Source organism: Neolewinella maritima (assembly GCF_923081025.1).
In the GTDB taxonomy this organism is placed as follows: Bacteria; Bacteroidota; Bacteroidia; order Chitinophagales; family Saprospiraceae; genus Neolewinella; species Neolewinella maritima.
Window position 1 is genome coordinate 343,938 of the sequence record NZ_CAKLPZ010000004.1, and the last position, 54,054, is coordinate 397,991.

At 60.0% G+C, this 54,054-nt stretch carries 44 protein-coding genes, 1 tRNA gene and 2 rRNA genes (1 of these 47 cut by a window edge); 24 read left to right on the plus strand and 23 right to left on the minus strand.

Annotated features, from left to right (window positions below):
• A protein-coding gene (locus tag MJQ68_RS15615; protein WP_238752077.1) for a magnesium transporter CorA family protein crosses the window boundary here: on the plus strand, positions 1-475 show its end. It extends 476 nt beyond the left edge of the window; only the last 475 of its 951 coding nucleotides appear in the window; the start codon falls outside the window, past its left edge; its stop codon occupies positions 473-475.
• Between the two features lie 347 nt (positions 476-822).
• Positions 823-1,905 (plus strand): beta-ketoacyl-ACP synthase III, encoded by a 1,083-nt coding sequence (locus tag MJQ68_RS15620; RefSeq protein ID WP_238752078.1) that lies wholly within the window; start codon positions 823-825, stop codon positions 1,903-1,905.
• A gap of 6 nt (positions 1,906-1,911) precedes the next feature.
• On the opposite strand, the gene MJQ68_RS15625 is transcribed toward MJQ68_RS15620, so the two are convergent.
• Positions 1,912-3,219 (minus strand): bifunctional folylpolyglutamate synthase/dihydrofolate synthase, encoded by a 1,308-nt coding sequence (locus tag MJQ68_RS15625; RefSeq protein ID WP_238752079.1) that lies wholly within the window; start codon positions 3,217-3,219, stop codon positions 1,912-1,914.
• Positions 3,220-3,238: 19 nt separating this feature from the next.
• Here MJQ68_RS15625 and MJQ68_RS15630 point away from each other — a divergent pair, with 19 nt between their 5' ends.
• A complete protein-coding gene (locus MJQ68_RS15630) occupies positions 3,239-3,565 on the plus strand; it encodes a tetratricopeptide repeat protein (protein ID WP_238752080.1) in 327 nt (108 codons plus the stop codon).
• A gap of 6 nt (positions 3,566-3,571) precedes the next feature.
• Here the strand turns inward: MJQ68_RS15630 and MJQ68_RS15635 are convergent, their stop codons facing one another.
• The 4 genes from MJQ68_RS15635 to MJQ68_RS15650 are packed head-to-tail and all read right to left on the minus strand — an operon-like array spanning position 3,572 to position 5,639.
• Positions 3,572-3,967, minus strand: a complete 396-nt coding sequence (locus MJQ68_RS15635; protein ID WP_238752081.1) for a hypothetical protein — start codon at positions 3,965-3,967, stop codon at positions 3,572-3,574.
• A 13-nt stretch (positions 3,968-3,980) separates the two neighbouring features.
• A complete protein-coding gene (locus MJQ68_RS15640) occupies positions 3,981-4,526 on the minus strand; it encodes an RNA polymerase sigma factor (protein ID WP_238752082.1) in 546 nt (181 codons plus the stop codon).
• A 22-nt stretch (positions 4,527-4,548) separates the two neighbouring features.
• Positions 4,549-5,283, minus strand: a complete 735-nt coding sequence (gene lipB, locus MJQ68_RS15645) for a lipoyl(octanoyl) transferase LipB (protein WP_238752083.1) — start codon at positions 5,281-5,283, stop codon at positions 4,549-4,551.
• Between the two features lie 8 nt (positions 5,284-5,291).
• Positions 5,292-5,639 carry a winged helix-turn-helix transcriptional regulator gene (locus tag MJQ68_RS15650; RefSeq protein WP_238752084.1) on the minus strand — a complete coding sequence of 116 codons (348 nt, stop codon included), beginning with the start codon at positions 5,637-5,639 and terminating at the stop codon, positions 5,292-5,294.
• Between the two features lie 119 nt (positions 5,640-5,758).
• Between MJQ68_RS15650 and MJQ68_RS15655 the strand changes: the two genes are divergently transcribed.
• Positions 5,759-6,583 (plus strand): Rossmann-fold NAD(P)-binding domain-containing protein, encoded by an 825-nt coding sequence (locus MJQ68_RS15655; RefSeq protein WP_238752086.1) that lies wholly within the window; start codon positions 5,759-5,761, stop codon positions 6,581-6,583.
• A gap of 18 nt (positions 6,584-6,601) precedes the next feature.
• Here MJQ68_RS15655 and MJQ68_RS15660 read toward each other — a convergent pair whose 3' ends face one another.
• On the minus strand, positions 6,602-7,594 hold the full coding sequence (locus MJQ68_RS15660) for an NAD(P)H-quinone oxidoreductase (RefSeq protein WP_238752087.1): 993 nt from the start codon (positions 7,592-7,594) through the stop codon (positions 6,602-6,604).
• A 3-nt stretch (positions 7,595-7,597) separates the two neighbouring features.
• Entirely contained in the window at positions 7,598-8,401 is an 804-nt protein-coding gene (proC, locus tag MJQ68_RS15665; RefSeq protein WP_238752088.1) for a pyrroline-5-carboxylate reductase, read from the minus strand.
• An 84-nt stretch (positions 8,402-8,485) separates the two neighbouring features.
• Here proC and MJQ68_RS15670 point away from each other — a divergent pair, with 84 nt between their 5' ends.
• The 3 genes from MJQ68_RS15670 (at position 8,486) to MJQ68_RS15680 (ending at position 13,232) form a co-directional block, all read left to right on the plus strand.
• Positions 8,486-8,941, plus strand: coding sequence for a MarR family winged helix-turn-helix transcriptional regulator (locus MJQ68_RS15670; protein WP_238752089.1), 456 nt, complete (start codon positions 8,486-8,488; stop codon positions 8,939-8,941).
• A gap of 125 nt (positions 8,942-9,066) precedes the next feature.
• Positions 9,067-11,829 (plus strand): TonB-dependent receptor, encoded by a 2,763-nt coding sequence (locus MJQ68_RS15675; RefSeq protein WP_238752091.1) that lies wholly within the window; start codon positions 9,067-9,069, stop codon positions 11,827-11,829.
• 161 nt (positions 11,830-11,990) lie between these two features.
• Positions 11,991-13,232: an apiosidase-like domain-containing protein gene (locus MJQ68_RS15680; protein WP_238752092.1), complete on the plus strand. Its 1,242-nt coding sequence runs from the start codon at positions 11,991-11,993 to the stop codon at positions 13,230-13,232.
• Here MJQ68_RS15680 and MJQ68_RS15685 read toward each other — a convergent pair.
• On the minus strand, positions 13,222-14,280 hold the full coding sequence (locus MJQ68_RS15685; protein WP_238752093.1) for a sugar phosphate isomerase/epimerase family protein: 1,059 nt from the start codon (positions 14,278-14,280) through the stop codon (positions 13,222-13,224). The genes MJQ68_RS15680 and MJQ68_RS15685 overlap by 11 nt on opposite strands.
• A 150-nt stretch (positions 14,281-14,430) precedes the next feature.
• Here MJQ68_RS15685 and MJQ68_RS15690 point away from each other — a divergent pair, with 150 nt between their 5' ends.
• Positions 14,431-14,952: a DinB family protein gene (locus MJQ68_RS15690; RefSeq protein WP_238752094.1), complete on the plus strand. Its 522-nt coding sequence runs from the start codon at positions 14,431-14,433 to the stop codon at positions 14,950-14,952.
• Between the two features lie 51 nt (positions 14,953-15,003).
• Positions 15,004-16,539: a hypothetical protein gene (locus MJQ68_RS15695; protein ID WP_238752095.1), complete on the plus strand. Its 1,536-nt coding sequence runs from the start codon at positions 15,004-15,006 to the stop codon at positions 16,537-16,539.
• On the opposite strand, the gene MJQ68_RS15700 is transcribed toward MJQ68_RS15695, so the two are convergent.
• Complete coding sequence (locus MJQ68_RS15700) at positions 16,493-17,878, minus strand: TlpA disulfide reductase family protein (protein WP_238752096.1); 1,386 nt, start codon at positions 17,876-17,878, stop codon at positions 16,493-16,495. The genes MJQ68_RS15695 and MJQ68_RS15700 overlap by 47 nt on opposite strands.
• 87 nt (positions 17,879-17,965) lie before the next feature.
• Between MJQ68_RS15700 and MJQ68_RS15705 the strand changes: the two genes are divergently transcribed.
• The 6 genes from MJQ68_RS15705 to MJQ68_RS15730 all read left to right on the plus strand — a co-directional run bounded on the left by MJQ68_RS15705 (position 17,966) and on the right by MJQ68_RS15730 (position 26,833).
• A tRNA-Arg gene (locus MJQ68_RS15705) sits at positions 17,966-18,037 on the plus strand.
• A 267-nt stretch (positions 18,038-18,304) separates the two neighbouring features.
• The gene (locus MJQ68_RS15710; RefSeq protein WP_238752097.1) at positions 18,305-19,057 is read left to right on the plus strand and encodes a hypothetical protein; all 753 of its coding nucleotides are present in this window, start codon (positions 18,305-18,307) and stop codon (positions 19,055-19,057) included.
• A gap of 42 nt (positions 19,058-19,099) precedes the next feature.
• Positions 19,100-20,278 (plus strand): hypothetical protein, encoded by a 1,179-nt coding sequence (locus MJQ68_RS15715; protein WP_238752098.1) that lies wholly within the window; start codon positions 19,100-19,102, stop codon positions 20,276-20,278.
• Between the two features lie 66 nt (positions 20,279-20,344).
• Positions 20,345-21,964, plus strand: coding sequence for a GMC oxidoreductase (locus MJQ68_RS15720; RefSeq protein ID WP_238752100.1), 1,620 nt, complete (start codon positions 20,345-20,347; stop codon positions 21,962-21,964).
• An 80-nt stretch (positions 21,965-22,044) separates the two neighbouring features.
• Positions 22,045-25,173 carry a tetratricopeptide repeat protein gene (locus MJQ68_RS15725; protein WP_238752101.1) on the plus strand — a complete coding sequence of 1,043 codons (3,129 nt, stop codon included), beginning with the start codon at positions 22,045-22,047 and terminating at the stop codon, positions 25,171-25,173.
• A gap of 7 nt (positions 25,174-25,180) precedes the next feature.
• Positions 25,181-26,833: a TonB-dependent receptor gene (locus MJQ68_RS15730; RefSeq protein WP_238752102.1), complete on the plus strand. Its 1,653-nt coding sequence runs from the start codon at positions 25,181-25,183 to the stop codon at positions 26,831-26,833.
• Positions 26,834-26,983: 150 nt separating this feature from the next.
• Here the strand turns inward: MJQ68_RS15730 and MJQ68_RS15735 are convergent, their stop codons facing one another.
• The 3 genes from MJQ68_RS15735 to MJQ68_RS15745 are packed head-to-tail and all read right to left on the minus strand — an operon-like array spanning position 26,984 to position 29,574.
• Positions 26,984-27,562 (minus strand): GNAT family N-acetyltransferase, encoded by a 579-nt coding sequence (locus MJQ68_RS15735; RefSeq protein ID WP_238752104.1) that lies wholly within the window; start codon positions 27,560-27,562, stop codon positions 26,984-26,986.
• A 38-nt stretch (positions 27,563-27,600) separates the two neighbouring features.
• Positions 27,601-28,158, minus strand: coding sequence for a nitroreductase family protein (locus MJQ68_RS15740; protein ID WP_238752105.1), 558 nt, complete (start codon positions 28,156-28,158; stop codon positions 27,601-27,603).
• Positions 28,159-28,182: 24 nt separating this feature from the next.
• Positions 28,183-29,574: a NupC/NupG family nucleoside CNT transporter gene (locus tag MJQ68_RS15745; protein ID WP_238752106.1), complete on the minus strand. Its 1,392-nt coding sequence runs from the start codon at positions 29,572-29,574 to the stop codon at positions 28,183-28,185.
• 110 nt (positions 29,575-29,684) lie between these two features.
• On the opposite strand from MJQ68_RS15745, the gene MJQ68_RS15750 reads away from it, so the two are divergent.
• Positions 29,685-30,326 carry a uridine kinase family protein gene (locus tag MJQ68_RS15750; protein ID WP_238752108.1) on the plus strand — a complete coding sequence of 214 codons (642 nt, stop codon included), beginning with the start codon at positions 29,685-29,687 and terminating at the stop codon, positions 30,324-30,326.
• Here the strand turns inward: MJQ68_RS15750 and MJQ68_RS15755 are convergent.
• Both MJQ68_RS15755 and MJQ68_RS15760 read right to left on the minus strand, forming a co-directional pair.
• Positions 30,323-31,039: a carboxylesterase family protein gene (locus MJQ68_RS15755; RefSeq protein WP_238752109.1), complete on the minus strand. Its 717-nt coding sequence runs from the start codon at positions 31,037-31,039 to the stop codon at positions 30,323-30,325. The genes MJQ68_RS15750 and MJQ68_RS15755 overlap by 4 nt on opposite strands.
• Entirely contained in the window at positions 31,036-31,440 is a 405-nt protein-coding gene (locus MJQ68_RS15760) for a VOC family protein (protein WP_238752110.1), read from the minus strand. The genes MJQ68_RS15755 and MJQ68_RS15760 overlap by 4 nt, the downstream gene beginning before the upstream one ends.
• Before the next feature lie 75 nt (positions 31,441-31,515).
• On the opposite strand from MJQ68_RS15760, the gene rpmI reads away from it, so the two are divergent.
• The 4 genes from rpmI to MJQ68_RS15780 all read left to right on the plus strand — a co-directional run bounded on the left by rpmI (position 31,516) and on the right by MJQ68_RS15780 (position 37,759).
• A complete protein-coding gene (gene rpmI, locus MJQ68_RS15765; RefSeq protein WP_238752111.1) occupies positions 31,516-31,710 on the plus strand; it encodes a 50S ribosomal protein L35 in 195 nt (64 codons plus the stop codon).
• 74 nt (positions 31,711-31,784) lie between these two features.
• The gene (gene rplT, locus MJQ68_RS15770) at positions 31,785-32,132 is read left to right on the plus strand and encodes a 50S ribosomal protein L20 (RefSeq protein WP_238752112.1); all 348 of its coding nucleotides are present in this window, start codon (positions 31,785-31,787) and stop codon (positions 32,130-32,132) included.
• A gap of 87 nt (positions 32,133-32,219) precedes the next feature.
• On the plus strand, positions 32,220-33,425 hold the full coding sequence (locus tag MJQ68_RS15775) for a serine hydrolase domain-containing protein (RefSeq protein ID WP_238752114.1): 1,206 nt from the start codon (positions 32,220-32,222) through the stop codon (positions 33,423-33,425).
• 155 nt (positions 33,426-33,580) lie between these two features.
• Complete coding sequence (locus MJQ68_RS15780) at positions 33,581-37,759, plus strand: Kelch repeat-containing protein (protein ID WP_238752115.1); 4,179 nt, start codon at positions 33,581-33,583, stop codon at positions 37,757-37,759.
• A gap of 54 nt (positions 37,760-37,813) precedes the next feature.
• Here MJQ68_RS15780 and MJQ68_RS15785 read toward each other — a convergent pair whose 3' ends face one another.
• Positions 37,814-40,909 carry a WD40/YVTN/BNR-like repeat-containing protein gene (locus MJQ68_RS15785; protein WP_238752116.1) on the minus strand — a complete coding sequence of 1,032 codons (3,096 nt, stop codon included), beginning with the start codon at positions 40,907-40,909 and terminating at the stop codon, positions 37,814-37,816.
• A 60-nt stretch (positions 40,910-40,969) separates the two neighbouring features.
• Positions 40,970-41,926: a plasmid pRiA4b ORF-3 family protein gene (locus MJQ68_RS15790; protein ID WP_238752118.1), complete on the minus strand. Its 957-nt coding sequence runs from the start codon at positions 41,924-41,926 to the stop codon at positions 40,970-40,972.
• Positions 41,927-41,961: 35 nt separating this feature from the next.
• Here MJQ68_RS15790 and fdhD point away from each other — a divergent pair, with 35 nt between their 5' ends.
• Complete coding sequence (fdhD, locus tag MJQ68_RS15795) at positions 41,962-42,795, plus strand: formate dehydrogenase accessory sulfurtransferase FdhD (RefSeq protein ID WP_238752119.1); 834 nt, start codon at positions 41,962-41,964, stop codon at positions 42,793-42,795.
• Positions 42,796-42,851: 56 nt separating this feature from the next.
• The gene (locus MJQ68_RS15800; RefSeq protein WP_238752121.1) at positions 42,852-45,137 is read left to right on the plus strand and encodes an FdhF/YdeP family oxidoreductase; all 2,286 of its coding nucleotides are present in this window, start codon (positions 42,852-42,854) and stop codon (positions 45,135-45,137) included.
• 135 nt (positions 45,138-45,272) lie between these two features.
• On the opposite strand, the gene MJQ68_RS15805 is transcribed toward MJQ68_RS15800, so the two are convergent.
• Together MJQ68_RS15805 and MJQ68_RS15810 are read right to left on the minus strand one after the other, a co-directional pair.
• The gene (locus tag MJQ68_RS15805) at positions 45,273-46,607 is read right to left on the minus strand and encodes a DEAD/DEAH box helicase (protein WP_238752122.1); all 1,335 of its coding nucleotides are present in this window, start codon (positions 46,605-46,607) and stop codon (positions 45,273-45,275) included.
• Positions 46,608-46,634: 27 nt separating this feature from the next.
• Positions 46,635-47,531: a helix-turn-helix domain-containing protein gene (locus tag MJQ68_RS15810; RefSeq protein ID WP_238752123.1), complete on the minus strand. Its 897-nt coding sequence runs from the start codon at positions 47,529-47,531 to the stop codon at positions 46,635-46,637.
• Positions 47,532-47,798: 267 nt separating this feature from the next.
• Between MJQ68_RS15810 and MJQ68_RS15815 the strand changes: the two genes are divergently transcribed.
• Positions 47,799-48,395, plus strand: coding sequence for a T9SS type A sorting domain-containing protein (locus MJQ68_RS15815; protein WP_238752124.1), 597 nt, complete (start codon positions 47,799-47,801; stop codon positions 48,393-48,395).
• Positions 48,396-48,455: 60 nt separating this feature from the next.
• Here MJQ68_RS15815 and MJQ68_RS15820 read toward each other — a convergent pair whose 3' ends face one another.
• On the minus strand, positions 48,456-49,598 hold the full coding sequence (locus MJQ68_RS15820) for an aminotransferase class V-fold PLP-dependent enzyme (RefSeq protein ID WP_238752125.1): 1,143 nt from the start codon (positions 49,596-49,598) through the stop codon (positions 48,456-48,458).
• Between the two features lie 109 nt (positions 49,599-49,707).
• Between MJQ68_RS15820 and MJQ68_RS15825 the strand changes: the two genes are divergently transcribed.
• A complete protein-coding gene (locus MJQ68_RS15825) occupies positions 49,708-50,988 on the plus strand; it encodes a cation:proton antiporter (RefSeq protein WP_238752127.1) in 1,281 nt (426 codons plus the stop codon).
• Here the strand turns inward: MJQ68_RS15825 and MJQ68_RS15830 are convergent.
• The 4 genes from MJQ68_RS15830 to MJQ68_RS15845 all read right to left on the minus strand — a co-directional run.
• On the minus strand, positions 50,978-51,754 hold the full coding sequence (locus tag MJQ68_RS15830) for an SDR family oxidoreductase (RefSeq protein WP_238752128.1): 777 nt from the start codon (positions 51,752-51,754) through the stop codon (positions 50,978-50,980). The two genes, MJQ68_RS15825 and MJQ68_RS15830, sit on opposite strands and share 11 nt — an antisense overlap.
• 16 nt (positions 51,755-51,770) lie before the next feature.
• On the minus strand, positions 51,771-53,282 hold the full coding sequence (locus MJQ68_RS15835) for a S8 family peptidase (protein WP_238752129.1): 1,512 nt from the start codon (positions 53,280-53,282) through the stop codon (positions 51,771-51,773).
• A gap of 305 nt (positions 53,283-53,587) precedes the next feature.
• Positions 53,588-53,700 (minus strand): 5S ribosomal RNA (rrf, locus tag MJQ68_RS15840).
• A 246-nt stretch (positions 53,701-53,946) separates the two neighbouring features.
• Positions 53,947-54,054: ribosomal RNA gene (locus tag MJQ68_RS15845) — 23S ribosomal RNA — on the minus strand; the annotation flags it as partial.

Here is a 54,054-nt window from a genome sequence, read left to right on the forward strand (position 1 = left end):
CGAGCAGGAGCTCTACGACAGCAGCCGCAACCGCGAGCTCAAGCAACTGCTGAGTATAGAAAAGTCGCTGGTTTACTTCATCAACGCCCTCAACGGCAACGAGCTTCTGAAGATGAAGATGAAGCGCGCCGACTTCCTCGGCATCCGCCAGGACGAGGACCTCTGGGACCTCTTCGAAGACATCATCATCGACAACGGTCAGGCCCTCGAGATGGCCAATATCTACACCAATATCCTCAACGGCACCATGGACGCCTACGGTTCCATCATCTCCAACAACCTCAATATCACCATCCAGCGGCTCACGCTCATCACCATCGTGCTTACCGTACCCATGGTCATCGCCAGCTTCTACGGCATGAACGTACCCATGCCCCTCCAGGAAAAGAACTACATCTTCATCCTGATCCTGCTACTATCGATCGTACTTAGCGCTGGAGTCATTTACTACTTTCGCCGCAAGCGATTGTTTTAGGGGATTAGGTCGCCTTCGGCTTGTTAGATCGCCTGTCGGCTCGTTAGACCCTTCGGGGTAGACCGCCTATCGGCTCGTTAGACCCTTTGGGGTAGACCGCTTCGCGGGTAGAGGGCCTAACGAGCGAAGCGATCTAATGAGCCGAAGGCGATCTACCTGCGAAGCAGTCTAACCCGCGAAGCGGTCTAACGAGCGAAGCGATCTACCCGCGAAGCGGTCTAACGAGCCGAAGGCGATCCACCCGCGAAGCGGTCTAACGAGCCGAAGGCGATCCACCCGCGAAGCGGTCTAACGAGCGAAGCGATCTAATTCCTACCTTTACGCCTTTAGCGCTAAACCTCCGATACATGCCACACTCCACCATAACCGGTATAGGTCATTACGTACCCAAGAACATTGTCACGAACCAGGACCTGACCGAAGTAATGGAAACCAGTGATGCATGGATCCGCGAACGCACGGGTATCGAGGAGCGGCGCTACATTGATCGCACGAAGGAGACCACCACCACCCTAGCCGTAGAAGCCTCGCTGAAGGCCATCGCGGATGCGGGCATCGACAAGCAGGACATCGACTTCATCATCTTCGCTACCCTGAGCCCGGACTATTACTTCCCCGGCTCCGGCGTACTGCTGCAGCGGGAACTCGGGATCAGCGGTACCGAAATTGCCGCCCTCGATATTCGGGCGCAGTGCTCGGGCTTCATTTACGGACTCAGCACCGCCGATCAGTTCATCAAGTCGGGCATGTACAAGAAGATCCTGCTGGTGGGTGCCGAGGTGCACAGCGTGGGACTGGACTTCAGTACCCGGGGCCGCAACGTCAGCGTGATCTTTGGCGATGGCGCAGGTGCGGTGATCATCGAACCTACGGAGGATAAGGACGTCGCCGTGCTCTCAACCAAAATGCACAGCGACGGCACCTACGCCGAGAAACTAAGCTATATGTACCCCGGTGCCCACGGGGGCTACTTCCTGGAGAAGTACGCTATGGAAGGCTTCGGTGTGGATTACGATCTGGAGAATAACAAGTACGGTGGTGTATTCTGGAACCAGGATATGCTGGATAAAGCCCGTGTATTTCCCCACATGGAAGGACAGGCCGTCTTCAAGATGGCTGTGCGTAAGTTCCCCGAGGTGATCATGGAGACACTTACGGACGCCGGTCTAGGCATCGAGGACCTCGACATGCTCATCCCCCACCAGGCCAACCTGCGAATCAATCAGTTCGTCGCCAATACGATGGGCCTGCGGGACGACCAGGTGTACAACAACATCATGCGCTACGGCAACACCACGGCGGCCTCCATCCCCCTGGCGCTGTCCGAGGCGCGCGATGAGGGGAAGATCAAAAAGGGCGATCTGGTCACCCTGGCTTCCTTCGGCGCCGGCTTTACCTGGGCGGCGGCCGTGCTGCGCTGGGGTAAGTAAGCCGTGTTACAGCACCTCCGCCACGGTGAAGATGCTGCCCCCCACGAAGACAATATCCTTGCTTCCTGCTGCCCGTACCGCGGCCTGATAACCTTTCTGGACTGAACCATACACCTCGCCTATCAGCCGATACTCTGCTGCGGTAGCCGCCAGTTCGTCTGCCACCAGCCCCCGCAGTATATCCGCCTTAACGAAGTAGTAGCTGGCATTCGCCGGGAACAGCGGTAGGATATGGTGCAAGTCCTTGTCGCTAACTACGCCCAATACGAAGTGCTGATGCCCCTTGCGCAGTGCATTCTGCTCATTGAGTAGTGCGATGACCGGACCGAGGCCCTCTCCATTGTGCGCACTATCGGCAATAACCAGCGGACTGGAGCGCAGCACCTGCCAGCGGCCGATGTAGTAAGTCAGTTCGTGCAGGCTGCCCCAGGCCCGGCGTACGGCCCTGGGGTCGAGCGCGAGGTGACCGCCGCGGTCCAGCTCCAGTAGCGCGGCAATGGCCGTGCGGTGGTTTTCTGCCACGTAGGGCCCATCGACCGATACAGCAATAGGAAACTCCAGGGGGGGAATAGCCTCATCGGCAAAGAGGTGCTGCCGGGTGTAGTCATCCTCCCGCGTGTAATTGGCACGGATTCCGTACACCTGATCGGCGAAGGTGATGGATGCTCCCATAGCCTTGGCCTTCCTACGAAACACCGGCTCGGTTTCCGACTGGGTAAGCCCGATGACCACCGGCCGGTCGGCCTTGATAATACCAGCCTTTTCCTCCGCGATCAGGGGAAGCGTATCGCCCAGAAACTGCATGTGGTCGTAGCCGATGTTGGTGATGACGCTGAGTACCGGATCGACTACATTGGTGCTGTCGAGCCGGCCGCCGAGTCCCACCTCCAGGACTACCCACTGCACCTGCGACCGCGCAAAATGAACCAACGCCATAGCTACCGTGATCTCGAAGAAGCTGGGCTTGATCCGCTCGATCGCCAGCTGCATGCGCTGCACGAACGCAACCACCTCCTCCTCAGCGATGAAGGTGCCGTTGATCTTGATGCGCTCCCGAAAGTCCTTGTAGTGGGGGCTGGTGTAGAGCCCTACCCGGTGGCCGTGGGCCTGGAGAGCGGCTGCCAGCAGGTGACTTACCGTGCCCTTACCGTTCGTCCCTCCTACGTGGATAAAGCGAAGCTGTTGCTCCGGATGGTCCAGCTCATCGAGCAGCAGTTGGATGTTGGTCAGATCCTTCTTCATTGCGGTGTCGCCCTGCCGCTGGTACATGGGTAGGCGCGTGAAGAGGTAGTCCAGGGTGTCCGAGTAGTTCATAAGGTGATACCTTGGCGGTATGAGTAGAAAGGAGCAGATCGTGGCGATGCTGGAAAGTGCCCCAAAGGACGCGTTTTTGCGCTTTGCACTAGCCAAGGAGTGGGAGGGCGAGGGAAATGATGTAGCAGCCCTGCATATCTACCGCAGTCTGGTCAACGACCAGCCGGAGTACGTAGGTACCTACTACCACCTGGGCAAGACGCTGGAACGCATGGACCGGCCGCAGGAAGCCTGGACGGCCTACAGCAAGGGTATTGCGATCACCAAGAAACTAGGCGAACAGCACGCGATGCGCGAACTGGCCGGCGCGCGGATGGAGCTGGGGGATGAGGAAGACTTCGAATAAAGTGGCTTAAAGTCGGTACTTGGCCGCTACGGTGAGGCGTGCGGCAGACTCGCTGTGGGAGATCAGGTAGCCGTCCGTGCGCCCGTCCTGCAGGGGCCGGTAGGGCGCGATGCGGTTGGTGGGTAGCGCGGTACTGCCGAGCAGGGGGTCTTCTACGGACTGTGCGCGCTGCGCCAGGGGGTCGGGCACTTTAGGTTCGGGCAGCGCCAGCAGCACGGCATAGCCAGCTACGAGGAGTACGACCGCGGCGATCATCCAGGGGCGGATGCCAAGCATGCGGCCACGACGAGCGCGGCCGTCCAGACGCTGCTCGATGCGGTCCCAGTTGGCGGGATTGGGCCGGCGGCGCAGGCCCCGGGCGGTACGGCGGAACTGACGGTCGAAGGTATCGGGACTGGACATGGTGAGGGTAGGGTTAGCGGGCGGGGTAGCCCAGTTTTTCGAGTTGTTCGCGCAGACGCTTTTTGGCGAGAATGAGTTGTGACTTACTGGTGTTGATGCTGATCTGAAGGAGTTCGGCGATCTCCCGGTGCTTGTAGCCTTCGATCACGTAGAGGTTGAACACGGTACGGTAGCCGGTGGGAAGCCCGTCGAGCAGTTTGAGAATGTCCCGCTCGGCCAGTCGTTCGGCGGCCACGGCCGGGATCGAGTAGTGGCTGGGATTCACCTCCGTGAGCTCGGCGGCCTGCTTGAGTGCGTGTTTCTTGCGCAGTAACATCAGGGCTTCGTTCACTACGATGCGGCGGATCCAGCCCTCGAAGCTGCCCGCATCCTTGAAGGTGTCGATCTTGTCGAATACCCGAAAGAAGGCGGACACCAGCACGTCATCTACATCGGCTTCCCGGCGGCAGTAGCGGCGGGCCACCGCGCCCATCAGTGGAGCATACTGCGTGTAGACCGCGCGCTGGGCCCGTCGGTCATTCGCTCTGCAGCCGCTGATGAGTTCCTGCTCCGTGGTCAAAGGGGTTACTAATTAAGTACGGCTATAGGATGCCCGGGCGGTGGGTTTTGGTGGGCGTGAAGTCAAACACCTCCGCGAAGTGGTGCTCCATGCGGGGCAGCACCTCGTCCAGCTCCAGGGGCCGGCCCAGTTCTACGCTCATGCTGGTCACCGAACGGTCGGCATCGGCGATCCCGCAGGGCACGATGTGATTAAAGTGCGTCAGGTTGGGGCGTACGTTCAGCGCCAGTCCGTGCATAGTGGTCCAGCGGCTCAGGTGCACCCCGATGGCGCAGATCTTGCGGCGCGGCTGGCGGCGGGCCGGGTGGCCGGCCAGCCAGACGCCGGTGAAGCCCGCATCGCGCTCGCCCTGTAGCCCGAAGTCGGTGAGGGTGCGAATGACCACTTCCTCCAGGCTGCGTACATAGCGGTGCACGTCGTTGAAAAACTCATCGAGGTCGAAGATGGGATAGGCCACTAGTTGGCCCGGACCGTGGTAGGTGATGTCGCCGCCGCGGTTGATCTTTAAAAAGGTAAAGCCCTGCTCCCGCAGTTCCTCCGCGCTCAGTAGCAGGTGGTCTACGCTGCCTGATTTGCCCAGGGTGAAGACCGGCGGATGCTCTACGAAGAGCAAATGGTGGTACTGGGCCAGGCTGGGCTGGTTGCGACGGGCCAGCTTACGGTCGACGACCTCCTGGTGCAAGCGCTTCTGCAGATCCCAGGCCTGCTGGTAGTCGAGGTGGCCGAGATGGTGGTGGTGAACGCGGGGTATAGCCATCTGTATCGTTAGTGTTGGATGGAGCGTTCGCGGTGGACTGCCCCCCAGCTAGCCATGGCGGAGAGTAGGGGCTGCAGCGTTTGCCCATAGTCCGTGAGTCGGTATTCCACCCTGGGAGGTACTTCGGCATATACCCGGCGATCCACCAGTCCATCGGCCTGTAATTCCCGCAGCTGAGCCGTCAACATCTTCTGGGTGATCCCGGTGATCAGTCCGCGCAACTCTCCGAACCGCAGCACGTGATCTCGCTGAAGCACATACAGAATAGCCGGCTTCCACTTGCCTCCGATCACCTTAAGACTGGTGATAACGGGACAGTCACCGTGACTTATTTTAGTTTCTGTTGTATTTCTCATTGGCGTATCTCGCTGATTCACAGCGAAGGTATATAAAAAGTACGTACCCTACTTTTTGGTACCTACTTGCGAAAAGAAACTATTGCAGTCACCTTTGGGACTCACCAGTTCAACCCAGCATGCAGAAAATATTTGTCACCGGAGCAAACGGTACCGTAGGCCGTGAGGTAGTAGCCGCCCTGAAGAACCTATCGGACATCAGTGTGACTGCCGCCAGTCGGTCGTCCGCTACCCCCTTCGATTATGCGGACGCAACTACTTTTTCCGCGGCCGACGGCCACGATGCCGTGTTCCTCCTTGCCCCTCCCCTGGACCCCACGGCGCATCAGCTTGTAACCCCCTTCCTGGACTACCTGATCGCTCACGGAAATCCACGCATCACCTACCTCAGTGCGTATGGCATGCAAACGCTGCCCGCCCTCCCCGTGCATCAACTTCTAGAGGCCCGTCTGCACCAGCTGCAGTCCGCGCGTAGTGCCAGAATTACTATTCTGCGCCCCACCTTCTTTGCCAGCAATTTTGCGCAGTACGAACGCGACAACATCGAACAGCGAAACATGATCTTCAATCCCGCAGGTACGGGCGCTACGGCATTCGTCGATCCGAAAGACATCGGGCGGGTAGCAGCCCTCACCCTCACTGAGGATAAGCATGCAGGGCAGATGTATACCCTGACCGGGCCGCGGACCTATACGATGGAGCAGGTAGCCACCGTGTTATCCAGCCAGCTCAGCCGGCCGATCATCTATCCCGCGCCATCGGATGAGCAGTATCGTACCGCACTAGCGCAGGCGGGTGCCCCAGCCTTTGTGGCCGATTACATGATCGCCGTCTACGGGCTGATCCGCCAGAAGAAAGTAAACCACGTGAGCACCGACGTTGAACGCTTGACCGGGCAGCAGCCGACGGACCTGTCCGTGGTGATCCAGCGCGATTTTAGCTGATCTGAACCTGCCCCCTAGCTAAGGGTCTACGATACCGATGGTCATGACGATCTTACCTACATTAGCGTTACTGGCCATATAATCGTGCGCGCTGGCTACTTCCTCCCAGTCGTAGATCGTATCGACCACGGCGATGAGCGTACCATCGGCGAAGTGCGGCCAGATCCGCTCGCGGAAGTCGGCCGTCAGCCGCTGCCGGTAGGCATCCGTACGGCTGCGCATGGTCGTGCCGGTGAGTTGCACGCGCTTGCGTAGGAAGGGGGCCATGGTGAAGTCGGGTACCCGCGCGCCACCCAGGGCGGCCAGGCTCACAATGCGGGCGTCGGTGGCGCAGGCCTCGAGGTTCTTGTTCAGGTAGGGTCCACCCACGAAATCTAGGATAATGTCCACCCCCTTCCCCTCGGTAAAGTCCAGGGCAGCGGCTGCAAAGTCCTGACTCTTGTAGTCGATACACCGCGCCGCGCCCAGTTCGAATAGCCGCTCGTGCTTGTGCGCACTGGCGGTGACGATAGGAATGGCGCCGGCCAACTTCACCAACTGGATAGCGGCGGTGCCTACCCCACTGGCTCCCGCGTGGATCAGCACCGTCTCACCGGCTTGGATGCGTCCGATCCAGTGCAGGGCCTGGAAGGCTGTCAGAAAGGCCTCCGGGATGGCCGCCGCCTTAGTGAAGGACAGACGCTCGGGAAGTTTCAGCAGCATGCGGTGATCCACGGCGATCTGCTGGGCGTAGCCGCCACCGTTGACCAGGGCGCAGACGTTATCGCCTACCTCGAAGCCATTTGCTTCGGAGCCCACCTCCAGCACCGTACCGGCTACCTCCAGACCCAGGATGGGACTGGCACCCGGTGGCACGGGATACTTGCCCTCCCGCTGCAGCAGATCGGCGCGGTTGAGCGCCGTAGCGGCAATGTGCAACAGGACGGCCGCGGCCGCGGGTGCGGGGTCGGTGACGTCGGCCAGGTGCAGCTGTTGGGCATCACCGGGCTGGTCGAATACGATAGCTTTCATAGGTTAGTTTTTGCCGAGCTGGACGGCGCGTTCCAGCGCGGCATGGGCGCCCCGCTTGATGTCATCGAACACGCTAGTGGCCCGAAAGGTGTGCATCGCCGCCTCGGTGGTGCCCCCCTTACTGGATACCCGCTGGATCCACTCAGTGCAGGTCAGGTCGTTTTTCATCTGTAGTTCTACCGCCCCGCGGAAGGTCTGGGCCACGAGTAGCTCGGCCTGACTCTCATTAAAGCCCATTTCGGTAGCCGCTTCGATCATGGCCTGCATGAAGTACAGGACGTAGGCCGGTCCGCTACCGCTGATTGCGGTCGTGGCGTCGATGCTGTGCTCGTTATCTACGTAAATGGCCTTACCGGTGGTGTTGAGCAGGTTCTGTACCAGCACCAGCTCGATGCGGGTCACGGCGTCGCTGGCCGTGTAGCTGGTCATACCCAATCCGATCTGCGCCGGCAGGTTGGGCATGGCGCGAATCACCTTCTCTACACCCAGCCCCGCCTGGATGGATTGGATCGTCACCCCCGCCATGATCGACAGGTAGACCTGCTGTGGATCTGCGTAGGTCTGCAGACTAGCAAACAGCGCAGCGCTGTCCTGCGGCTTTACCGCCAGGATGATCAGATCGGCCACCGCCAGACAGGCCTCGGCGCCGGTATAGATCGTACCCAGCTCCTGTCCGCGCAGTTCGGCCGCCTTTTCTTCCTGCCGCTCGAGGATCATCAGGTCCTCCTGGTTGACCAGGTGAGCACGCAGCAGACTCCGGGCATACGTCTTTCCCATATTACCTCCGCCAATGACTAGTATCTTCATCGTCCGCTGTTTGGTCGCAAGGTAGCACGGACTTCAACCTTCGCGGGATCACCAATGTATTAAATGTGACTACACGAGACACTTATGCCTACGATTGAACAAGAGATCCAACAAACGAAATTCAGCTCTCCGGCACACCGGACGCAGCTCAATATTCTCTTTACCGCAGGCTGGATCAATCAGCAGACTACCAACGCGCTGCGCCCCTTCGGACTAAGCATTCAACAGTTCAATATTTTGCGCATCCTGCGGGGCCGCAACGGCAAACCGGCCACGGTAAAGCTGCTCACCGAGCGCATGCTGGATAAGATGAGCAACGCCAGCCGCCTGGTCGATAAGCTGAAGGAAAAGGGCTACGTCAAACGGCAAGAGTGCGAAACGGACCGCCGGCGGGTTGATATTGTGATCACCCCGGCAGGCCTGGATATTGTAGGACAGGCCAGTGAAGCCATGGAACGCGATGTTATCCAGCGCTTCAGCCGCCTGGAACCACATGAATTCGATCTGCTATCCGATTTACTGGACCGTCTGCGGGGCTAGTTCGGAATAGTAAAACGAGCGAATATGAGGGGACGCTAAAGGATTAAAGGTGCTGTTTTGTAACTAACAGTCTAGTACCTTTACTAGTGCGACGGTGTGTTACCATCCCCCCTTAATAGTGTGCCATGTATTTACGTCAAATCAGCCTGTTTCTGCTACTCTGTGTAGCCTCCCTATCCCTATCCGCCCAGCGCACCCTCACGGGTACCGTCAGTGACGATACTGGCGAGCCGCTACCCGGCGCCTACATTACGGTCAAGGGCTCCAGCCTCGGCACCACGACCGACATCGACGGGACCTACTCGATCTCCGTCCCCCAGGCCGCCAATACCATCGTATTTTCTTTTCTGGGCTTTGGTACGGTCGAAGTTCAGATCGGAGAAAGTGACCAGATCGACGCCATTCTCTCCGCCGGAACGGTGCTCGACGAGATCGTCCTGATCGGTTCCCGCTCTGCCGGCCGCACCAAACTGACCACCCCGGTACCGGTAGACATCGTAAACGTCACGGAGGTAGCCTCTGCTTCGGCCCAAACCAACGTTAACCAGCTGCTCAATTACGTAGCTCCGAGCTTCAGCTCCAATACGCAGACCATCTCCGACGGTACCGACCACATCGACCCCGCTTCGCTGCGCGGTCTGGGTCCGGATCAGGTGCTGGTCCTCATTAACGGCAAGCGGCGGCACAACACCTCGCTGGTCAACGTCAACGGCACCTTCGGGCGCGGTAACGTGGGTACGGACCTCAACTCCATCCCCGTAGCCGCCATCGACCGCATCGAGATCTTACGTGACGGCGCCTCGGCCCAGTACGGCTCCGATGCCATTGCCGGGGTAATCAATATCATCCTTAAGGAAACCGACGGCCTGCGCCTGAACGCCGAGACCGGCGCCTACCTCAGCTCCGAGATCCCCGACTACCAGGGCTCCACCGACGGCGAGTTTAGCCAGATCAGTGCCAACTACGGCATTAAGCTCAATGAAGAAGGCGGTATCCTCAACTTCACCGGGGTATTCGATGATCGCAACTTTACCAACCGCATGCAGGAGTTTACCGGTAACATCTTCAGTGGCTACAATAATCCGGACTACACCGGTGACCCCACCGACGACATCACCGAAGCAGAACTCACCCGTCGCGGCCTGGAGCGCAGCGACTTCAATATGCGCGTCGGCCAGTCCGCCCTACGCAACGGTGGCGTGATGTACAACTTCAAGCTGCCCGTCGCTGCCGCCACCGAAATCTACAGCTTCGGCGGACTGAACTACCGGCGCGGCAACGCCACCGGCTTCTACCGCCTACCGAATCAGAACCGTACCGTCACCGACATCTACCCCAACGGCTTTCTACCCGCCATCAACTCCAACATCAGCGACGCCAGCGTGGCCCTGGGTATCGTGAGCGTGTACAATAAGTGGGAAGTAGACTTCTCGAACGTCTACGGCCGCAACGGCTTCGGCTACCTGATCAACAATACGCTCAACGCCAGTCTGGGCTCGGCTAGCCCCACCTCTTTCGACGCCGGTGGCTTCAGTTTCGCGCAGAACACGTCTAACCTCGACATCCGCCGCTACTTCGACGATGCCCTCAGTGGACTCAACATCGCCTTCGGTGCCGAGTACCGACTGGAGAACTACCAGATCACGGCCGGTGAGGAAGGCAGCTATACGGACTACGGCGCGGCCAGTGAGTTCGTCACCCGCGGTGGGGATACCATTGTGATTCGCGACGGCAGCGGTCCCATCGCCACCGTATTCGATCCGCTGGGACGTAGCCGGCCCGGTGGCGCCCAGGTATTTCCCGGCTTTCGGCCCGACAACGAGGTCAACGCCTTTCGCAACAGCGTAGGTATCTATGGCGACGTCGAAGCCGACCTCACGGACAACTTCCTGGTAGGTGTCGCCGCACGCTTCGAGAACTACTCCGATTTCGGCTCTACCGTGAATGGTAAGCTGACTACCCGCATCAAGCTTAGCGACGACTGGACCCTCCGCGCCGGAGCCAGTACCGGTTTCCGGGCCCCCAGCCTGCACCAGCTGAACTTCAACTCCACCTCTACCCTCTTCGTCGACGGCGTACCCTTCGAGGTAGGCGTGTTCAGCAACGATAGCCGGCCCGCCCAGCTACTGGGCATCCCCCAGCTAAAGCAGGAGCGCAGCGTCAACTACAGCGGTGGATTTACCGGCCGCATCCCGAGCGCCAACCTGAGCATCACCATCGATGGCTACCTGATCGACATTAACGACCGGGTCGTACTCACCGGACAGTTCCAGGGTGGCGATGACAACGACCGCGACCGCGAGATCAGCCGGCTCCTGCAGCAGGCCAATGCCAACCGCGCCGCCTTCTTTGCCAACGCCATCGACAGCCGCACCCGCGGCATCGACCTGGTCGTGACCCACAACGCCCGCATCGGCAACAACAGCCTGCAGACCTCCCTGGCCGCCACCGTAGCCAAGACCAGCCTGCAGGAAGTCAACACCAGCTCCGTACTCGAGGGACTGGAAGACACCTACTTCGACCGCACCAGCCAGATCTTTTTGGAAAGCGCCGTACCCCGCACCAAGGCCAACCTGACCTTCAACTACGATCTGGACAAGTTCACCATCTTTCTGCGCAACGTCTACTTCGGCCCCGTCGATGAAGCTACCAATAGCCTCGACAACGACCAGGTGTTCGCCGGTAAGGTCATCACCGACCTCAGCTTCGGCTACAATATCAGCGAGCGGCTCGGCCTCACCATCGGTGCCAATAACCTACTCGACATCTACCCCGACCTGAACTCCCCCGCCAACCAGAGCGACGGCCGCTTCCTTTACAGCCGCCGCAGTCAGCAGTTCGGCTCCAACGGGCGGTACCTGTTCGCACGGGTACGGTTTAGCCTGTAGAGCAGTTGTCGGGTTGTTGCGTAATTGGTGACAACGCAATAACGCCCTGACACAATACCGCACTAATGCTCCTCTTCCTTCGTCTACTACTTTTCACCTGCGGCCCCGCCCTATTACTTAGCCAAACGCGGTTAGCCGTTAGCGACGAGGGTAGTCATATCGTGAATACCATAACCGGGCAGCCCTTCTTTTACCTGGGTGACACGGCCTGGGAACTACTGCACCGCACAGACGAGGAGGAGGCGCGGATGTACCTGACCGACCGGGCGAAGAAGGGCTTCAACGTCGTCCAGACCGTAGTACTGGCCGAGCTGGAGGGACTGACTGCGCCGAACAGCTACGGAGAGCTACCCCTGGTAGACCAGGATCCGACACAGTGGAATGAGGCTTACTTCACCTACGTCGATCGGGTAGCGGAGATGGCAGACAGCCTGGGCATCTTTCTGGGCTTGCTGCCTACCTGGGGGGACAAGTTCAACCAGAAGTGGGGGGTAGGCCCGGAAGTGTTCACACCAGAAAATGCGGAGACATACGGCCGCATGCTTGGAGAGCGCTACCGCGATCACAACGTCATTTGGATTCTGGGCGGTGATCGCAATCCGGAAAACGAGGAAGACTTTGCCATTATCCGCGCTATGGCCGCGGGGCTGGAAACAGCCGTGGGCAATCTCCAACTCCTGACCTACCACCCCCAGGGTGGCTACAAGTCGAGCGACTTTTTTGCCGAGGATGAGTGGGTAGACTTCCACATGTTCCAGAGCGGACACGGACGGCGGGATGACAAGCAGAATTACGACTTCCCGCGGGAGGTCAGGCAAGCGGTACCGGATAAGCCTGTCGTCAACGGAGAGCCGGCCTATGAAGACCACCCCGTCAACTGGCGGCCGGTCAACGGCTGGTTCGACGATTTCGACACCCGGCAGGCGGCCTACTGGAGTGTGCTGAGCGGCACGGCCGGTCATACCTTCGGCAACCACAACATCTGGCAGATGTGGCAACCCGGCCGCGCACCGATCAGTAGCGCACGCACCCCCTGGAAGGAGGCGGTCCACTACCCCGGGGTGGCGCAGATGGGACACCTACGGAAGCTGATGGAGAGTCTGCCCTACTATGACATGCACCCAGACTGGGACTTGCTCAACAACGCGCCTAATAGCAGTGGACGCGAGACTGTTGTGGCGCATACGGAGGACATGACTCACCTGCTGGCTTATACTCCGTATGGCGACGAGCTGCGGGTAGATGCGGACCAGCTACCCACCCCTGCTACTTACACTTGGTTCAACCCGCGATCGGGGGAACGCATCCCCTTTACGCCGGAGGAAGCTGGTAATGAACTGGTCCTCGACCCCCCGCTGGACCCGACCCGTGGCAACGACTGGGTACTGATCGTTAGCCGTTGAGGCCAAGAATGTCGCGGTTAGCCGCTGCATCAGTCCCCGCGTCCGCAAAGTCGTCGAAGGCCCGGTCCGTAACCTGGATGATGTGCTCGGCGATGAAGGGGGCTCCCTCGGCGGCACCCTGGTCGCTGCTCTTGATGGCGCACTCCCACTCGAGTACCGCCCAGCTGTCGTAGCCGTACTGGCTTAGCTTGGAGAAGATGCCCTTGAAGTCAACCTGTCCGTCGCCCAGGCTGCGGAAGCGTCCGGCGCGATCCGCCCAGCCCTGGTAGCCGCCGTAGACGCCCTGCTTGCCCGTGGGGTTAAACTCGGCATCCTTCACGTGGAAGGCACAGATGCGGTCGTGGTACAGGTCGATAAAGGACAGGTAGTCCAGCTGCTGCAGCACGAAGTGACTGGGGTCGTAGTTGATCTGCGCGCGGGGGTGGCCGTCGAGGTAGTCTACGAACATCTCAAAGCTGATACCGTCGTGCAGGTCCTCGCCGGGGTGCAGCTCGTAGCCTACGTCCACGCCCACCTCATCAAAGGCATCCAGGATCGGCTTCCACCGCTTGGCCAGCTCGGTGAAGGCCTGCTCGACCAGTCCGGCCGGACGCTGCGGCCAGGGGTACATGAACGGCCACAGCAGGGCACCGCTAAAACTGGGGTGCGCCGTCAGGCCCATATTGGCACTGGCCTTGGCGTTGTAGAGCATTTGCTGGGTCCCCCACTCCATCTTGGCCTTGCGGTTGTTCTGCGCTTCCTTGGGGGCGAACGCATTGTACATCGTATCGTAGGCGGGGTGCACGGCCACCATCTGCCCCTGCAGGTGGGAGGCCAATTCGGTGATCTCCAGTCCGTGCTCGGCCACGCGGCCCTTGATCTCATCGCAGTAGGTCTTACTATCGGCCGCTTTTTCCAGATCGATCAGGCGGCTATCCCAGGTGGGGATCTGCACGCCCTTATAGCCCAGGTCGGCCATGTACTTACAGATACCGTCTAGGCTGTTGAAGGGGGGCTCGTCACCCATAAATTGGGCAAGAAAAATGGCGGGGCCTTTGATCGTGGTCATCGTTGCTATTCGTTTAGAAAGGTGGGCGGGGCCGCCGGTGCGGAGTATGTAGCGGCTACCGCGGCTAACATAGGCAAAATTTAGGCTCTCCCCCATCGGACCCTCCGGAATGCCCCGGGCGCAGTTCACACACTGTACATTTGGCCCACTATGACCGTTACCGACCTCTCGTCCACTGAGTATGGTGAGTTTTACAGCAACTATATTCAGTTGGTGCCCCCCACCATCAGCCTACGTACCGCACTCGATGACAGTGGCGCCCTCCTGATCGACTACCTCAGCAATGTGCCCGACGAGCGGGTAGACTATGCCTACGCCCCCGGCAAGTGGACGATCAAGCAGTCGCTCCAGCACCTCATCGATAGCGAGCGGGTGTTCGCCTACCGGATACTGCGTCTGGGCCGCCGCGATGCGACGCCCCTGGCGGGCTTCGAACAGGACGCCTACGTCCTGCAAGCAAACCTCAGCAACCGGCCTTTCGAGCGGATGATCGAGGAGTTTCGGGGGATACGTAAGAGCACGATCGCGCTGGTGAGCGGACTCTCTGCGGAAGATCTACAGTTCAGCGGTATGGTGAGCGGTCACAGCATGTCCTGCCGGGCCATGGCCTTCATCATCTGCGGACACACCTACCACCACGACCTGCTTTACCGCGAACGCTACGCCCTCTAAGTACCGAAGCGCGTACCGCCGGCGTTACCCCTCCCACATCCCTCCCCTACATTGGTCCGCTACCTCCTCTGCCTGCTCATCACCTGTTCCGCCACCCTCCTTCGTGCCGACGATCTGAGCGGGCGCCTGCGGATGCTCTATCCCGGAGAGGACGCCGAAGCTACCCTCGAACGAGCGTACCTGGCCAAAAAACTAGATAACCTCTTCCTTCAGCTCAGCCACCATGATCGGGTAGAACGGGGTCCCGTACACAAGCAGGTTGAGCGCATTCAGGAACGCTTCGTCAGGGAATTACTACTGACGTATGACGCCCGGGCCGGCCTGACCGATGCCTTCCGCAGCGGCTCCTACAACGATGCCACCGCTACCCTGCTCTACGCCCTCACACTGGAGAAGTATAACATACCGTACGAGGCCCACGTCGACCACTGGGAAAGCTACCTTACCGTCGACCCCCAGGGTAAGCGGACGATCGCCCTGCACAGTCCCGGCACCCGCACCCACACCCCGGCCGCCGAACGCGGCTACCGCCGCGAGTACCTGTCGCTGCTGCGCACCGTCCACGAGGAAGACATCGCACAGCTTTCTCCGGCCGCCGCCGACCAGCTGTTCTACCGCTTCTACTACCGGCCTGCCCAACGGCTCAGCTTTCGGCAGTTGTCGGCCTACGCCCAGTTTCGCCGCGCCCAACACGCCTTCACCCGGGCCGACTATACCTCGGCCATCGCGGATCTGCACGCGGCCTGGCTGCTCGACGACCGCCAGGCCTTCCTGATGTACCGACGGGCGGTCGAGTTGCAGCAGAGCAGTCTGAGCGCGCCGGACGTGACCGGCTACGTAGACGATCTCTTCACTCGCTGGCGGGAAGACAGCACGAACCGCTACCTGCCCGCCGCCCTCCTGCGCCACTTCGACGACCGGCAGCAACTCCTACTGACCCAGGATCAGCCGGACAAGGCCCGTCACCTACTGACTACGTATTGCACCCGCGACGCGACAGCTAGTCCCGTACTTAGTCGGGACGGCCCCGCCCCGGCTACTGCCTGGTGTGATGAACTAAAGCAGCTACAGCACCTGCGCTTCCTGGCCCACTACCAGTCGCGTGGCGAGTACGTACAGGCGCTGCACCTGGCCGAGGCCCTGCTGGCCGAACAGCCCCAGGATGCCCAGCGGCAGGCCTACGTCGCAGAGTTGACGCTGGTGCATCTGCGGCAGACGACCGCGTCCCCGGAAGAATTAGTGACCCAGGCACGAGCAGCCGCGCTGCGCTACCCTTTTCTGCTGCAGCACGATCGCTACGCCGATATCGTTTTGCGACAGACGGCCCTGCGGGTCCGCGATCTGTTTGCGCAGGAGAATGTGGCTGCCGGACAGCTGGAGCTAGTGCACTTTCGGAAGCAGCTACGGGACATCCCGAACGGCTACGACCGGAAACTGTGGACGCTGACGGCCTTCGTGGCGGCCAGCAACTATTACTTCGCAGAGCGAGACTACGCCCCGGCCCGCGCCTACATCGAGGAGGCGCTGGGGCACGATCCGACTAACGACTTTCTCCTGCACCAGCAGGATCTGCTGCGTCGGTACTGATCAGGTCCTGCACCGAGCGGTCGAAGGAGGCCGCAAACTCGGCGTACTTGGACGTGGCCGGTCCGTTGAAGCCCGTATGGATGCGCGTGACCCGGTTGTCGCGGTCAACAAACAGCATGGTGGGGTAACTGATCACCTGGGTGAGCATGGGTAGGGCGCGGCCCGCCTCGTTTTTGTCGTTGCTGCCGGCCAGTAGCACGGGCCAGTCTACCCCCATATTCTCCTGGTAGCGGCGCACGGCGGCGCGGCTGCGGTCGTCATCGGCCCCGTAGCGCTCGAAGGCCAGGGCGACGACCTGTAGGTCCTTCGTGTCGTGATTAGCCAGGTAGTCCTGCAGGAAGTTGGTCTCGTCGCGGCAGTTGGGGCACCAGGTGCCGAACAACTGGATCAATTTAGGCCCCTCGATGTCCGCGAGGCGTACCGTATCGCCGTCGACGGTGGGAAAGGCGAAGGCTAGGGGGATGTCTTCGCGTAGCTGGGTCAGGTCGTCGGGACTAGTCAAATCCGCGGTGGCATCGGGGGTGGCGGTCCAGTCGGTGATGTAGTGCCGGCCACTACGGAAGGTGCCGGCCAGACTTCCATCCTCCCTGATCACTGCCTCGAACAGGAAAGCATGGCTGCCGTCGAACACACTCAGGTACAGCTTATCGAGTTGTACGGTGCCCTCCAGGTAGCGGTAGTCGCCGGTCTCGGTGCGGAAGGTGCCGGTGAGGTGGTTGCCGTCCTGCACGAACTCGGCCACGCCGGGATAGGGCTCTTCAGAAGCATCGCCGGCGAAGGTCACGGCCCAGGTACCGGTCACGTCGGCCGCCGGGTCCTTGCGCAGGGGGGTGAAGCGGTGGCCCTTACCGAAGTAGGCCTTGAAGGGGATACGGTAGTTGTCGCGGTAGTGCACCACCCATACCCCCTCGATCACGTTTTCCTCGTGGTAGGCGCTGATGTGGGTATCGTAGACCGGGAAGTCAATGCGAATGGTGTCGCGGCCCGCCTGCTGGTCGCGGCCAGCGCGAATGTCCTTGGCGGGTACCATGATCTCCTCCGCTCCATTATGGATGAGCAGGTGAAAGGCCGAGTCGTTTTCGTACACCACGTCGAAGGTGAAGGGCAGTTGCCCCTGCGTCACCTCATCGAACTCCATATTGACTTTTTCCGGGATCGGGGCACCCTTGGGGTTGGGTACGATGGGGTTGTACTCGAGTTCCAGCACGCCGCGGTAGGGCCCCGGCGGCAAAAACTGGTAGCGCTCCTGCACAAACACACAGGAGGCGGCCGTACCCAGCAGGATGAACAGGAGGGCGGTACACGCGGGTGCAAGGGAAGGTCGGGGGAAAGCGGGCATACGGAGGGGTTGGAGCAAATGACAACGCTTTTCTCCGGGGGTAGTTGGTGGAGTGCGCGGGGGGCTGTACTTTTGCGGTCGATTCCGGGTCTCGTAGTACAACGGATAGTATACAGGTTTCCGAAGCCTGCGATGATGGTTCGATTCCATCCGAGACCACTTTATACACGACGTGCGGCCTTCGGCCCGCTACTGTCGGCCGGATAATCCAGGGTTCATCACAATTATTTGTGGAAGTAACCTATCCATATTCCCTGCACTTATCCCATGTTTCAGCGTGTTTACCCCCGGGCTTAGTCGGAGGGGGAGCCAGTGAGAAAAAATTTATTGTAGGTACATTGAAATTGATTCAGTTACGACAGTACCTTGTGTCGCAATGCGTCACCGTACGCAGCGCTTCTCACTACTTGCTCTTCTAAACACGCTATGAACAACAGCTTTTTGCGGGGACTTTACGTCCTCAGCGCTGACCGGTTCCGCCGGTTGCGCACCGCCATTCTGGTCGGTACCCTCCTGACTGTGTCCTTACTCGCCCTGGCCATAGTTGGCAAAGTCGCGTTTGAGATTCCCTTTGAGGAACTCTTTCGTGATGCGCTTGTGGTGGCGGAGGCCCCGGAATATTACGGGGCTATGTCGCAGATCGGCCTCTTCCTTTGGTGGGTCACCATGGGTGCGCTCGGCGTACTCGTCGTGGTACAGGCACCCCGGCGCAGCCCGCTGCGTAAGCTCGTCCCCCCCGCCCTGGCGGCTACCCTGATCCTGGCCATCGACGATGCATTCATGCTGCACGAAGCCTACCCTACACTGGGCTTTGGTATCCCTTCAACTATCGCAGTTTATGGCGGAGCCATTGGGGTGTATTTGCTTAAGCACTGGGTTCTGATCCTGCGATCTCCCTTCCCACTGCTGCTGTTAAGTCTCGCTTTCTTGGGATCTTCCATGGCCTTCGATGAAATTCCCAAGCGGGAGCTGCTGTTACCGAAGGAGGCCGTCTTCTTCATTGAAGACGGACTTAAACTTGCCGGTATCGTCTTCTGGTCTGCGTACCACCTCCTGCTGAGTCGTGATGTGCTGTATCAGGAAACGTTCTCTGCCCGCATGCGCCAGATCGATCGAAGCAATCCGGGCCGCAGGCCAGTACGCATGCCACGGGCTAGGTCCGTTCGCCGCGCAGTTTAAGCCTGGCGGGATACCTTCGCGGCAGACCCCCTCACCTGCTGCATGCCACTCACTGGCCTACTCGTACCCCTGCTGTTCAGCCTGGCCTTCTTGCTGCCGGCCTGGTGGTTGTATCGCAGGGACCGCCGCTTGCTTAGCCTGGCACCTGCGTTCACCGCCCTCGTACTGGCGGGTACTACAGTGGCAATCTATGTGGCAGACGTCAACAAAGTACAGGCCCGTTACGACCTCGATCTGCTGCTCACTGAGCTAGCTAAGCGGGATCTCTACACTACGACCGAACTGCGGGATGAGCGGGAGACGCTCTTCCTGTTTTCCTCCGCCAGTCAGGCGCTGTACCGGGGGCGCGACTACGCACCGGAACGGGTGGGGGCTATCGACTCCGTGCTGCAGGCCATGGCCGCCTGGACCATCCGCGCCAGCAACCTGCCGCAGTGGCACGCCGGCACGGATTGGGACCGCTCGGTCTTCTTCCTGGCCCACGCCGGGGCGGTACTGGGGCATTACCAACTGGCGACCAACGACGAACGGTACGCACCCTACTTCCGGCGCATCGGCGACTACCTGGGGCAACGGATGATGCGGGGCCACTACAAGCACCTGGGCAGCAGCGGGGACGAAAACCTGCTGCGGCCTGCGGATAATGCGGCGGCTATCTACGTGCTCACCCTCTTCGACGCGTACTACGGGGAGCAGTACGCGGGACGCACCCGGCAGGAGTGGACGGCCTACATCAAAAAGGAACTGTACTACGCGGAAAGCCGGCTGCCGTGCGCGGCCTTTAACGAGACCAACCGCTGCAGTATCGAACCCAGCGCGGCGGCTACCGGACTGTACATCAGCTACCGGGCGGCAGCGGCACCGGCGGAGGTGCGCGACGACATTCCGTACCGGGAGTGGCTGCACTACTTTAAGCGGTTTAGCGGGAGTCCGTTCGGGCTGTCGATCCGCCCCAATATGCGGAGTGGTGTGGAGGCGCGGCTGTGCAATGCGGGGCTGTCTCCCCTGGACTGTGGTCACTTTGAGGACGCTATCGGACTCTGGGCGGCGGCGGAGTACGGGGGGGGCTATACCTACTTCCGGCTGTTTTCCGGACCGGTCTTCGAGCGCTGGTTCGGGGGCATACCGGACTTTGCCGCGCTGCGACCGGCGCGCCGGGTGAGGGCCCTCACGGTGGTGGCGCTACGCTGCATCGGAGAAGGGACCCAGCGGGGAGCGTGAACCAATAGGGGGGAATGGTCTTACCTATTCGACCCCGACCGGTCGTACCCCAAACAGCTGAATATTATGCCTAACGATTTCGACGTCATCATCATCGGTTCCGGTGCCGGTGGCGGTACTATTGCCTATACCCTGGCCGATACCGGTAAGAAGATACTGATCCTGGAGCAAGGCTCCTTCCTACCCCGCGAAAAGCGCAATTGGGACCCTGAATTTATTTTCGGCAAGGATGGCTACAAGGCGGACGTCACCTGGGAAGGGCCGGACGGGGAGGACATCCGCCCCATCGTCTACCACCGCGTGGGTGGCAACACCAAAATGTACGGGGCCCTGCTGCACCGGCAGCGGCCGGAGGACTTTGAGGACCAGCAGCACCGCGGCGGACTGAGTCCCGGCTGGCCTGTGAGCTACGATGAGTTTGAGCCCTACTATATGATGGCCGAGCACGTGATGAAGATCCACGGCAACCGGGGGGAGGACCCTTCGGCCGGCTGGTCGAGCGGACCGTTCCCCTTCAAGGCCTTCCCCCACGAGCCCCGCATTCAGGAGGTGGCTGATAACCTGGCCAAGCTGGGCCTGCACCCCCACCACTCCAACTTGGCGCTCAACCGCGATATCGACGAGCCATACCGGCGGCCCTGCATCGCCTGCAATACCTGCGACCCCTTTCCGTGTATGCTGCATGCGAAGTCGGACGCCGAGACCGCCCTCGTACGGCCGGCCCTGGCGCACGACAACGTGACCCTCTGGACCGGCGCCCGGGTGGATACCCTGATCGAGGAAGGGGGTAAGATCACCCGCATCGAGGGTACGCTGAACGGCGAGCCGATGAGCCTGAGTGCGGACCTGGTAGTAGTCTCCTGCGGTGCGATCAATACCGCTGCCCTGCTGCTGCGCTCGCGGGTAGCCAACTCCTCGGACCAGGTGGGGCGCAACTTCACCAAGCACAACCAGAGTGGCATCTCGGCCATGGACTACAGTAAGCCCAATGAGACCGCCTTTCAAAAAACGCTGGGCGTACACGACTTCTACAACGGCGGACCGGGCATGCCCTACCCCCTGGGCACCGTACAGCTCACGGGTAAAGCGCACTGGACGCGTATCATGGGCGACTACGCCGATCAGAATATCGACGAAAAGCGGGCACGGGAAGTGCAGAAGTACGCCGTTGATTTCTGGTTCACCAGCGAAGACCTACCGGACAAGCACAATCGCATCGAGTGGACGGACAAGGGCATCAAATTTAACTACCGGCCCAATAACCGGGAGAGCCACTTTGAATTCCTGGACTTTTTTCAGGACAACTACCTCCGCCCCCAGGGCTTCACCGACTTCATGCGCTCGACCAAGGGACTGGAGTTCACCTGGCATCAGGCGGGCACCGCACAATTCGGTACCGATCCGAAAACGAGCGTGCTGGACCTGAACTGTAAGGCCTGGGACGTAGACAATCTCTACGTGGTAGATGCCAGTTTTCAGCCTAGTCAGGGCGCTACCAACCCTACGCTGACCGTAGTGGCTAATGCCATTCGTGTGGGGGAACACCTGCGTAAGGAGTGGTTCAGCGAGAGCGGCGTGAATCTGGACGACTACCCCCTCTCCGACGGCTATATGGCCGATAGTGCCGGAGCTACGATCGACGACACTACCTACACGGCAGGCGACGACGAAAGTTGGGGGGCATAAGCGAGGGCAAACACCAAAATGGATGGTCAGGCGTTATTGCCCGGCGGGCTATCTTTGCCGCCCCTTTAGACGCTGCCACTATGACATTCACCCGCTTTCTCCTGCCCGGCCTCTGTTTTATGGTGTCCCTGACCGTTTCGGCCCAGGCAACTACCGTGTACACCGAAGCCTGGCGCACCTTTAAGGAAGCCGAGGACCACCGGCAGAAGAACGTCCTCGAAAAAGCCCAGCGGGAATACGCCGAGGTAGTGGATATGCTACTACCGGTACACCAGCCGGAAGCCGAACTGCTCCGTATGCAGGCCGAGCTCAATGTAGCCAAACTGGCCGTGCGACTGGGAAAGAGCGACGGCGAAAAACTGATCCTGGACTTCGTGCGTCGCTATCAGCCCGATCCCATCGCCAATACGGCCCTGCTCGAGATCGCCAAGTACTACTTCGACCAGAACGAACTGGACAAGGCCATCGAGTACTACTTACTGGTGCCACGGGACATGATGAGTGGCAGTGAGCAGGCGGAGGTCAATTTCCGCCTGGGCTACGCCTACTTCGTACAGAAGGATTTCGATGAGGCCAAGCGCTACTTCCAGTTCAGCAAGAACACCCAGGGCGAGTACTACTACCCCACCAACTACTACCTGGGTATCATCCAGTTTTTCGAGGGCAACTACGACGTTGCGCTCGAGCAATTTGAGATCGCCGAGAAGGACGCACAGTACAAGGCCTACATCCCCTACTACATCACGCAGATCTACTTCGCCCAGCGGCGCTTCGAGGAGCTGATCGCCTATGCTGCCCCCCGGGTGGAGTCGGGCGGATCGAGCCTGAAGAACCGCAAGGAAATGGAGCAGCTGCTGGGGCAGGCGTACTTCGAGCAGGCCAACTACGCCGCCGCCCTGCCGCTGCTCGAAAGCTATGCGAAGGGTAACCGGAAGATGCGGGAGGAAGAGCTGTTCCAACTAGGCTTTGCCCGCTACCAGATGAAGGACTATCCGCTGGCTGCCGAGGCCTTCCGTGACGTGAGCGGTCAGGCCACGGCCGTAGGACAGAGTGCCAACTTCTACCTCGGTGATATCGCGCTGCGACAGGGCGATGGGGTCGGCGCACGCACCGCCTTTGCGGCGGCCAGCCGGCAAAACTTCGATCCCGAAGTACAGCAGGAAGCCCTGTTTACCTACGCCAAACTAAGCTACGAGCTAGGCTATCCCGCCGATGCCATTACGGCGATCCAGCAGCTACCGGCAGACTCCAAATTCTACGGGCAGGGACAACAACTGCTAGGGGACGTATTCACCACGACCCAGGACTACCAACGCGCACTCGATATTCTGGAGGGCATGACCGACCGCTCGCCCCAGCTCGACGAAGCCTACCAACGGGCGGCCTTTCTGCGCGGACAGGAACTACTCGGACAGGGTGACCTGGTCCAGAGCAAAGCACTGTTGGAGAAAAGTCTGCAGCGGCCCGTAAATGCCTCTTACCGGGCCCAGGCCCTCTACTGGCTGGCTGACCTGGCCAACCGTAGCGGAGACTATGCCGGTTCGATCAAACTGACTGATCAGTTTCTTTCGCTAGCCAAAACGCTGCAGGGGCTTCCCGCTCAGTCCTCCGTCTACACCGGTAACTACCTTCAAGGCTACAACTACCTAAAGCAGGACAACTACGCCGCCGCCCTGACCTATTTCACTAACACGGTGGAGGGCATAGAGCGTAACCTCTCCTACATCAGCGACACCGACGTGCGCGAGCGGGTACTGGGTGATGCAGTGCTGCGGGCCGGTGATGCCTACTTCAGCCGCAACCAGTACGATCTGGCTGCCCGCTACTACGACAATGCCATTCAGCGCAAGACCGTAGGCTTCGTGTACGCCCTGTACCAAAAGGCCCTCATCGAGGGGCTACGCGGCCGCAGCGCGGAGAAGCTGCTGGCCCTGGAACAACTCGTGCAGAACTACCCCAACAGCCAGTTTGCCGATGATGCGCTGTATCAACTGGCACTCACCTATCAGGAGCTGAACCGTCCACAGCAGGCCCTGGATCCCCTGCGCAAGATCATCAGCCAGTATAAGGTAAACTCCCCGCTGGTCAATCAGAGCCTGCTGCAACTGGGTCTGATCAGCTACAACCTCGGCAACAGCGAGTCGGCCATCAACTACTACAAACAGGTCTTTACCTCCAACCCCAGCCCCGGGGAGGCTACCCGCGCCCGGGACGCCCTACGTGAGATCTACGTGGACGACATGGGTCGGGCCGATCTGTTCTTTCAGTTCTTCGAAACCCTGCCGGGTCAGGAGATCACGACCGACGCCCGCGACAGCATTAGCTTCCGTGCGGCAGTAAGCCAGTACGAGAACGGCAACTACGAGCGAGCGGTAACGGGTCTGACCGAATACCTGCGGCAGTACCCCCAGAGCCCCAACACCCTACCCGGTGTATTCTACCGGGGGGACAGCTACGTCGCCCTGCGCCGCTACAATGATGCCCTACCCGACTACGAGGCGGTGATCAACGCCGGACCGAGTCGCTTCTACCTGCCGGCCCTCAAGAAGGCTAGCGTGATCGCCTACAACAGCGTGCAGGATTTTCAGCGCTCGTACCGGCTGTACACCCTACTGGAGGCTGCTGCGGACAATGAGACCGTCCGCTTCGATGCACAGGTGGGGGCCCTACAGTCTGCCTACCGCCTCAACGATGCCCGCGGCACGGAAGACTACGCCGCCAAGGTGGCCGGTAATGCCAATGCGACCGCCGCCCAGCGCACGGTGGCCAACTTCTACCTCGGCAAGATTGCCTACGACCGCCAGGACCTGGTGCGCGCCCTACCCTACTTCGATCAGGTCATTGCCAACAGCGACGACGAGCGCACCGCCGAGGCCCGCTACCTGCGCGCCAGTGCGGTGTACCAGCAGGGTAACCTCGACCGCGCCCAGCAACTGGCCCTGGAAGCTAACCGCGAGAGTTCCGGCTACCCCTTCTGGGTAGCGAAGACGGTAATTCTGCTGTCGGATGTGCTACGGGACAAGAAGGACCTCTACAACGCCCGGGCCGCCCTGGAAGCCCTACTGGAGAACTACTCCGAAGACACTACCCTGGTCGCCGAAGCGCGTGAGAAACTCGCCCGCGTAGAAGCCGAAATTCAGGCCGGCAGTCGCCTGAACACTCAACCTACCAACCCCACCCGCCTCGAGCTGGACAACAGTGGAAACTAACCTTAGTATGCGCACTCCCTCCATCCGCTTTCTACTGGCTAGCTGCCTGTGCTGTACCGTCTCGCTGTTGTCCGCCCAGGGCAACCCCAATCTGGAGGACAACAGCGTGACCGTGGTCACCAACTTCGAGGCCCGACTTACCGATGCCGAACGGGTACGCGTGAACCCCGCGCCCCCACCTACCGATACCACTAGCCGGCGACAGACCTACACCATTCTGCCCCGTCCCCTAGAAGTCGAGTATCCCGCTCCCACGATCCGTCCGCGAGCCGTACGGCGTGAGGAGCAGGAGGAGATTAAAAACGGATACGCCAAGATCGGCCTGGGTGTGCCCAATGCCCTGTATGGCGACCTGAGCTACGACCTCACCGGTCAGGACAACCTTGACCTGGGACTATTCGCCAACCACTACAGCTTCAACAACGACAAGAACCTGGCCAACCAGCGCGCCAGCGACACCAAGATCGGTGCCCGCGGCAATTACCTTTTCGAGCAGGGCTTTGCCGTGAAGGGCGGGCTGAGCTACGACACCCGTAGTCGCTACTACTACGGCTACAACTTCCCCGAATTCGAGCGCGATTCCAACCTCACCTTCGATCAGGACGAGGTGCGCCAGCGCTTCAACACTTTCGCCCTCGACGCGCAGATCTATAACGGTACCCGCACGGAGGGCGACATCGACTACCGGGCCGGCATATCGCTTTACCTGATGGATGCCGACCCCTCGGTACGGGAGACGGGCATGGACATCACCGTAGGCGGCACCAAGTGGATCAACGGCACCAACCCGCTGGACGTCACCTTCCGCGCCGACTTCACCTCCTTCAAGGATACCAGCTCGCAGAGTCTCAATGTGTTCAGTCTCAGCCCTAGCTACACCGTGCTCATCGCCGATCGTATCAAGCTGAAGGCCGGCGTACACCTGACCAGTCAGGAGGATGACTTCGATATATTCCCCAACGTCAGTGCCTCGGCCGTCATCATCGAAGGATTGCTTAGCGCCTTTGCCGGCGTCGAGGGTAATGTGGTGAAGAACACCCTGCGTTCCCTGTCTGACTACAACCCCTGGATCAATACCCGCCTGCGGGTCCGCAACTCCGAGGCCACCCGCTTCTACGGCGGCGTGGAAGGTACCTTCCGCCGCATCGCCTACCGGGCGGAGGCCGGCTACAAGTATCTGGATAACCTGGCCCTCTACACCACGCGCCGCGACGGTAGCGGCATTCCCATGTTTGACGTGATCTACGACGACGGTAGCCAGGTTTACCTCCAGGGCACTGCTACCCTACCCCTCGTGGAGAATCTCGATCTCAGCGCCACCTTCGTCCAGCGCTTCTACAGCATGGAAGACGAAGAGAAGCCCTTCCACCTGCCCTCCCTCAGCCTCAATGCCGCAGGCATCTACACCCTGGCTAATATACCCCTCCAGCTGCGCGCTGACCTGTTCCTCGAAAATGGTCTGCCCTACCAAACTGCCGAGGGCGGCACCGACAATCTCAACGCTCTGCTCGATCTCAGCCTTAGCGCCGAGTACACCATCACCGACACCTTCGGTGCTTGGGTCCGCGTCAACAACCTGCTCAATAACAAGCGGGAACGCTTCTTCCAGTACCCCACGATCGGTACTAACTTCATGGTGGGTGGTACGGCTAGTTTTTAGGTAGATCGCCTTCGGCTGGTTAGACGCTGCGCTGGTTAGATCGCTTCGCTTTTAGACGCTTCGCTGGTTAGGCCGTCTAACGAGGCGATAGGCGATCTAACGAGCGAAGCGATCTACCCGCGGTAGCGGTCTAATAAGCCGATAGGCGAACTACTCCCCATAGGTCTCTCGGGCAAAGCCAAAGCGCATCAGGTCCACGAGTGTGCCGCTGGGCAGACGGTATTCGCCGCGTAGATCTCCCTCGCGACTGAAGCCGACGCGGCGTACGAGGCGCTGACTGGCGTAGTTGTCGATCAGGGTCTTGACGATCAGCTTTTCGAGCTCGAGCTGGAGAAAGGCGAAGCGGACCACCCGGGCCAGTACTTCGGTCATTATGCCCTGGCGGATGAGGTCCTTGTCGATGAAGTAGCCCAGCTCGCCGCTCGGTACGGCCCAGTCGAGGTTGAAGACCTGGACGAAGCCGATCAGCTCCGTGGTGTCGTTGGACCACACACCCATGGCGTAGCGCTGCTGCAGGAGCCACTCCGCGATACACTCCCGGACGAATACTTCCGAGCCCTTGCGCGTCCGGCCGGCCTCGGCCATGAGGTAGGGGAAATGGTCTAGCAGGTAGTCGCGGTTGTGATCCAGCAGCTTATAGAAGGCCTTGCCGTCGTGCTCCCGGAATCGGCGGACAACGCAGCGAGGAGTGATCAGGGCGGTGTCGATAGAAAAGAGCTGGTGGCGCATGGAGGTAAGTTGCGAAATCCAACCCGAAACTTCCGGCTTTAGTTTTCGGCTACGAACTGCACCTTGTCGCGCCAGTCGCCGCGCGGCCGGATCAGGTCGGGCGCCGCGTGGTGTCCCAGGTAGAACATCCCCAGGCAGCGCTCATTGGCCGCACTACCGGGCCAGGCTCCATAGTCACCGCACACGAAACCGGGACTACTCAAGTAGCCACCCAGATCGTAGGCATCCAGACTCAGCCACAGGTTCTCTACCGCTGCTCCTACGGCTACGATCTCCTCCCACTCCGGTACGCGCTCCTGCGGATCGCGGTGCAGGAAGATGAGTAGCACGGCGCCCGACTGATCGATCTTCTTCCCGAACTTATTCGCGATGGCATCTACATCATCCTTCTGGCGACCGTATACATCCAAAAGCTCCCGCTTCAACTGCTCCTTGCCGCCCGCCCGGTAGACGCGGAAGCGCCAGGGTTCGGTCTTGCGGTGGCTGGGGGCGAAATTAGCCGCTTCGATAAGCTCTTCCAGGGTCTGCTGCGCTACGGGCGCTCCGGTAAAGAACTGGGGGAATACGGATCGGCGGGCAGTGATTGCGGGCAGCATAACTGATACTTAGCGGGTCAGGAGTTAGTAGAACATGCCGGCGATGGTGCCGGTCATCAGGCAGGCCACCGTGCCCCCCAGCAGGGAGATTAGTCCGAGCTCGGTCAGGTTCTTGCGCTGACCAGGAGCGATGGCCCCAATCCCACCCACCTGGATGCCGATACTGGCAAAATTCGCGAAGCCACACAGGGCGTAGGCTACGATCAGTACGCTCTTGGGGTTGAGCGTGATGCCGGAGGCCTGCACGGTACGGAAGGTGTCGTAGGCCACGAATTCGTTGATGACCGTCTTAAGGCCCAGTAACTGTCCGATAACGATAACATCCTCATAGGGCACGCCGATGATCCAGGCGACGGGCGCGAAGAGTAGGGCAAGTAAGTAGGTGAAACTGAAGCCCTCGAAGCGCCCCTGGGTAGAGGCCGCAATGGCTTCGTTCCAGTCGGTACCGGTCAGGCCCGCCCAGCGGGCGGCGTCGTTCAGGATGTCCGTGCCACCCACAAAGAATACGTTGAGCATGTAGATGAAGGCGGTGAAGACGAGGAGCATCGCGCCTACGTTGACGGCCAGCCGCAATCCGTCCGTAGTCCCCCGGCTGATCGCATCGAGCAGGTTATTGCTATCGTCGGCGGCCATTTCTAGCCGCTCGTCGCGCTCGGGCTTCTTGGCCTCGTGCGGATCCGCGCTGTGCGCTCCGGTGACGGCGGCCAACTCCTTACTGTCTTCAGGCAGCAGCATCTTGGCGCACACAATCGCGGCCGGAGCAGAAATGATGCTCGCCGTCAGCAGGTGACGGGCGAAGAACTGCTGGCTCTCCGGACTAGTCCCCCCCAGAAAACCGATGTACGACACGAACACACTTCCGGCAATCGTTGCCATACCTCCCACCATCACGCACAGCAGCTCCGACCGCGTCATCCGCTCCAGGTAGGGTTTGATGACCAGGGGTGCTTCAGTCTGTCCGATGAATACGTTGGCGGCCGCCGCCAGGCTCTCCGGCCCGCTCAGGCCCATGGCCTTACTCAGCAGCCAGGCCAGCCCGTAGACCACCCGCTGCAGGATGCCGAAATAGTAGAGCACCGCGGAAAGTGCGGAGAAAAATATGATGGTAGGCAGCACCTGGAAGGCAAAAATGTAGCCGAAGCTATCGAAGTCGGTCACGATACTGCCGAACAGGAACTGCGAGCCCGCCCCGGTAAATTCCAGCGTCTTGCGGAAGCCTGCCGCCACGTAATCGAAGACTACACTTACACCGTTGACCTTGAGGATCAGTATGGCGAGTACTACCTGCATCGTCACGCCGATGCCCACCAGTTTCCAGTCGATGGCACGCCGGTTGGCGCTGAATGTGTAGCAGATACCCAGCATCACGCTCATTCCCAGTGCGGTGCGGAACAAATCATACAGGAAAGTCGGCATAGCACGGATTGGGTACGCCGCAAGGTACATAGTTCACCGCACCCGCGGCCCCGCCCATCTGCGGCGCGTGTATACGGACGGTACGGGCTAAAGCTCTACCTTCGGCCCCGATGACGCACCCTTTTCTCATCGGTATCACTGGCGGTTCGGGCTCCGGCAAGACCACCTTCATCCGTCAGCTGCGGCAGGGCCTGCCCGACGACCGCGTTTGCCTGCTGAGTATGGACGACTACTACGTGCCGCGCGACCTACAGGAAAAGGACGAGCGGGGCGTCCACAACTTCGACCGCCCGGCGTCCATCCACCGCAAGGAGTTCGTGCGCGATCTGAAGCTGCTGCTGGCCGGACAGACCGTACAGCGGCAGGAGTACGTCTTCAATAACGAACTGGCCGAGGCCCGCCAGCTCACCTTTCACCCCGCTCCGGTGATCATCGTCGAGGGACTCTTCGTCTTTCACTACAAGGAGGTATGGAAGCTGCTGGACCTTAAGCTGTTCCTCCACGCGAAGGATAATCTCAAGGTCGTGCGCCGCATCAAACGCGACCGTCTCGAGCGCAATTACCCCCTCGACGACGTGCTCTACCGCTACGAGCACCACGTGCTGCCCGCCTACGAGAAGTACGTGCACCCCCACATGCAGCGGGCCGATCTGGTGGTCAATAACAATACGGACTTCAATATGGGACTGGCCGTCATTCGCGCCTTCGTAGACCAGAAGTTAGCCAGTGCGGGGTCGCCGGTGCAACGCTAGTTGGAAGGCGGTGCCTTTCGCTGCGCAAGCATCCAGTCGTACAGTTCGGGATCGTCGTAGGCCGGGTCCCAGGCGTTGTGGCCAATCCCTTCGTACACGGTGAGCTTCGGCATAGGGTCCATCTCCTTGCGGCGAAGGTTCTCGATCATATCGACCGACTCACTGGGGTGGATCAGGTCGTCGTCCGTACCATGGTGGACCCAAACGGGGAGATTTTCCGGGATCCAAATATCGTAGGAATGGGGGACAGCCCCACAGACGGGTGCCAGCGCCGCGAAGCGCTCGGGCGTATGCATAGCCAGCATCCAGGCGGCCAGCCCACCCCGACTCAGGCCGGTGAGGTAGACGCGGTTGGTATCTACCCGGTTGCCGGCGATGAAGTCGTCCAGTAGGTAGCCGAGTCCGACGTTGTCCCAGAAGCCCCGCTGAAAGCGATTTTGGGGGGTGAGTAGGATGAAGGGAAACTCGTGTCCGGCTGCAACCCGACGCGTGGGTCCGTTGATCTTGACCCGCTCCAGGTCGTCGCCGCCCTCTCCCCCACCATGTAGGAACAGGACGAGGGGGTAGTCCTGTGCGGAGGTATCGTAGCCCGCCGGGTAGTACACCAGGTAGTGCATGGAGTCGCGCCCCAGGTCGATGCCCCCGGTGTCGAACTGCGCGGTGAGGCCCGCAAACGGTAGGGCGATGAGCAAGAGTAGAAGGATACGGTTCATACTGGATGGCTTGGATGGTGCTGGATGATGTCCCAGAGGTTGCCGTACAGATCGGCGAAAACAAAGACCTTCCCGAACTCCTCCACGGAGGGCGGGCGGACGATACGTACCCCGGAGGCCAGGAAGTTACGGTAATCGCGGTTCAGGTCGTCGGTAGCCATAAAGAGGAACACCCGGCCACCGGTCTGATTACCCACTGCGGCGCGCTGCTCGTCCGTTGCAGCGCGGGCCAGCAGGATGCCGCAGTGGTCGTCTCCCCGTGGTCGGATGCGTACCCACCGCTTCGTCTCGCTCAGGGGGGTGTCTTCCAGCAGTTCGAAGTCGAGCTTCTCGGTATAGAAGGCGATGGCTTCGTCGTACTCCCTGACCAGCAGGGCAAACTGAAAGATGCGATTACTCATGGGGGGAAGGTACGGATGCTTGTATAGTCAGTCGGTGTTGCCTACCTTTGCGCTCCATTTGTAAAAAACGGTGCCATGCCTAAGATGAAGACGCACAGCAGTGCGAAGAAGCGGTTCAAGATTACCGGTAGCGGTAAGGTGAAGCGCTTTCAGGCTTACACCTCGCACATGATGCGCAACAAGTCCAACAAAGCCAAGCTGCGTCTGCGTGATGCGACCCTGGTTTCGGTAGCGGATGAGAAGCGGATCAAGCGCCTGCTCTGTAAGTAAATTTTTTAACGAGAGTACGGGCTCAAAGTACCGCCGACGAGGCGATCTCCGTGCTGCACTAAAAGCAATGTATTATGCCACGTTCAGTTAATGCGGTAGCCAGCCGCGCGCGCCGCAAGCGCATTCTCAAAGCCGCCAAGGGATACTTCGGCGCACGTTCCAAAGTCTATACCGTAGCCAAGAATGCGGTCGACAAGGGAATGGGATACTCCTACCGCGACCGCCGCAACAAGAAGCGCGTGTTCCGCCGGCTGTGGATCGCGCGTATCAACGCCGCCGCCCGTCAGAACGGCACCACCTACAGCCGCCTGATGCACGGACTTAGCACCGCAGGTGTAGGCCTCAACCGCAAGGTGCTCGCCGACCTGGCCATGCACCACCCCGCTGCCTTCACCGCCGTAGTGAATAGCGTGAGCAAGTAAGGCTCGCCCCTCCGACATACCTTTAAAAGCCCCGCCGAACGTAAAGCTCGGCGGGGCTTCCTATTTTACGGCAAAAGCCTTCCTACTATGCGCCACTACCTGATCGTATTCCTCTGCTGTGTTTTCCTCGCACCCGCGACCGCGCAACAAGCGGCTACGGCCGGACTCTCGGAAGCAGGACTGGAACGCTACACCGACTGGCTGGAGGGGGAGATCGAGGAGGGCCGCCTGCCCATGGCCGAAGCCATGATCTACCGCAACGGCAGCCTGGGCTACCATAAGGTGCTGGGCGTGAGTGATCTGGAGACCGCCAAAACGCTGGAGGAAAACCAGGTGTACCACCTCATGTCGATGACCAAGCCCATCATCTCGGTAGCCTTTATGATGCTGTACGAGGAGGGTCACTTTCGACTCACCGACCCGGTGGCGCAGTACCTGCCCGAGTTTGCCGACCTGAATGTGGCGCAGAATACAACGGAGGGCGTCGGCGTAGCCACCGATACGGCGAGCAGTCCGGTCACGATCCAGCAGGTACTCAGTCATACGGGGGGCTTTTCACACGGACTCAGCGGCAGCAAGCTCGACAATGAGATCGCGATGGCCCTGTACTATATGCCACACGCCGACATCGCCTCGCGGGTCAGTAAGCTGGCTACCCTACCCCTGGTGGGCCAACCCGGGGCGCAGTGGTACTACAGTACCTCGCCCGATATCCTGGCCCGACTGATCGAGGTGTTTTCAGGCCAGACGGTCATCGAATACCTCAGTAGCGAACTGTTCGAGCCGCTGGGGATGAAGGATACCGGCTACAATATCCCCGAATCGGAGACCGCCCGGCTGGTCACCAACCATGACCTGCAGAACGGCACGATCGTCAAGGCCGCACGACAACTCCCTTCGGCGGGCAATACGGTCTACGGGGGCTCCTTCGGACTCTACTCCACGGCCAGTGACTACCTGCGCTTCACCCGTATGCTGCTTAATGGCGGCGAGCTCGAGGGGGTACGCTACCTGAGCCCCAAGACGGTGGAACTGATGACGATGAACCACGTCGGTGACATGCGCGAGCAGGGACAGGGCTTCGGGCTAGGATTTGGTGTGGTGACCGACGTGGCTGCCTCCGGCACCCTGGGCTCGGAGGGAATGTACTACTGGAACGGCGCGTACTCGACCTTCTTCTTCATCGATCCGGAGGAAAATATGATCGCTATCCTGATGTCTCAACGCTCGCCCTACTCCAACTTTCACGAAAGTATGCTGCGGCAAATGGTGTATCAAGCCATCGAAAAGTAGGCGTATCGAATTTCGATAATTTTTAGTGAAGCGAGTAGATAAGGGGGTGTAGCTACTGCGCCAGGTCGGTTATGTGAGTTACATCGGTTATATTAGTGTCGAACAACATGTATTTGGGACAGTATTGTGCTGCCCGAGGCTATTCTATCGACACTATGATAACACACACTACCCGGCATCGCTATGCCCTGTCCACGCTGCTTTGCAGTCTCGTTTTCCTTACCCTTCTGATCAGCGATCCGCTACCTGCGCAGACCGGCTCCTGGACTGGCGTCAACACATCGGGCGCGACTCCTGAGGCACGCCACGAATCCGCTTTCGTCCAAGTGGGTGAACGATTTTACCTACTGGGTGGTCGCGGCACCCGCAGGATCCAGGTATACGACCCGGCCACTAAGCAGTGGGCAAACACGAATACTTCACTCACCAACATCCACCACTTTCAGGCACGGGCCTACCGGGGGAAGATCTACCTGCTCGGCGCACTCACCGGTGGCTACCCCGATGAGGATCCGCTGACCAACGTACTCATCTACGACCCCCAGCAGGATAAGCTGATCACGGGCGCTACCATCCCCGTCAACCGGCGGCGGGGCTCCAGTGGTATCGTACTGTATAACGACGTGTTCTACATCGTGTCCGGCAACCGGAACGGCCACAGTGCCTTTTTGGAGGACGGCAAGACACCGGCCAACGTACGCTGGACGGACAAATACGACCCGGCGACCGGACGCTGGACGGTGCTGCCCGATGCCCCCCACGCCCGCGACCACTTTATGGCCGAGGTGATCGGTGATAAGCTGTATGTGGCCGGCGGACGGCGGTCGAAAGTGGGCGCGGCCGCAGGTGCGTTTTCCGATACGGAGCAGGCGGTGGATGTCTTCGACCTGACGACCGAGCAGTGGCTAACCGGTAGCGAGCTACCCCCAGCGCTACCTACGGCCAGGGCGGGAGCGGCTACCGCCGTGATCAATGACGAGCTGTTCGTGATCGGCGGAGAGATAGCCGATAATCCGCCCAATAATCTGGCCCTGCCGCACACGGAAGTACTGAACACCAGCAACGGTACCTGGCGGCGGGCCGGCGACCTGGTCCTGCAACGCCACGCCACCCAGGCCGTAGTGTATCGGGATGCGATCTACCTGGCAGCCGGCTCTAAGACCAGGGGAGGCACTGAGATCAAACCTAGTGAGGTCTTCATGGAGCGTCTGAGCTTTCCCGGAGCCGGGGGCACGGGCTATAAAGAATGGACGGAGCTGGGAAAGGGGCCCGTAGTTCGTTCCGAGGCTACCTCCATCACGTACCAGGGCGCCTATTACATCTTCAATGGCTTCAACGGCAACATCGATATCTACGACCGGGTGGAGCGCTACAATCCGGCTACCAATACTTACACGCGTTTGGCGCCCATGCCTACGGTGAACGGCAAACTGACTGCGGTGACCCACAACGGGATCGCTGTGGTAGATGACGTGGTGTGGATCGTCGGCGGACGCGTAGGCGACCATCCCGGCAAAGTGACGAATGCCGTATGGCTCTACGATATCTCGGACAATAGCTGGCGCAAGGGACCAAGCCTACCGGTGGCCCGTGGAGGTGGCGGTCTGGGTCGACTAGGCAATACCCTGCACTACATAGGCGGCTTCGACGAAAATGCGCAGTGTGACGTGGATGACCACCTGATGTTTGATCTGGACGAGCCCGCTGCGGGTTGGCAGGACCTCACGGCTACCTCCCCCATGCCATTAGCCAGAAACCACTATGCTGCGGTGGTACTCGATGGTACGTTCTACGCGGTGGGCGGACAGAACGGCCACGACGGTTGCGGAGGGGCTGCCGATCTCAGCTACGTACACCGCTACGATCCGGTTACCGACCGTTGGTCGCGGCTAGCTGACCTACCGAGCAAGCAATCGCACGCCGAGCCGAGCACCTTTGCCTACAACGGCAAGGTGGTCTCCGTAGGGGGTGCAGAGAGTGGCGGCAGGGACGTATGGGAGTACGAGCCCGCCAGTAACAAGTGGACCGTACGGTCCGATATGCAGCTACCCGAGCCCCTGTTGGCTCCTACGGCAAGGGTCTACCAGGGTAATCTGGTCGTACTCAATGGAGGCTCACCGAACGTTCAGAATCCCCGCGCCAACAGCCGGGTGAAGAAATATGAGCCTTCTACCACTAAGGCACTCTCCTTCAACCGAACGACCATCCGGGTGGAATCCGCGAGCCCGCAGCCTGAGTCGGCCAGCGTACTGCTATCTAATCTGGACGCTGAAACCAGTGTGCCGTATGTGATCGAGACCGACGACATACCATCGTGGCTACAGATCGACCGTCCGGTCGGACTAGCCCGGGAGTCCTTCGCTGAGATTAATCTGACCCTGGACCCGGAGGGGCTTGCCGCAGGCACGTATACGCATACGTTACGGGCCAGCTCGGCGGGCTATACCTCGTCTGCGGTATCCGTCAGCCTGGTCGTCACTACCTCCGGCGGTCCGGAGTCGGACGCTACGGCGTACTGGCTGGAGGCGGAATGCGGTGTGGTAGGAAGCAATTGGAACGTTTCAACGAACGACGGTGCCTCCGAGTCCGCTTACGTAGAAGCAATACCAGGAAATAACTCCATGAGTGCCCCACCGGCCGATGTACCGGCTAACCGGGTATCCTACCGCTTGACGCTATCTCGTACTGCTACCTACCGGCTCTTTGCCCGGGTGGCGGCACCTTCCGGCGCGGATGACTCCTTCTGGATACGTATCAATGGCGGGGAGTGGCTGAAGTGGTGGCAGGGCCTGAGTACGTCCGGCGGATTTGCCTGGCGCGAAGTGGTCGACAGTCCGTTCCGTCTGCCCGCGGGCGAGGCAACTATCGAGTTCGCCCTTCGGGAGGACGGCACGCTGCTCGATAAACTTTTCCTCACCAGCACCGATCGACAGCCCAGCGGACTGGGTGACGCTGCGTCAAACTGTGCAGCCTCGCTACCACCGCCCGCGCCGAAGCCGGAGCCAGAGCCCGAACCCGAACCCGAACCCGAACCCAATATGGCTGTGCGGATCAATGCGGGCGGTCCGACGGTCTCCTACGGAGGAGAGACCTTCGCCGCGGACGGCTCGTTTACGGGCGGCAAAACGTATACTAACTCATCCGCTACCGTACCCCCCCTCTACCGAACCGAACGCAGCGCGAACAGCCCGTTCCAGTACAGTTACCAAATTGACGTACCGGATGGTGATTACACCGTGCGGCTGCACTTTGCGGAGATTTACTTCGGCGCCACCAATGGCGGTGCGGGTGGACCCGGCAGCCGCATATTCGATGTACGCCTGGAGGGTAAGTTGATTCTCGATAATTACGACATCTATGCGGAGGTAGGCCCTGAATCCATCGTAGTCAAGGAGTACCCGGTGACCATTACGGACGGTGCCGTCAATCTCTTCTTCGATGCCTCCGCGGCCGTGGGGGGCACCGACCAGCCTAAGGTATCGGCCCTGGAGGTGATCAGCCGGGCCGGTGGTGATTCCAGCCCAACCGTGGCTGAGTTATCGGCTGAGGCGGAGTGTGCCGAAGGTGGTAGTAGCTGGCGCAAGGGTAGTGATTCCGGAGCATCCGGAACTACGTACATGGTATTCCCCGGCAGCAGCAACCTGCCTGCTCCTACTCAGAATGTAGCGAGCGAGCAACTCAGCTTCACGGTCGACCTTACCGAGAGTGGTACCTACAGTATGTTTCTCCGCCTGCGCACGCCGAGCCCCGGCGCCGTCGGTAAGAACTCCTTCTGGGTCAAGGTGGACAACGGAAGCTGGATCAAGTTCTGGCAGGAGGTCGGTGGAGCACAACTCCTGACCGAAACCTTTGCCTGGCGGGAGGTCAATGACGACGGGCGGTCGACCCGCTTTTCGCTGTCTCCCGGTCGCCACACCATCCGCGTAGCCGCGCGGGAGACCGGTGCGCAGCTGGACAAGCTATACCTCAGCCGGCAAGCCAGCAGTCCGACTGGACTAGGTACACCGGCCATCAATTGCCAGTCCGCTTCCGTCCGTTCTACCACGGCGCAGACTACCATTCCACAAGCGGACCAGTTTGCAAACGGAGTGCGCCAACTACGGGCCTATCCTAATCCCGTTACCGACCGGCTGACCTTCGACATAGGCGGATCACCGGCGGCGTTCGAGGCGCAAGTCCTGGACCTCTACGGACGGGTGGTCAATCGGCAGGCTTACGCCTCCGGTACAGTAGGATACCTGGACGTAGCTGATCTACCACCCGCCACGTACTACCTGCGGGTGATCGGAGAGGCGACGGAGGCGCCCCTACTGCTTCCCTTCGTGAAGCGGTAGCTGGCAGGGAGGAGGCCCGGAGTTGCACCCGGGCCTTCCTACCCCGCCAGAACCCTACTTTCTCGACGCCTTACTACTCGATGGCGCGGCGATCACGTCCACGCCACGGTCCAGGATCATACGGTTATACTCCGGTACCCGTTCGGCTACGATGCGGCGGTACTTGTCCAGCTCGGCGTCGATGGCCTGGGTGAGCTCCTCCTTCACCGCGTAGGCGGCGGCGGTGGGCCGGTAGGTACCGATACCGGTCAGACTATTCAGGTGGGCTAGCTTATTGGTGAGGCGGATCGGGTAGTTAAGGGGGTCCTGTCCGCTGCGATTCTTGGTCTGGTAGAGTGTCTCTTCGATAGCGGTCAGGCTGTCGATGACCTGCCTGCCGTAGCTAGTCAGTTCTTCATCGTCCGTACGCTCCTGGAAGTCCTTGATCTGATCACGCACCTTGCGCAGGTCCAGGATGACCTGGTGGGCCTCACTGGTCTTATCCTGGATCTCCTTCATAAATTCGAACTGCGCCGTACGGTCCTCCTCCGAGGCCTGCACCCGGGGGTCGGCCTTGATGGTGAAGGGCTGGGTCTGCTCTCGCTCTCCAACTTTGAAGGCTACCGTGTACGCTCCCGGCAGGGCCATGGGGCCGCCCGCTCCGGCCCACCAGAGGATCATGCCCGGCACCTTCACACCGTCGGGGTACGATAGATCCCAGTTTACGGTCTGACCTCCGGCCTTCAGCTCGAGCCTGTCTTCCTTCTCGTCTGTGGTGGAGGTCCAGCTACGGATGGTATCGCTGCCCTGCAGAATGGTCAACTGCATGGGCAGGGTATCCTTGGCGGTATCCTCACTGAGGTACAAGTGGAAGTTGACGCCCCCGGGGTGGTTCTGTCCTTCGGTCCGGCTGGTCCGGCTGCTACCGCCCATCCGCCAGGCATCGGCGGGCTTGAAGAGGTGGAAGTCTGCCTGCTCCGCTACGGTACCCAACTGTTGCAGCAGCGTGAGGTCATCCATGACCCAAAAGCTGCGACCCTGGGTAGCCACGATGAGATCGTCGTCTTTGATGGCCAGATCGGTAACCGGCACGATGGGCATATTCTGCCGGAACATCCGCCAGGACACCCCGTCGTCCATACTCATATACAGACCGCTTTCGGTACCGGCGAAGAGTACCTCGGGATTGCCGGGATACTGCCGTACGACGCGGGTGAAGTGATTGCGGTCGATGCCCCCGTCGATGCGTCGCCAGGTTTGACCATAATCGGTGGTATGGTACAGGTAGGGCGTGTAGTCGCCGAGCTTATAGGCGGTACCAGCGGCGTATACACCGCCATTTCCACGCTGGTCGATATCCAGGCTGTTCCACATGATGTATTTCGGTGCATCGGTGGGGGTGACATCGGTCCAGTTCTCGCCGCCGTCGCGGGTCACGTGTAGCAGGCCGTCGTCGCTACCGGTCCAGAGTAGGCCGGGCTCTTTGTTACTCTCGGTGGCGGTAAAGATAGTGGCGTAATATTCTACGCCGGTATTATCCTGGGTGATGGGTCCGCCGCTACTCTTCAGCTTATCGGCTTCGTTGCGGGTGAGGTCGGGACTGATGATCTCCCAGCTTTCCCCCTCATCGGTGCTGCGGTGCACGTGCTGGGAGGTGGTGTAGAGTACTTCCGGATCGTTGGGACTGAAGAAGATCGGGAAGTTCCACTGGAAGCGGTACTTCATCCCCTCGGCGCCGTAGCCCATGGGGTTGTCGGGCCAAACATTGATGGCACGAACCTGATTGTTGCTGTGATCGTAGCGGGTAAGGAAGCCACCGTAGCTACCGCCGTAGACGATATCCGGGTTGTTGGGGTCGGGAGCGATGTGGGCCGACTCTCCACCGGCGGTTTCTTCCCAGTCTGAAGTACCAATGGTGCGGCCGTCCGTACGGTGGGCGATGCGTACGGTAGAATTATCCTGCTGGGCACCATAGATGCGGTAGGGGAAGCTATTGTCCGTGACTACCCGGTAGAACTGAGCGGTGGGCTGATTTTCGTAGGTGCTCCAGTTTTCGCCCTGGTCGAAGGTGACTTGTGCGCCGCCGTCGTCGGCGATGATCATCCGCTCGTTGTTTTCCGGAGCGATCCACAGATCGTGGTGATCGCCGTGGGGGGCGTTGCTGGCCTCGAAGGTGCGGCCGCCGTCCGTACTGTGGTGGTACTGCACGTTCATCACGTACACGCCATCGATGTCCTGCGGATCGGCGTAGATCCGGGAATAGTACCAGGCGCGCTGCCGCAGGGCGCGGTCGTCGCTGCGGGCGCTCCAGGTCTCGCCGGCATCATCGCTGACGTAGACTCCGCCTTCCTTCTCATTTTCGATGATGGCGTATACGCGGTTGGCGTCGACGGGACTTACCGCCACGCCGTTTGCGCCCCAGATACCCTTAGGCAAGCCCTTGTTTTCGGTGATCTCCGTCCAGTTGTCGCCGCCGTCGGTCGTTTTCCAGAGTCCACTGCCCTCGCCGCCACTTTCGAGGCTGTAGGGGGTACGGCGGATGCGCCAAGTGCTGGCGAATAGTACGCGGGGGTTGGAGGGATCCATACTCAGGTCCACCGCACCGGCGGCCGCGCCCGCAAAGAGGATGCGCTCCCAGGTGTCGCCGCCGTCGGTGCTGCGGTAGACGCCGCGTTCTTCGGTGTCCTTGAAGAGGTCACCCATGACGGCCGCGTAGACCAGATTAGGATTGCGGGGGTGAACGCGGATGCGCGAGATGTGACGGCTGTCGGGCAGACCGATCTGCTGCCAGGTCTTGCCGCCGTCGATGGTCTTCCACATGCCGTAGCCGTAGCTGACGTTGCCGCGCACGGTCTGCTCGCCGCCGCCTACGTAGATCACGTTGGGGTCTGACTCCGCTACGGTCACCGCGCCAATGCTGCCGCCGAAGTAGCCGTCGGAAATGTTGGTGTAGGTCTGGCCGCCGTCCTTGGTTTGCCAGACGCCGCCACCGGCCCCGCCGAAGTAGTATAAGTTGGGCTTATTGGGTACGCCGGTCACCGCCGCTGAGCGGCCACCGCGGTAGGGGCCGATACTGCGAAACTGCAGGGAGGAATACAGGGCGGAGTCGATCTCCTGGGCGGTCAGGGCCAGACCGCACAGCAGTAGTACGAGGGTAGTAAAAAAGCGCATTCAGTAGTCGTTGGTCGGGGATGAAGATAAGCACTTCGACCGACCGTAGACCAGTGGGGGCTACACCACCGCCTGAAAACCCACCTGCCCGTGGCGGCCGAGCCGTAGATTGGCCTGCTCGATATTGAAGGCAGCGGGATTAAAGTCCTGGGTAAGCCAGCCGGCCATCTCGCGGTATTCATCGTTGGTGGGGTCCTGCATCTTGGCGATCATCTCTTCGTACTCGCGTAGGCTGCCGACGTCCTCCGGCGGGCAGGCGCGCTGGCCGGCGGTGCAGACGGGGTAGTGCCGGCGGCCTTCAGCTTCCCCTATATCCTCCAGCAGAAGGTGGTGGTACCAGGTGGCTCCGCGGTCGAATTCATAGCCACAGTCGTCGCCGATGGTAGGCAGTAGATCCTTTAGTAGTGGCTCCCCACTGGTGGGTAGATCGCGCTCCTGCGGGGGCAGGAACTGGTACTGCTCCGTACCCCGCCAGCCCATCGCGGCCTGAATGATGTAATGCAGCTCGGTCTGCGGCACGGTACTGGGGATGAGGATGCGACGCCAAATCTCCGGGTCGCTGCCATCCAGACTTACCCGTACGGTGTAGATGTGTCCGCGGGGGTCATCGGGCGCTACGATGTCCGCTACCGCTTCATCGTCCTCCTCCAGCGGCGGGGCGGGCTCCTGGGGTGCCACTTCGACCGGTGGACTCATGGCTACTACCGGGTGTCCGCTATCCTCATTGTCGTTTGCACTTAGCAATGCGGAAAAGGCGGCGGCGTAGTACGCATCCAGTACATCAGCCGGATCATCCATGCCCTGCTCTTCCCGATCTACGATCACATCCCACAGGGCCAGCAACAGCTCGTCTACGGCCGGGCGGTCAGAGACGGGTGGCTCGTCCTGGTGCAGTTCGAAGTGCCTGTGGTAGGCCGCATACGCCGCTTCCACATCCCCCACGGTGAGTTCGGGGTGCTGTTCACGGGCCTGCGCGGCGGCGTTGGCAAGAGCTTGTTGTAAATTGTCGGTTGACATAGGCACTAAATTGGGGCAAAGATACTCACCCACACATGCAGCAGTCCCATCCCGGTAGTAAAACAACGCAAGTCACTAAATTTAGTGTTTCCACGTCTACCGAAGTGACCGATGTAGTAGCCGAGGAAGTGCCGCTGGAACTGCAGGTACTCCACCAGGGTCGCACCCACCCGGTATCCATCACCATGCGTACACCTGGGCGGGATGTGGACCTCGCCATCGGCTTCCTGTTCACTGAGGGTCTCCTTCCAGCCGGACACACCGTGGCGGGCGGCCGCGCGCGGGTGCGGGGGAATACCGTAAAGGTGCCGTGGCCACCCGCCGTGCCCCTCGAACTCAAACGGATCGAGCGCCACTCCTACACCTCGAGCAGCTGCGGCGTATGCGGTAAGACCTCCCTGGAGATGGTCTTCCAGGCGATCCCCTTTGCGGAGGCTCCGACCGTGTGGACGATCACCCCCTCACTGCTCCCTACCCTACCCCCCTTACTCAAGAAAGCCCAACAGCTCTTCGCTACCACCGGCGGCATCCACGCTGCCGGCTTGTTTGATCCGTCCGGTAGCCTACTCCACTACGCTGAAGACGTAGGCCGCCACAATGCCCTGGACAAACTCATCGGCCACTACTACCGGCACGACCTACTCCCCCTGGACCGACACATCCTCCTGCTAAGCGGAAGAGCCAGCTTCGAGTTGATCCAGAAAGCCGCCATGGCGGGTATTGCCTGCGTAGCTAGCGTAGGTGCCCCCTCCAGCCTAGCCGTAGAGCTGGCCGAAGACCAGGGCATCACGCTCTGTGGCTTCCTACGTGCCTCAGGCTTTAACTGCTACAGCCACCCACACCGTATTACCGACCACAATCCGCAGTAATCCGTGCCCCAAATCCGTGTAATCCGTGTTTAGTCCCTACAACTCACAGCTACGCCATGCCCGCCGAACTAACCCCACCCCGCCTCACCGATCTGGAGATCAAAGCGCCCAGTAGCCGCGCCGCCGGTCTGCCCGCCCTACGCTACTCCTTGAAGCACGTCACCGAACACATGCACGTAGGCGAAGGGCTGGAAACCCTCGCCAAGCTGAACCAGAAGGGTGGATTCGACTGCCCCGGTTGTGCCTGGCCCGATCCCGACGGCGCGCGTACCCCCATGGCCGAGTACTGCGAGAACGGTGTAAAGGCGATAGCGGAAGAAGCCACCAAGCGCCGCATCGGCCCCGCTTTCTTCGCCGAGCATAGTGTAGAAGCACTCGGTGACTGGACCGACTACGAACTGGGCAAAAGCGGGCGCATCACCATGCCCATGCACCTGCGCCCCGGCGCCCAGCACTATACACCGATCAGTTGGGAGAAGGCTTTTGATCTAATGAGTCGGCACTTGAAGGATATGGAGCCCGACGAGGCCGTGTTCTATACCTCCGGCCGCACCAGCAACGAGGCCGCCTTTCTGTACCAGCTCTTCGTGCGGCAGTACGGGACCAACAACCTGCCCGACTGCTCCAATATGTGCCACGAAAGCACGAGCCTGGCCCTGGCCGAAGTGCTGGGACTAGGCAAGGGCAGCGTGACGCTGGAAGACATCCACGAAGCCGATCTCATCATCTGTTTGGGCCAAAACCCGGGGACCAACCACCCGCGGATGCTCACCGCCCTGGAGAAGATGAAGGAGAACGGCGGTCATATGATCAGCGTAAATCCGCTGCCGGAGGTAGGGCTGATGGACTTTGTGAATCCCCAGCGGCCCCTCAAAATGGTCACGGGAGGGACCGAACTCAGCGACCTGTTCCTGCAGGTAAAGATCAACGAGGATCAGTCGTTACTGCGCGCTTGGCTTAAGATCCTGTACGACAAGGAGCAGCAGGCGCCGGGTACGGTGTTCGATCGGTCGTTCATCGACAGCTATACCTCTGGCTACCCCGCTATGGCGGCCCAACTGGCGGCTACTGATCTGGCGGATTGCATCAATAATACCGGACTGAGCGCCGAGGCCGTCTACGAGTCTGCCGGAATGATCCACGGCGCATCCCGCATCATCGTGTGCTACGCGATGGGACTGACGCAGCACGAGAACAGCGTGGATACGATCAAGGAACTGGTCAACCTATTGCTAGTCAAGGGCAGCATCGGCAAGCCCGGCGCCGGTATCTGCCCCGTGCGCGGCCACAGCAACGTGCAGGGCGACCGCACCATGGGCGTCTGGGATAAGCTCAAACCCGAACTGGCCGACGCCCTGCGCACTCACTACCACTTCGACCCACCCACCGAGGATGGCTACGACGTAGTCAAAGCGATCCACGCTATGGCCGACGGTAAGGTGAAGTTCTTCATGGGCATGGGCGGCAACTTCATCAGCGCCACCCCGGACACCGAACTGACCGCCGAGGGCCTGCGCAACTGCGACCTGACCGTCCACGTGTCCACCAAGCTCAACCGCTCCCACCTGGTGCACGGCACGGAAGCCCTGATCCTGCCCTGCTTCGGCCGCACGGAGAAGGACCTGCAGCAGACCGGCGAGCAGTTCGTCAGCTGTGAGAACAGCATGGGCGTCGTCCAGCTCAGTAAGGGCGTACTGGAAGTGGAGGATATGGACCTGATGAGCGAGTGCGCCATCGTCTGCGAACTGGCCCGCGCCACCCTGCCCGATAGCCGGGTGCCCTGGCAGTCCTACCGGCAGGACTACGACCTGATCCGCGACGCCATTGCCGCCTGCATCCCCGGCTTCGACGACTACAACGAGCGGGTGCGGCAGCCGGGCGGCTTCTACCTGCCCAACGGCCCCCGGGAGCGCCGCTTTGATACCTCGGACGGCAAGGCGCAATTCTCCACCACGGCGCTGTCGCCCCACGTCCTGGCAACCGGAGAGTTTTTGATGACCACGGTACGCAGCCACGATCAGTACAACACTACGATCTACGGCCTACACGATCGCTACCGCGGCGTACACAAGGAGCGGCGCGTCGTCTTCATCCACCCCGACGACCTGGCCGATCTGGGCGCGCACGCCGGTGCGGTGGTCGACCTGAAGAGCGAATATGCCGGACAGGAACGCTGGGCGCGCACCTTTCAGCTGGTCCCCTACTCAATCCCGCGGGGTTGTATCGCTACCTATTTTCCGGAGGCTAACGTGCTGGTGCCCAGTCAGGTGACGGCGCGGGGTAGCAACTGCCCAATCAGTAAGTCGGTACGGGTGACTATACACCTGAGTATGCTGGATTAGGTCGAGGCGTTTTTAAATGACCACAAATCTTGGGATTTAGATAGGTCGAGTGGCCTCTGGTCCGAGCGCGTAAGGCTATCGCACGTAGGAAGCTCGGACCGGAGGCCACTCGACCTTTACTTTTGGAGTACCAGCCTACTTTTTTCCGGTGCGATTCTTCTTGCGCTTGCGTCCCCCCTTGAGGCGGTTGCGGTACGCCTGTAGTTCCTGCCGGGTCATGGGGCGCTTACTGTTCTTCTCACTCTTCTCGTGAAAGGCACCCTCGGGGGAAACCTGGATCTTCACCTCTACGATGGGCTGTAGGGACTGTGGCAGCTCCTCCTGGATCAGTTCGGTGGATACGGCTACCTCTTCTGGTAGCGGCAGTACGGGCACTCGCTGATCCATCAGAGCCTCAATGCTGGTGAGGTACTCCTCTTCGGCTTCGGTGGTGAAGGTGATGGCGACACCCGTCTGGTCCGCCCGGCCGGTCCGACCGATGCGGTGCATGTAGTTTTCGGGCAGCTCGGGGGTATCAAAATTAATGACGTGGGAGACCTCGCTGAGGTCCAGTCCCCGGCTCACGAGATCGGTAGCTAGCAGTACGCGGTGCTCGCCCGACTGGAAGCGCTCCAGGCTACGGAAGCGGTAGTTCTGGCTCTTGTTGCCGTGGATGACGCCGAGCTGGTCGGGGAAGTCTTCCTCCAGTTGCTCGGCCAGTAGGTCGGCAAAGCGCTTACCGGGGGCGAAGACCAGCACGCGGTGGAAGGTCTCGCTATCCTGTAGCAAGTAGCGCAGCAGATTGACCTTCGTATTGAAGTTGGGTACGCGATAGTTGCGCTGCTCGATATTCTCCAGTGGGGTACCGGTGGGGGCAGCCTCAACGGTCTGGGGGAAGTTGAAGGTATCGCTGATGATAGCTTCCACCTCCTGCGTCATGGTGGCCGAGAAGAGGAGGTTCTGCCGCCGGTCGGGTAGCAGGTCAAATATCTTGGTGAGTTGGGGCAGGAAGCCTAGCTCCAACAGCTCGTCTACCTCATCGATCACCAGTTGCTTCAGCCCCTTAAATTTGAGGCTACCGATCACGATCAGGTCGTAAAGCCGGCCCGGGGTACCCACTACGAAATCACAGCCCTGCTCGACGGCTGCGGCGTGCACCTTGAGGTTTACACCGCCATAGACGCCCACGGCGACCACATTCATGTAGGTAGAGAGCTTCTCGATCTCCTCCACGACCTGCACCACGAGCTCGCGGGTGGGTACGACGATGAGCACCTGAGGGTAGGGATCCTTGCGGAACTTCCACAACCGGAGCAGGGGCAGGAGGAAGGCCAGGGTCTTACCCGTGCCCGTCTGCGCGATACCCACCACGTCGCGGCCGGACATGATGACCGGAAAGGCGCGCTCCTGAATGGGGGTAGGCTGTTCCAGGCCCAGGTCGTCCAGGGCGTTCAGCAGGGGGTTAGATAGGTTTAGGTCGGCAAAGGTCATGGGCTAGTATTTACGTGCCGGCGGTAGTTAGTCCGGCACCCGCCCCGTCACGCTCAGTTTGAAGGCGCTGCGGTATTCAGTGGCGGTCTTACCGGTGTGCTTCTTGAAGGCCCGGTTGAACTGACTCACCGAATTGAAGCCGCTATCGAAGGCTACGTTCTGGATCGTGGTATGGTCATCGGCCAGCAACTTACAGGCGTAGACGATGCGAAAGTCGTTCAAATACGTGACAAAGGTCTTGCCCGTAGTCTTTTTGAAGTAGCGGCAGAAGGCGGGTACCGTCATTGCAGCCACACCGGCGATCTCATCCAGGGGTACGTCCCGATCGAAGTTTTGCCCGATAAAGGTTTGTATCTCATTGAAGCGCTCGTAGCCATGCGTTTCCACCTGTAGGTGAAAGCCCTCCGCGTTGAGGTCCTCGCAGTCCTCGCTCTCGGCCAGTTTGCTCAGGATGTCGATCAGTAGCAGCAGACGGCCCAGGGGGGGCAGTTCGATGAGGCGCTCCAGTCGACTGCCCTGTACGGTGCGGGTGGCCCCATAGAAGCTCAGCCCATTACGCGCACGGTGCATCAGTTCCCTGACCTGGCGCATTTCAGGAAGTTCGAGAAATTCTGAGTTGGGAAAACTCGGCGCAAACTGCACAACGGTCTCCTTCTCGTTGTGCGTCAGCCGGTCGGTGAAGCCCAGGTGGGGCAGGTTTGACCCCAGCAAAATGAGGGCACCGTCGCGGTAGTGGCTGATGTGGCTCCCTACGTGGCGCCGCCCGTGACCGCCACGCACGTACACCAATTCCAGCTCCGGGTGGTAGTGCCACTTCGGGAGTTTATTGGTGCGTAGCTGAGGCTGCGGATAGTGCTTGACGAGGAACGACGTGCCGGGAGCTGGCGTCACCTGCTCGCGTACCGGCTGAGTGATCGGGTCCATAGGGGGGCGATTCTGTTGGTAAAACGTGCTGTACGCTACGATAGTTATAGCGTAGCGTTCGGGTGGTTTGCTCCCCTTCAACCCGAATAGCCCGCACTTATCCGGGGGGTATCAATATGTGCGTCACGCACGCCAAGATATGCGTGTACGCCGGCGAATTTTCGCCAGACCTTTGCAGTGCAAGGAGTTGATCATGGGCGGTGCCCCAATTTACATGGAGCACCACATTACACAATGTACCCTATTGATAACCCTAAATGTTACACCATGAAAACGCTATTCATCAGTTTTCTGCTTGTCTTTGCCCTCACCTCCGTGTCGGCTTCGGTCAATCCCATCGATCTGGTCCTACAGACGGACCCTACCTCCCATACCCTCACCCTACGCACTACCGTAGCGGTATCCCTCGACACGAAGGTGCAGCTTAAGGACCGCGACGGCCTGGTCCTGCACACTACCAAACTCAGTCCGGGTGACTACCTGAACGGCCGCTTTAAACTCGATGCCCTCCCCAATGGCAACTACTTTGTAGAAGTGACGGACGCACAGGGTAAGACCGTACAACCCTTTACCATCAACCGGACCGGCATCGACGCCGACCCCGCCCTGGCCACCCGCACCTTTTACCCCCGGGTGAACCTTACGGACAAGCTCCTCACCATCAATTACCTGAACACCACCGGTAGCAGCACCCGAATCCTGCTCGCCGACGCCCAGGGCCAGCAGGTCATCACCGACCAGCTACCCGAAAGTACCACGGTACAGCGCGCCTACAGCCTGGAAAACCTTCCGGCAGGTGAGTACTACGTGACCGTTTCCTCGGCAGACGTCCCAAGCTATACCACTAGTCTCCGGCTAGACTAAGATTTTTTGCATGATCGACTTTAAGTTTCGCCCCTCCGCCACCTAGGCGGAGGGGCCTTTTTATTGGTAGCAGTCGCGTAGCACCTCCACCACCTGCTCCAGTTCAGCTGGTCGATTATACACGTTGGGACTGATCCGCACGGCATCCCCGCGGTAGCTAAGCGAAATGCGCCGCGCTTCACAGGCGTGTTGCAGGCGACCCATAGCTATCCGGGCGGGAAGTCGGACGCCCACTAAATGATGTGCCCGACGGTCCGGTAGATGAATACCGAGAGCTGCAAGCTCCGCTACGACGGGTTCCCAGAGTCGTGCGGTATACGCCTGCACCCCCTGTGGCGTCCAGCTATTCAGTTGATCCAGCGCGGCCTGCTGCATAGGGATGCTGATGAAGTTGCTGTGCTCCCCCACCGAGTAGCGGGCGGCTAGTGGACGGTACGCATGACGGTAGTTGGCTAGTCGGCCAAAGTCGTGACTGTCGGCGCGGTTGATCCAGTTCTCTTCCAGCGGTACGCCATCGTCCATACGCGGGCCGTACCAAGCGTAGCCCGTCCCGTAGGGTCCGAGTAGCCATTTATAGCCTCCGGCAATTAGCGCATCCGGCCGGATGCGTGCTACGTCGAAGGGCAGCGCGCCGATCGACTGCGTACCGTCAATAACCAGCCAGGCTCCCACCTCGTCCGTACGGCGGCGGATGGCCTCGAGATCGAAGACCGTACCGTCCGCCCAGTGCACGTGGGCAATGGCTACGGCTGCGGTCTCTGGGCCTATTGCAGCGAGCACCCGGTCTGACCAGGAGTCGGATGTGCTACCCGTGGGGCGGGCCACCGTGATCAGCTCCGCACCGGCGTCCGCGCACAGACGGTGCCAGGCATAGTAGTTGCTGGGAAACTGATCCTGTACGACCAGGATGTGCTCGCCCCGCGATAGGGGCAGGTTCTTGGCCACCGTAGCAATGCCGTAGCTCGCCGCCGGGATGAGCGCTACCCGACCGGGCTCCGGGCTATTGATCAGTTGGGCGAACGAGGCCTTGAGCTGCTCGACGGGCGCAAAAAAGCCCTCGATGGGCATGCCGCTATGGTCTTCGCGCCACTGCAGGGCCTGGCGGGCGGCTGCCGCACCGGTACGTAATTGGGGGGAACGACTGGCGCCGTTGAGGTACGCTTCGTCGTCGCGCAGCGGAAAAAGGTGGCGTTGGCATTCCATAGGGGCGGGTTCGCAGGTGCGGGGCCAAGGTAAACAGAGCGGGCGGATGAGGCGATAACCGAACCGCAGCTTTGGGGTTAGGGTTGGTACACAAACCCCTCGATCACCGTTGAGCACGCACATTCTTCTGCTACTATTAGCCGGCATCGCCCTACTGGGCACCTTCATCATCCCCGGACTGATCCGCGATAAATTGGTGAGTCTGCCGATCATTTACGTAGCCTTTGGATACGGTATCTTCAGTCTTCCACTCGAGCTGCCACTGATGAATCCGGAAGATGCGCGGCTGGATCGGCAAGTGATGGAATACATCACGGAGTTTATCGTGATCGTAAGTCTAGCGGCCACCGGGCTGAAGCTGGACCGTGACCCCTCGTTGAAGAACTGGAGCTCCGGGCTGTTTATGCTCGCTATCGCCATGCCACTCACCATCGCCGCGGTGGCCTTCCTGGGCTGGTGGTGGATTGGGCTGGCCCCGGCCAGTGCCATCCTGCTCGGCGCGGTACTAGCGCCTACGGACCCCGTACTGGCCGCTAACGTACAGGTAGGACCGCCCAACGAAGATCTACCGGAGGACGATGTGCGCTTCGGTCTTACGCTGGAGGCGGGGCTCAATGACGGCCTGGCCTTCCCCTTTGTATACCTGGCTATCGCACTCGCGGGTGCTACGGACGTGGGCAGCACCCTGCTGACCTGGGCGTGGTGGGACTTCGGCTACCGCATAGCGATGGGTACGCTGATGGGGTACCTGATCGGACGCTTGCTAGCCTATGTCTTTTACGAGTTCAAACGTAAGATGGCGGAGGTGCGGGACACCGAGATCGAGTCCGGTTTCTTTATACTGGCTGCTACCTTACTGACGTACGGGCTCACCGAGGTAGTCGAAGGCTATGGCTTTCTGGCGGTCTTTGTCGCTGCGGTAGTGAGCCGCCGTGCGGGCGAAGCCCCCGATGAAGAGGCTAAGGAGGACCAGATCGAAACCTACGAAGCCGCCGAACAGGTCGAGCAGGCCGTGCTGGGTATCTTCCTGATCGCTTTCGGGGGTATCATCGCTACGGGCGGCCTGTACGACCTGACGCTCAATGGCGCGATGGTCGGTGTGGCCCTGATCGTGCTGATCCGTCCAATTGCCGGACTGATCAGTTTTCTACCCTCCAAACTACCGTGGGTAGAAAAGGTGGCGATCAGCTACTTCGGTATCCGTGGGGTCGGATCGCTATATTACCTGGCCTACGCACACAACAGTGAGATCTTTGATAACATCGATACCATCTGGTCGATCGTCAATTTCACTGTTCTGGTGTCTATTTTTCTGCACGGGCTGAGCGTAAAACCCTTCATGCGGTGGGTTGACCGTCGGATGGGTCGTCCGGACCGGGTCAGCCAGTAAGGAAGCGCGTCATTCCGCCGTCTACGCTGATGGTCTGTCCGGTGATGTACTGGGCAGTCGGTGACAGCAGGAAAGCAGCCATTTTAGCAAGATCCTCGGGCTGCCCCAGGGTACCCAGCGGTACTTGCGCCAGAAATTCACGCTTCACTTGCTCTTCCGGGATCCCCTGTAGTTCAGCGGCCTTCGCCAGCACCGTAGTGATGCGGTCCGTAGCATGGTAGCCCGGTGCGAGGATATTAGCTCGAATGCCCGCAGCGCCTTCCTCCCGGGTAAGCGTCTTGACAAATCCGGCAACGGCCGCCCGGAAGGCATTGCTCAGTACCAGATTGTCGATGGGTTGCTTGATGGATACGCTTTCGACGTACAATAGGCTACCGGCCCGTTGCTCGCGCAGCATTGGTAGCAGTGCCTTAGTCAGTTGGATCTTCCAACGCAGCGTACTCGCATAGGCCGCATCCCAATCCGTCATTTCGAGCGCGGCGATGGTGCCGGTCGGCGGCCCACCGGAGTTGAAGACGCAGCCCGCTACGCTTCGCTCGATGAGCTCGTCTCCGAGCTTTCGTACCGCCGTACCGTCGGTGAGATCGGCTGGGTGGGAAATAAATAGATCGCCATGGGTTGTCGCCATGTCCGCGAGCGTGTCCCGGCTCCTGGCAATGCCGATCACGGTAGCTCCTTCTCCGATGAGGCATTCGGCGATGGCACGACCGAGTCCGCCACTAGCCCCACCTACGGCGTAGGTGTTTCCTTTTAGTCCTAAATCCATACGGGCAAAATACGCTCTAGCGCAGTACGGCGGCCAGCGCAGCGGCGGGCTGTACGATGCGTCCAGTGATCCGGGTCTCGGAAGACTCCTGTCCGGTAGCGTTCAGGATACGGTAGGCCCGCTGGTAGTCCAGTTCGGGATCGACGGATTTCATGACGCCGAGTAGTCCGGCTACGAAGGGGCAGGCCATGCTCGTACCGCTGTAGCTTTTGTAGCCGTTGCCCGGTACGGTGCTGTAGATACCTACGCCGGGGGCGGCTATCGCCATCTTGATATTGTCCGTACGGTTGCTGAATGGCGCACGTAGCAGCAGCTGATCGATCGCCGCTACGGTGATGATACCCTTGGCATTGGCGGGAGCAAAATCATTGGCATCGCGGTTGGAGTTTCCGGCGGCCGCTACTACGATGGCTCCGTTGCGGTGGGCATACTCCACCGCGGCACTGTAGGCGCGCTGGCTACTGGCGTTACTCCGTCCGCCCAGGCTGAGGGAGATCACGTCGGCCCCTTCATCCGTTGCCTCAATGATGCCTGCGATGATGGTCTTCTGAGTGCCCATGCCACCGGCATTGAGGACTTTAATGGAGCTGACCTCTACGAATGGGCTCTCGTCGTTGGTACCAGCCAGGCTGCCGATACCCAGGCCGTTGTTAGTTACTCCGGCGGCGATACCGGCACAGTGAGTGCCGTGTCCGTGGGGGTCGTTGTCGTACTGAGATTCAATGGAAAAGTAGTTGTCGTCCAGGTCTTCATGCGACCCGTCTACTCCGGTATCCAAGATCACCACCTTGGCTTTCTTTTGTGCGCTTTGTTGCTGCAGCAGGCGGTAATAGTCATCCATTTTGAGCACTTCCATAACCCACTGCTCGCTGGTAAATGGATCATTGATACTGAGGGATGCAGTACCACTGGTGGGACTTCTTACGGATCCTGCTTCGATAAAGGGTTCTACCGTGATGGTTTCGTTGGGCTCGGTGTAGACTACGGTGGCCAGACCGGTCAGCTGGTTTTCAAGATTGAGTGCACCGGCTGGATTGTCGATTACGTAGTAGTTGTCGAGGTACGTCTCGGAGGCTGCATCCGGGAAAAAGGCGCGGGCTGCGGTTAGGTCGTGCTGCGCGGCGAAGGCGAGCAGTTCGCTGTCAGACATCCCCTCCCCCAGCTCTACTAAATAGCTGTCATCCGTGGCAGAGATGAGTTGAGGACTATGCACGGATTGTCCGTCCTCTGTGTTGATCAGCTCATCCAGGTAGTGCACGGCGGCAAACATCCCGAAGATGAGGACCACCGCCATCCAGACCGAGATCTGCTTCTTGACAGCCATGGACTGCACGAAGCCGACCATGCCCAGCATGATGAAGTCCTTGAGGATCTTCGGAAAGGCGCTGGCGGCGGTAGACACTGCGGTATAGTCCGTCCAGGCGATCAGAGCTACTCCAGCGTACGTCAGGACCATCCAGAGGGAAGCATCACGCAGGTTCCGGCGCCAGAACCAGAGGGATAATGCAAGAGCGGTGAGCAGAAGCATGGGACGTTATTTTGCTTAAAAATACGGCATCTGCGGTGATTCCGGTGACGGGTATTCGACGGATGCTAGCTTTCTAACGGTTTATGGTTTGCTTGGGTTTTGCTGGTGGTTTTGTGGGTTAAACACGGATTGCGCGGATTTTGGGCACGGATTACGTCACAGATTAGGTGGTGTACATAGTCCGTGCCTAAACCGGCGGAGGCAGCAGCGTAGCTCATCCGTGTCCCTCCGTGGTAAGTCCTTCCCCCCCGCCCTCCCCAAACGGAGAATGCCCCACCGCTGCAGGAGCGATGAGGCATTCATAAAATTGGCGGCGACCTACTCTCCCGGGATCAAGTCCAAGTACCATCGGCGCTGGGCAGCTTAACTTCTCTGTTCGGAATGGTAAGAGGTGATCCTGCCCGCAATAGCCACCAAAGTCTTTGTATCCACTCCCTTGCAGGAGCCGGACGCGTTTCTTTGGCAAAACGATCAACAAGTTCGATAAGAGAGCTTCAGGCCTTTTTACTTCTGCCTGTCAGTACATCCGGCTAGCACACGCTAAGACCGATTACTTAAAATTATATACATACTTCAACAAGCGCGCTGCCGTCTACTTTTCAATACTCATAAGTCTCAGTTCGTCGATCTAACGACTACACTACTAACTCATTCCAAAGAAAAAATAAAGGAAGCTGTCGGGCGATTAGTATTGCTCGGCTCCATACGTTACCGCACTTCCACCTACAACCTATCAACGCAGTCATCTGCTGCGACCCTCCTCCCGATTAAA

What these genes read in the sequence shown, in the direction of transcription:
- rpmI (WP_238752111.1), top strand. Translation starts at nt 31,516, where the DNA reads ATGCCTAAGATGAAGACGCACAGCAGTGCGAAGAAGCGGTTCAAGATT.
- MJQ68_RS15630 (WP_238752080.1), top strand. Translation starts at nt 3,239, where the DNA reads ATGAGTAGAAAGGAGCAGATCGTGGCGATGCTGGAAAGTGCCCCAAAG.
- MJQ68_RS15760 (WP_238752110.1), bottom strand. Translation starts at nt 31,440, where the DNA reads ATGAGTAATCGCATCTTTCAGTTTGCCCTGCTGGTCAGGGAGTACGAC.
- MJQ68_RS15780 (WP_238752115.1), top strand. Translation starts at nt 33,581, where the DNA reads ATGATAACACACACTACCCGGCATCGCTATGCCCTGTCCACGCTGCTT.
- fdhD (WP_238752119.1), top strand. Translation starts at nt 41,962, where the DNA reads ATGCAGCAGTCCCATCCCGGTAGTAAAACAACGCAAGTCACTAAATTT.
- MJQ68_RS15735 (WP_238752104.1), bottom strand. Translation starts at nt 27,562, where the DNA reads ATGCGCCACCAGCTCTTTTCTATCGACACCGCCCTGATCACTCCTCGC.
- MJQ68_RS15620 (WP_238752078.1), top strand. Translation starts at nt 823, where the DNA reads ATGCCACACTCCACCATAACCGGTATAGGTCATTACGTACCCAAGAAC.
- MJQ68_RS15740 (WP_238752105.1), bottom strand. Translation starts at nt 28,158, where the DNA reads ATGCTGCCCGCAATCACTGCCCGCCGATCCGTATTCCCCCAGTTCTTT.
- proC (WP_238752088.1), bottom strand. Translation starts at nt 8,401, where the DNA reads ATGAAGATACTAGTCATTGGCGGAGGTAATATGGGAAAGACGTATGCC.
- lipB (WP_238752083.1), bottom strand. Translation starts at nt 5,283, where the DNA reads ATGGCTATACCCCGCGTTCACCACCACCATCTCGGCCACCTCGACTAC.
- MJQ68_RS15655 (WP_238752086.1), top strand. Translation starts at nt 5,759, where the DNA reads ATGCAGAAAATATTTGTCACCGGAGCAAACGGTACCGTAGGCCGTGAG.
- MJQ68_RS15835 (WP_238752129.1), bottom strand. Translation starts at nt 53,282, where the DNA reads ATGCTTCTGCTCACCGCTCTTGCATTATCCCTCTGGTTCTGGCGCCGG.
- MJQ68_RS15670 (WP_238752089.1), top strand. Translation starts at nt 8,486, where the DNA reads ATGCCTACGATTGAACAAGAGATCCAACAAACGAAATTCAGCTCTCCG.
- MJQ68_RS15775 (WP_238752114.1), top strand. Translation starts at nt 32,220, where the DNA reads ATGCGCCACTACCTGATCGTATTCCTCTGCTGTGTTTTCCTCGCACCC.
- MJQ68_RS15755 (WP_238752109.1), bottom strand. Translation starts at nt 31,039, where the DNA reads ATGAACCGTATCCTTCTACTCTTGCTCATCGCCCTACCGTTTGCGGGC.
- MJQ68_RS15715 (WP_238752098.1), top strand. Translation starts at nt 19,100, where the DNA reads ATGCCACTCACTGGCCTACTCGTACCCCTGCTGTTCAGCCTGGCCTTC.
- rplT (WP_238752112.1), top strand. Translation starts at nt 31,785, where the DNA reads ATGCCACGTTCAGTTAATGCGGTAGCCAGCCGCGCGCGCCGCAAGCGC.
- MJQ68_RS15790 (WP_238752118.1), bottom strand. Translation starts at nt 41,926, where the DNA reads ATGTCAACCGACAATTTACAACAAGCTCTTGCCAACGCCGCCGCGCAG.
- MJQ68_RS15815 (WP_238752124.1), top strand. Translation starts at nt 47,799, where the DNA reads ATGAAAACGCTATTCATCAGTTTTCTGCTTGTCTTTGCCCTCACCTCC.
- MJQ68_RS15720 (WP_238752100.1), top strand. Translation starts at nt 20,345, where the DNA reads ATGCCTAACGATTTCGACGTCATCATCATCGGTTCCGGTGCCGGTGGC.
- MJQ68_RS15830 (WP_238752128.1), bottom strand. Translation starts at nt 51,754, where the DNA reads ATGGATTTAGGACTAAAAGGAAACACCTACGCCGTAGGTGGGGCTAGT.
- MJQ68_RS15820 (WP_238752125.1), bottom strand. Translation starts at nt 49,598, where the DNA reads ATGGAATGCCAACGCCACCTTTTTCCGCTGCGCGACGACGAAGCGTAC.
- MJQ68_RS15660 (WP_238752087.1), bottom strand. Translation starts at nt 7,594, where the DNA reads ATGAAAGCTATCGTATTCGACCAGCCCGGTGATGCCCAACAGCTGCAC.
- MJQ68_RS15625 (WP_238752079.1), bottom strand. Translation starts at nt 3,219, where the DNA reads ATGAACTACTCGGACACCCTGGACTACCTCTTCACGCGCCTACCCATG.
- MJQ68_RS15800 (WP_238752121.1), top strand. Translation starts at nt 42,852, where the DNA reads ATGCCCGCCGAACTAACCCCACCCCGCCTCACCGATCTGGAGATCAAA.
- MJQ68_RS15685 (WP_238752093.1), bottom strand. Translation starts at nt 14,280, where the DNA reads ATGACCACGATCAAAGGCCCCGCCATTTTTCTTGCCCAATTTATGGGT.
- MJQ68_RS15750 (WP_238752108.1), top strand. Translation starts at nt 29,685, where the DNA reads ATGACGCACCCTTTTCTCATCGGTATCACTGGCGGTTCGGGCTCCGGC.
- MJQ68_RS15675 (WP_238752091.1), top strand. Translation starts at nt 9,067, where the DNA reads ATGTATTTACGTCAAATCAGCCTGTTTCTGCTACTCTGTGTAGCCTCC.
- MJQ68_RS15650 (WP_238752084.1), bottom strand. Translation starts at nt 5,639, where the DNA reads ATGAGAAATACAACAGAAACTAAAATAAGTCACGGTGACTGTCCCGTT.
- MJQ68_RS15785 (WP_238752116.1), bottom strand. Translation starts at nt 40,909, where the DNA reads ATGCGCTTTTTTACTACCCTCGTACTACTGCTGTGCGGTCTGGCCCTG.
- MJQ68_RS15635 (WP_238752081.1), bottom strand. Translation starts at nt 3,967, where the DNA reads ATGTCCAGTCCCGATACCTTCGACCGTCAGTTCCGCCGTACCGCCCGG.
- MJQ68_RS15730 (WP_238752102.1), top strand. Translation starts at nt 25,181, where the DNA reads ATGCGCACTCCCTCCATCCGCTTTCTACTGGCTAGCTGCCTGTGCTGT.
- MJQ68_RS15810 (WP_238752123.1), bottom strand. Translation starts at nt 47,531, where the DNA reads ATGGACCCGATCACTCAGCCGGTACGCGAGCAGGTGACGCCAGCTCCC.
- MJQ68_RS15700 (WP_238752096.1), bottom strand. Translation starts at nt 17,878, where the DNA reads ATGCCCGCTTTCCCCCGACCTTCCCTTGCACCCGCGTGTACCGCCCTC.
- MJQ68_RS15710 (WP_238752097.1), top strand. Translation starts at nt 18,305, where the DNA reads ATGAACAACAGCTTTTTGCGGGGACTTTACGTCCTCAGCGCTGACCGG.
- MJQ68_RS15745 (WP_238752106.1), bottom strand. Translation starts at nt 29,574, where the DNA reads ATGCCGACTTTCCTGTATGATTTGTTCCGCACCGCACTGGGAATGAGC.
- MJQ68_RS15725 (WP_238752101.1), top strand. Translation starts at nt 22,045, where the DNA reads ATGACATTCACCCGCTTTCTCCTGCCCGGCCTCTGTTTTATGGTGTCC.
- MJQ68_RS15805 (WP_238752122.1), bottom strand. Translation starts at nt 46,607, where the DNA reads ATGACCTTTGCCGACCTAAACCTATCTAACCCCCTGCTGAACGCCCTG.
- MJQ68_RS15690 (WP_238752094.1), top strand. Translation starts at nt 14,431, where the DNA reads ATGACCGTTACCGACCTCTCGTCCACTGAGTATGGTGAGTTTTACAGC.